This window comes from Methylocystis sp. IM3, from assembly GCF_038070105.1.
Lineage (GTDB): Bacteria > Pseudomonadota > Alphaproteobacteria > Rhizobiales > Beijerinckiaceae > Methylocystis.
The window spans coordinates 585,411-642,453 of sequence record NZ_JBBPBZ010000002.1 but is presented as its reverse complement, the minus strand read 5'-3'; the positions used below and the strand labels follow the sequence as shown (position 1 = coordinate 642,453).

Genomic DNA, 57,043 nt, shown 5'->3' with positions numbered 1-57,043 from the left:
AGGACTACCGGCGGATGCAACCACGGCTTTCTACCGCTATCTCTTTCGGAGAGGCCTGTATCGACGTTTCTCTGATACAAGCCGCCAGCCGATGATATTCGCGGCTACGGTCTCATCTGTATCGAAATTCCGCCACTCGTCGTCAAACCGACAGCAGGCATAGGGGATCACGTAAGTACCCCTGTTATCCTTGCACAGGGCCTCGACTGGGATTTCCTCGTCGGGATATCGGTCGCAGATAAACTCTGCCAAACGCTCTCGAAACGTAGCCATATCAATCCAATCAAAAAAAATTGCCGCAATGCCCCAAACGGACAATCGCGGCAAGGATTGTTTTTTCTGTTAGAGGACTTGAAGCTGCTCCGCTGAAGATTTGCCTCGGCGCTGATCAACAAACACTTCGAAGGAGACCTTCTGTCCTTCAGCCAGCGTCCTTAAACCAGCTCGCTCCACCGCGCTGATATGGACAAAGACATCGACGCCACCCGTGTCTGGCGAAATAAAGCCAAATCCCTTCGTGGGATCGAACCATTTCAAGGTACCATTTGCCATAGGTTTTTTCCACGAAATACCGAAGATCACCGGGCTCGAAGTCAGGGACTAATTCTGAGCCAGGAATTCCTCTGACGCTTTGAACTGGTCAATCGTCCAGCCTCGCTCAGAAAGGATCATGTTGACCCACATCGGCGGGCGAGCGCCACGACCGGACCAAGTCTCGCCGGACACATGGTTCTTGAATTTCGGCGCAACTGCCCGCTTTGGGGCATCGGACTTACTCTTGGCTTTTTCGCCCTTCCCAATCTCCGGGAAGAGGTCGGCAAAGGCCAGACCGGCGTCCCTGAGCTTTTCGGCGATCTCGGCCTTCAAAGTCGCCCTGCCAGCTTCCTTCCGGCGCTCGATTTCAGCACTGGCGCGATCGATCAGAGCTTGGATTTCAGGCACGGTTAGATTGGCGAACTCGTCGCTCACTTAGGCTCTCCATTTTAGGCATTGAGCCCTTAAATACCCGAGCTTGGCTTTTTTGCAACGATTAAGGTTGGCTGACTGGCGGTTTCGGCGGCTTTGGCCTTTTTGGCATCTTCGAACCAGGCTTTCGGGTTCTCATTCGGTCATTGTAGCGATTGGTAGCCTGACGATAGCGTTCCCGCTGAGCTGCATATTTGGCTTGCTTGGCTGTGCGATCCAGATTGGTGATCTTTTGCTGGTCGGCCGGGGAGATGATTTCAAAGATTCTCATACAGCTATTTATGCAGAAGCTTTACCATGGCAATACAGCCCCACATTTAGGGGTTCCATAGCGCCTCTCGTCTATATCTATAAAATCTTCATTTTATTTAGATTCTGCTTTTGAGCCGTTTTCGGCAGGCTTCTCGGCATTGAGCGACCTGACACAGCACGATCAAAGCGATCGGGTTTCAGCGACAGCACAAACCCGCCCTACGTTGCGCTGTTCGCCTGCCCGCTACTCGTATAGCGGCTCTCCCTACTCTCCGTGCTGTAGGGCGCTCATTTTCAATCTCTGACGCCAGCTGGCAGCTGCAATGCAGGGACTTTGCGCAGCGCGGTTTGCTGCGCAACCCACCTCTGGAAATCAGCCACGATTACGAGATGTAGCATAAGCGCTATTTTCGATAGCTTGCTTTCGAGAACGGATAGCGTCAACCGAATTTTTGAAGGGGAGACCTTCATATTCCGGTTGACGCATTGTGCGGCAGAAGCACAACTGAGTTGGAAATAGCGCTTATGCTAAAATCAGTAATCTTGGCTGATTAGCCGACCTCGGGTGCAACGCTAAACAAGGTCCTGCACGTCCGGCGTCGTGGCTTTGGATTCGACCAGCAACCATAACGTCTTGGTCAGCTCTTTGACCTGTTTGCGTTTCGATCGCGGGATGCAGTCAGCTGGCAGGCGTTCGATGTTCATTGCGAGCGTTATCATCGCCGCGATTGACATAGGCCTATCTGAACTCTTGGCGGAACTGTACCAGCTGTCCTTGCGACCACATAAGCGACCGAAGGCGTATTGGCTTTCGACCAGCCCGAGCGAGCGAGCATTTTCATAGATTGTCTGGAGATAGTAGCTGTTCTTCTTCATAAAGCTATTTATCCAGCGTGTCAGCGCAATCGAAATGCCTACCAAAATATTTCTGCATTTACCAATTTTTGTCGCAGCGGAATTTAGGTCGCTGGATAAATAGAGTGTATAATGTTGTATAGCGGTGCTCCAGCACCAAACACACTGTCGAGAAAGAACCCTGCCCGGGTAGATAGAAAGGGCTGCTCACTCTCAGAATAGGGGGGATGCGTATTGGGCGGCAGCAATCACGAATGCCCCCGGCAGCATAGCCGGGTTGGGTCTACCTATGTAGTTCCGTAAATAAAACCCGTAGCATCTCGTGGTCCGACGAACAGGGCGGGACAAAGCAACAGCGGTTAATCAAGCTATATCATTAGCACTTGGGGTATGACGACGGTAACCCCACATCGATGACGGCATACGGTGGTGAAGTCCATAGGCTGTATGCAGAGGTGAGCAGGAATTTAGCGTAAAAGGGAGGCAATCGTAACAGCCCCTTTCCCATGCACCACATGGGTTGCGAACAGATGGACGGGTGGATGACTAATCAGAAGATAAGCCTTCTACACACGGCGGCAGTTATGTCGTCGTGTGGCTTCAAATCTATCAGAATGATACCTGAGGAGAATGATTGATTGATCAATCAACAGACAATCATTCAAGCTATCAACCTTGTGTTTCAGACTGAAAATACAGCGACTGAGTTGGGCCAGTGAGCTTGCGAACTGAGACCAACGAAATGTCGCAGCACTTCACGTAGTGAAGGGCTTGAAGAACAGACACATACATCCAAGAAAAAAAACGGTTATTGGGAAGAAATGCCGATCCATGGCTGTTGGGCATTGATCGTTGCAGGATCGGCTCCTACTCAAAGTCGAGGGCTTATCTGGCTACGAGATAGGATAGAATTCGAATTATCACTGAAACCAATTGCAAAAACGAATCAATCAGACACAATCATTAACGGTGCCGCTTCTTGACCTATGATAACGAATTCCATGCGGCTATATGCATCATATAGAGTAGTCCTTATTTCCTCGACCAACCTGTAGCTGATTCGATTGTAACATCCGCATTACAGTAGCCATCCGGCATAGGCCGCAGGTGTCGGCGTCGGGGCGTTTTAACGCTTGAGGAGTGTCGGATCGGCCTTATACATTTTGATCAGCTCGATCAGGTTATCGATTCCGAAGTCGGTGAACGCCATCACGCCGTCGTACGTGATCCCGTGGACCCATATGAGACCATCTTCGGGCTCCATCTCGGCAGCGACGTCGAACAGCCAATCCTCGTTCTCACCAAGTTCTTTGGCGACCTGGCTGATCGTCGTGATGTGAGAGACCTTGTTGACGTGCATTATCAGGCGACACGAGCGAAGGCTGCCGGACCTTTTGCCACCCAATTCCAGGGCAGCAGTTCATCGAGGCGGTGTGCGGGATGGAGGGCGATGCGCGAGAGGACGTCGGCGAGCCAAGCCTGCGGATCGACGCCATTCATCCGTGCGGTGACAACGAGACTATACATGGCCGCGGCCCGCTGCCCTCCGCGGTCCGACCCGCAGAACAGCCATGATTTTCTTCCGAGCGCGATGCCCCTTAGCCCTCGTTCCGCGGCATTGTTGGACATGCACACGCGTCCATCTTCAAGGAACAGCGTGAACGCCGCCCAACGTTTGAGCATGTAATTGATCGCCTTGACCAGATCATGCCCGCGCGAGAGCCTCGCTGCCTGCGTGCGCAAATAGTCCTGCAGATCATCGACCAGCGGTCGGCTCAGCGTGTGGCGAACCGCCAGGCGTTCTTCGGCGCTCTTACCGTTAATGGACCGCTCGATCTCGAAAAGGACGTCGATGCGGCGCACCACCTCGATCGCGATCGGCGACAAAGGGATTTCCTTTTTACCCGCCGCTTTGCGGCGCGCGTTCTCATCCAGATCCGCCATGGCGAAGAACGGGCGCCGTGCGTGAACCCAGCACGCCGCCTCCTTGACCGGACCCGGCTTGCGATCCGCCAGATAGAGCCTGTTGTAGCCGTCATAGGCGTCGGCTTGCAGGATGCCGGAATATCCCGCCAGATGCGCCTGTGGATGTTCGCCCCGGCGATCGCGCGAATAGTAGAACATCGCCGCCGGCGGCCCGGCGCCGCCGAACGGTTTGTCGTCTCGAGCATAAATCCAGCACCGCCCGGTATCAGTCTTGCCTTTGGCCAAAACCGGCACGGTCGTGTCGTCGCCATGCAGGCGTTCGGCCGCCATGACATGAGCTTCCACACGGCGGAGCAGAGGATCGAGGGCCGTGCAGACCGAGCCCACCGCGTCGGCCATCGTCGACAGCGCGATCGGCACGCCTTCCAGGGCATAGCGCTCGGCCTGGCGGTTCAAAGGCTGGTGTTGGCCAAACTTCTCGAACACGATCATCGCCAGCAGGCTCGCCCCCGCCCATCCTCGCGCAATCACGTGGAATGGGGCCGGCGCCTGACTGATCTTCTCGCAATCCCGGCAGGTGAACTTCTCCCGCACCGTCTCGATCACCTTCCACTGACGGGGCGTCGTTTCCAATGTGCGCGTCACATCCTCGCCGAGCTTGCGCAGACGCGCGCTCCCGCAGCATTCGCATGCCGTCGGCGCCTCAATCACGACGCGCTCGCGAGGAAGGTGGTCGGGGAATGTAGTGCGCTCCGGACGCTTGCGCGTAAATCCTGCGACAGTCGTCCTGACGACAGCCTTTTCGGCCGCAAGCTCGTCTTCCGTCGCCGCAGCTTCCAACTCCTCGAAGGTGAGCGCCAGTTGATCGATCAATCTCACGGACCGCTCAGACCGCTGCCCGAAGATCTGGCGCTCCAGTTTCGCGATCCTAAGCTTCTGTTGCGCGATCAGCGCCATGTCTTCCGACGCTTTCGCGCGGGCGACCGCCAATTCCGCCGCAACTTCCAGGGCCTTTGTCTGAGCGACGGCCAGCGCCGCTTTCAGGGCGGCGTTCTCGCGGGCAAGCTCGGCGTCAGCGGCATCCATGAGAGGGAGTGAATCATAAATCGCGTGATTTGAAGCGCCCTAAAATGCACGCGACCACGCTTTTTTTACTCGGTCGGGAGCGCTCTATCCGGCGCGTTCCGGCCGCCAGGTCAGTTGCGGGTTTCTCCAATCGATCCCTTCCAGCATATAGGCCATCTGCCCCGCCGAGATCGAAACCGCCCCTGCCGTCGCCGACGGCCAGATGAACTTCCCGCGATCCAGACGCTTGGCGTAAAGCGACAGGCCGACGCCGTCATGCCAGAGAATTTTGGCGAGATCGCCACGGCGGCCACGGAAGATGTAGAGATCGCCCGCGTGCGGGTCGCGCTTCAATTGCTCCTGCACCTGCAGCGCCAGCCCCTGCATGCCGCGGCGCATGTCGGTATGGCCGGTCGCAATCCAGACCCTCACGCCGCTCGGAACCGGAATCATCGCCGCGACAATGCCTCCAGCACCCGTGACAGCGCCGCCGGCTCCACGTCCGCCCACACGAGGATCCGATCGCCCCCGGCGAGAACAATCTCCATCTGGCCGTTCGACCCTCGATCGGAATAGTCCGCCGTCGCATCCCGCGAGATTGTTACGGGCAGGATCGGCGCGAGCTCCTTCGGCGCCGCCGCCTCAACGCCAAACTGCCGACGCCAAGAGAAGAGCTGGTTGGCGTTGAGGTCGTGGCGTCGCGCGACCTCGGCGATCGAGGCGCCGCCCTCGAGGCATTCGCCGACAATGCCGCGCTTCTCCTCCAGGGTCCAAGATCGGCGGCGGCGGCGCTCTGGTGATACGGAATCCTCGTCATGATGGTCTGTCGACATCGCTGATAGTGTCCGCTTGTATTTGAAATGGACACGATCACCGCGCCATCGTCAGACAGCTATCCAGGAACCGGCATTCAACGCCAGGCGGCCCTCGCCGGAGCGATACGCATTACAAAGCGTGTGCGGTTTTGACTCACCCAGTTGTTAACGGATTTATTTTGCTTCTTATAAAGAGCGAGCGCCTCCTTGCGTTGTTAACACACATAGGAGGATTCGATGGCAATCGCCAAAGGAACCCAACAGCCTGTTGTTTATGACGAAGCCGCGTTCAATAGTCGTGTTGAAGTAACCCGTACTTGTCATATCCGCTCGCATGAGGGCGCTGCTGAAGCCGCAGCCAACGCCTACATATTCACTCGCGAAACCTCAGACGCAGAAGGGCTGGCTCTCTTCCAGACCGCGATTGCGGATTACAACGCCGCTATCACGAAGCACAACAAAGGGATCGATGATCGCTTCGAACGGGCCGATAAATTCCAAGCAGGTAAACTCTCGCCCGATGACCCCATGTACAGCAAGCCTGATGATCCAGCCCTGCTCAAAGCCTATGAAGATGAACGGGTTGTTCTGCTGGCGGATCATAGCGTTGACAAGGCAGATCGGCGCAAGCTGAAGCGAGTTACGGCGGAGAAGAAGGAAGACGCCAACCGCTACACCGCCCACGTGAAGTACGTGCTTGGGTTCGATCGCCCCAGCCAAGCCACTCTGGTCAACAGTTATTGCTTGGCCTTGGAGTGGATTGACGCCAACTGCGGCGCACTCCCAAATGTCGATGTGCCTGTGATCAAGATGGCCGTGCTCGCAGCCGGTGCTTTTCAGCCATCGTTGATGCTCAGCGCTCAGCTTCGAAAGACCCAAATGCCGCTACGGAGCGGGAAGCCACAGAGAAATTCCTTCGTGAAAAAGCGATGGAAAAGATCAAGGCAATGGAGCCCAAAGGCAATGTCTCTGTTGCGGCTCACTCGGCGAGCGGCGGCTTCGTGTTGTTGCTCGGGCGCACCAATGGCGGCACTGTGGACGTTCTTGGCGAAGCTAAACTCCCTGCAGCTCTCATTGATCGTGCTGTCAACGAACTGGGTCGAACCGCACAGCCTGACGCAGAACCTGCGACTGAATTCGTAGCGAGGGCCTTGGCTCTGGCTCAGCTCATGAAGGACGGCTTGGTTGTCAGCACGGACCAAAGCGAAAGCGGAAAGGCCGCAACTGTTCGGAGCGTTGCAGTGCGCCCCGATCCGGCTGGCAATCCCCTGCTGGTTTTCTCGCTAAAATACCCAGATGCGGCCTCTGTGCTCCATGCTCGCCCACGGCAGCAGGATATCCTCGTCGTGAATGGTCGCTACGGCGTAATGCCGACCAAGGACTTCTGGTTCTTGGAGCATAAACTTCTCGATCCGCTCCAGCGTAGCATGATCTCGATTTCTGCAGAGGCCGATCCAGTCAGCGCTAAAGGTCAGGCTCTACGCAGCATCATGGCGTGGAACCTCACCAATTCCGTACCGGGGTCTGCTGCGAAAGATCGGCTGTTTTGGCATGATATCGCCAACGCTGGCGTAAAACCTCTCGACGTCGCCGGGTTTGACCCGCAATTCGAGGGCGTTCTCACACGCTCTGACATGGGGCGCATTCTCGGTCTTTTGCCCAACCTGAAGAGCAAGAAAGCTGTCAAGGAGCACGGCGAACGTGGCGTGCAGATCGGGGTCAAAGATCAGAAGCTCCACGTCAAATACGGCGATGCGCCCGTCCTTGACATCGACTTCGAAAATAACAGCGTTGAAGTCGTCAAGCTTAGGCTAAAAGTCACTGACCTGTATGACCTCCTCCGGAAGCTCATCGATCTTGAGGTTGAACAGTTCCGGATTGCTGGCGAGGCTGAGGCCATGTTCAGGGTCAGCTGGGAAGATGCTTTCGGCTTCTATGACTTCCATATGCCGGCCTGCACACGGGAAGGGCGGCTTATCTCCCGCCGCGTGTTCCCCATGAGGGTCCGACTGCCGGCGTTCAAGGTTCTTGATCGAGAACCGGGAATCATCGCTGCGGAATAACCACCCGCAAGGCAGGGAGAGCTACATGCTCTCCCTCTCCCGCTCTTCCGCATCAATACCTTCCCTGAACTGCCCAGGCAGAAGGACGACGCTCTATGAATGTCCAGCTTCCACACGGAGCTTCTGGCTTCTATCCGGCCCCTGCAAATCACATTGAAGGCGATCCCACGCCTTGGGATCAAGCCGTCTATATCCCATCCGTCACCCCCGGCTTCGCCATTCAGGTGTATGCCGAGGATTGGCCGCGAGACTTGCCCGCTGGCGTCGAGCCGCGCGATCTGAACTTTCTCGACCCAGACAACCGCCTCTTTCGGATCAGTCATGTGATGAGTTCAGCTGGTCAGGCAATGCTGCAAAAGAAACCCTGCATCGTTCAAACCCGCGACCGGAAATCCACCGTTCTTATCTGCGACAGTGGCGGCTATCAGATCGCTACGAAGCAGCTGACAATCGACGGCGACCATGATCGCCTTGAGATTCTGCGTTGGCTTGAACGGAATGCCGATTGGGCAATGACGCTTGACGTACCGACTGGTCGTCTCGGCGATCCCGAATACCCCTATAAGACGTTTGCGGACTGCCTGAACGAGACGGTCTACAACCTCGAATTTTTCCAGAAGCATCGAGTGCCCGGCGCGACGAAGTTCCTGAATGTGCTGCAGGGAAATGACCGCAAACAAGCAGACTACTGGTACAACGCGGTAAAGGGCTTTGAATTCGAGGGGTGGGCCTTTGCGGGAAAGCTGCGGCACAATTTCTTTTATCTCTGTCGCCGCATCATCAAGATGGCCAGCGAAAACCTGATTCAGGACAGGAACTGGATACACATCCTCGGGACCTGTCAGCCAGAGACAGCGGTTGGACTCACTGCCTTACAGCGCTCGATCAATCGGCACATCAACCCACATCTCCGTATCAGCTACGATACCTCTACGCCGTTCCGGATGCTGCGTGGCAGGAGCGTGTTCACGCTCCCTCGGTTCGATCGCGATGGCATGACTATCCGCACGGAGAAATGTCCTGACGGGAAGCCATACATTAACTCACCAGTTAAATTTCCGTGGCCATCTCCGCTTGGCGACAAGATGACGCTTGGTGACCTGAATGTGAAGCCGGGCCACAATCTAAACAGCTATAGAGATAATCAAGCCAATCATTATCTCGCCCATCATAATCTCGCCTCGCTTTGCTACGGCATCGCGCTCGCCAACCGCGTGTTCGACAGCGAAAGCATCGAGGGCAAGCACACCGTTGCGGAAACGATGGGAGAAGCAATCGCTGCAATCGACCACGTGCTAAAGTCCCGCTCCCTTCAAGAGCTGGAACGAAAGCGCTCTGTCTTTAATCGAGTCCGCAAGATCGAACTCACCAGTGACAACGAGCAAGACAGATTCTTTCAGGAATGAATGGGATACATACAATGAAACAGGACTACCTTGTTCTCTATGAACATAAACTCCCTGATGAAGAAATCTCAAGGGTCACAGCCAGCTACCCCGCTGGATCGATGTCGCTCGATGAGACGAGAAATGTGTCCCACCTGCTGTCTCTCATTGCATGGGCGTTTGATCACGAGGGCGACGAACCGAAACCTTGCATAGCCTATAGGGTGTCAGACAAATCCCTCGTCGATTTCCTGATCTTCTCTACCACAACGAAATTTATCCTGACCGTCGATCAGGAAATGTTGCGGACAAGCCGTGACTGGAACGAGAAGAGAGGACGTTTGGTTGAGCTTATCTACGCAGCCGAGCAACTGACATACCATTTGCCAGACCACAGAGAATGGATGGCTGACTGGTTAAGGCATCGATCGGCAGCAAGCAATGACGACGGCAGCATAGTCGCACTTGAATGCGCCCTTAAAAGAGATGCTGAAATTCTTCGGGATGCAGTCAAGGAATTTCTTGCGTCCTGCTGGCAATGGCGTGATGTCGCTTGAAAACAATACCAAGGGAGATTCTTCTATGCCGTATATCGTTTTTTACGCTGACAGACTTTCGAGTGAAACGCTTGACCATGTTACGCTCGGCTACCCGACAAATTCCATGCTCTTGATGTCGGATTATTTCGGGCAACAGCTATCGAGCTTCGTTGGCTGGCTACTCAACGGCAGAGATTATCGATTTGCTGCCTACAAGGTCCAAACCAGCACACATGTGGACCAGCTAAAGCTCGCAGCGGAACCAGCTTTTGTCATAGAAGACGACCAAGAAGTTCTCCAAAATCTTACAAACTGGTCGTCGTACCTCGCTCGCCTCGGTGAACTGATTACCTCTGCAGATATGCTCAGTGACTATCTTCCGCTCCATCGAAACTGGATGAACGCCGATACGAACTCCGGCTCGCAAATCCAGCCCTCGGACCGGACGGATCACATTCTTGCAAAACTCCGGACTGATGAAGCGAACCTGAGAACGGAGATAGAAGACTACATCCGCTCAATCCACCATTGGCCGCCGCTTTCCTGATTGATATCCGCTACCGCTCGGCGCTGCTGCATGGATCGCCAACGACAGCGCCGAGCATATCTCCAGCGTTTTATTCTGTGATTCAGATTGAGTTTACCTCGATCCTGTCAACCTCTGATTCAGGATGTCGCTTAAGCCGCAATTCAGACACGGGAGTTAATGTCCGGAACATCAGAAACGGCACCGGCCAAGAACAGCAAAAAAGGAACAGGCGATGACCCCGACAATGACCAGCTCCGCTCCCCGCGCCGCTGAGATTCTGCCGGCCTACGCCAATATGATCCATCTGGTTGAGCGCCTGCATCGCCGTTTGATGGATGTCGTCACTGACGCCCTCGATAGAGCAAATATTAAGGATGTTAGCGCCGTTCAGGCGATCATGCTCTACAACATCGCCGATCAGGAGCTGACCGTCTCCGAGCTGCGTGAGCGTGACTATTATACGGGTTCGAACAGCTCCTACAACGTCAAGAAGCTCGCAACAGAAATATCGCCTTTAGAAGGCCGTAGAAACCTGGATTGTCTCTTTTCGCACTATGATACTGACCTCTTGTAAAAATCATCGCACTAATTTCATCGATGCTGCCATGCGCCTTGATTATGAGACGAGTATCAGACCGCAGCTCATCAGCTAAAGACGTTGAATTGTACGGAATCACCTTAAATCCTTCGGTTGACACATTAAGACAGTGCTTTTCGTAAATTTTATCAAAATTTGTCGTGATTACCAACCTGGAATCAAGAGCAAATATAATTTCGTGTAGCTTACTAGCTTCGAAGACCGGTTCATTGAAATTTTGATTTAATAGCTCCTGGTAGTCTCCGGGATCAACCTCATCTTTGATGGCTTGGAGCGCCAGAAGATATTTGCGCTCCGTAATAAACCGCCCAATCTGCATCTTCTTTTGAGTGTCCCTTACGCAGGCGCATGCCTCCGTAAGAAACTCGAGCCACGCTTTAGGGCGTTTACCGCTAGGACTTGTTGCGCTGGCAGATACACCCGCTCCAAGAAAAAACACGCAGCGACGCTTAGCCACTTCACGTGTAAGTGTTTCCGGCCAAGCGATCACAGGGCACCTACGTTGTGCAATAAGCGATCACAAAAAGTACCCATTAAATCCCCATAGGACTTCACCTGCGCATACTGGCTTCCGACAACGCCATCTGCGCTAGTTAAAGCGTGTATTGGTGACTTTGCAGATTGTGCCATTGGAACAAGACTGTAGAGATAAGGAATGTCGCCTAAGGGTAGATCGTCTTGTGAAAGGCTTTGTGGCGTAAGGAAGCCCATGGTATCCGCGACAGTTGATGGGATCTCGGACATGATCCGATCGTATGATTTTACTGCTCTTGGGCCTTCTGCAAATTTCCTTGTTACGTATTGCTGGACTGAATAACCTACGAACCGAAAATGGCTTGACGTGTCGTCTATCAAATGGAAGCTATCGAAGATCTCCGGTTTGTCTTCTTTAGCCGCGTCGACGGCTCTCCTGTAATGCCTATTCCATGTAGTTATCCAGGCTGATATATTCTGGATTCCGAGTAAACTGAAAATATCACACCCGAAGGGCGTCACTATAAAATCGCTCGCCAATATGACAGTTCTGTTTAATGCTCCTAGTGACGGTCCTACGTCGAAAATCACAAGGTCATACCGGTCAACCACCGCTGAAAGGAGCTGACTACACCAATTCGTGACACGGAAGCCGCCAACATCGGAACGGAGGAGATTCGACCATGCTTCGCTAAGGCGATCTTCGTCGACATTTTAGGATGACCGGGAACCAAGTCCGTCTGGAACCGGTTCCTGGTTCCGAGATAGGGGGAGATCGCTCTATCAATCTGCGGTTCGCCATTATCGACCGGAGACAGGTAGTCATAAAGGGTTTTCGACTTACTCTTGCCTGCCGCATAGATTTGCTCGGCTTCGTCTTCGGTCAGAAGGATCTGAGTGGCATTACATTGTGGATCGGCATCTACAAATAGCACTCGCTTATTTCGATGCATCGTCAGGTAAGAGACGACGTTGCACGCCAGCGTTGTTTTCCCAACACCGCCCTTGTTGTTGAAAAAGACGATTGACTTCAATGGAAATCTCCGTGCAAGTCGCAGCGAATCGTTTTACGAAAATCTATCGTGATTCGCACCTGACTTCATTCTTCCTTAAAATTGGGCTCTGCGATATGAATGGAACGCCTAAGTTTACCGTCGCAAAAAGTCTTTAACTCCTTGCCTTCCTCGAAAGGCGCATCGGGTGGGGGTAAGGACGGTATTACGCAGAGGCGCTCCAACCTCCCTCCCCGTCCGTTCCCGGCACGACCTTCAAACCCATGACCTACTTTTTGCGAGACTTTCATCAACACTTTCAACGCTCTACAGCCACCAATTCGGATGCAAGCTATGTTGGTATGTGGAGAGCTGAAGAGCCGCTCGAATGTGAATATATTCCTATTACACAGATGCTACACACGCAGATTTTAGCTTTGTAACTTATTGTTTTATCTTGCAGAAAGTCATGGTCTATTACTATTCGCGCTAATCAAAATTAGTGTCGAATACACAAGATACAGCAAAATAATCAAAGATTTAGGCGTCAGCATACTAGATGCTGACGCCTATTTTTTTACACACGCTCTACACAGAACAAGGCATGAACTAAATTGCATTGAGGGAATTTAAGTGTGGATTCGGCGTGGATTTGGATGGGAGTTTACACAGACGCTACACGGGCTGCGGGAAGAGAGTTAATGGAACAACCGTTCACGTGCGGCCAACATTAGCGTTGCATTACGTCACCTACTGCTGAAAGCGGATATTGAGAGACCGCGCTGCTTCACCAAATCCAACGTATAATTTTCCAAGGGCTGGGCTACGCGGGGCGCAGCCGAAACGCTGCGAAAAAGGCAGCAGTCATAGGCATGAACCGAGGGACGAAATGGCAACGCATAAAGGGGAGTGCTTCTATGGCGCCGTGCGAATTGAAGTCAGCGGCGATCCTGAGACCTGTGGATTTTGCCATTGCAGGCTGGTGTCGATCGTGGTCGGCGGCACCCATCAACGCCTACACCTTGTGGAAACCTGATGCTGTTTCCGTGACCTCAGAGGCGGAATTTGTCGCCACATTCGAAAAAACGCCAAGCAGCCAGCGCAAATACTGATGTGGCGGTCATCTGATGACGCCTCACACGTCGCTCGACCTGATCGACGTTTACGCCGCGACCATCCCGACCTTTCAATTCGAGCCACAGGTGCATGTCAATTATTGGAGGCCGTGTCGCCGCTGCGCGATGGCTTGCCGAAGTTCCACGACTACCCGACCGAATTTCTGCGGCTCAGGCAAATTGATAGAGGAATGACGGGCGGCACCCTTGCGATACAGCAGTCAAATGAGCGACGGCTTAGACGCTATAGCTTCTGAGCTTCCAACATAATTGCTTGTATGGGCAAGGTAGAGCCGACGGCGCGCGTGAGCGCCGCCCCATATGCGTGAGCGATCTCGTCGAGATCGCCGCCTCGCTCTGTGACCTCGTTCAAAACGGGGCTCCCAAAGACAATGCCGCGGGCGAACGCGAGCGCGTCGAAGGGACGCGCATAGGGGAGCACGGAGATACGGATATCGTCAAAACCAGCGTCAACGAGGCTTTTCTTTATCGGTCCGATCACCGCGCAGGACGTTGGTTGCATTATCCACTGCGGCGGGTCATTCGGAAAGAAAGATTGCAGGACGGCCAGAGCCTCGCTGACATAGGGGTTGTTTTCTTCAGAGTCCCAGACTGAGAATGTATAGCGCCCGCCGTTCCGCAGCACCCGGTAGGCCTCACGTATGGCTCTGGGCTTATCGGGAAAGAACATAAACCCAAACATGCAGACGATGGCGTCGAAGCTCTCGTCTTCATAGGGAAGAGCGCAGGCATCCACAATCTTGAACGACACGCGTTCGTCATCCAGCGCTTTCGATCGGGCGACATTGAGCATGTCTTCGCTAATGTCGGTGGCTGTAAGTCTCGCGGCGCTCGCAAGCTGATCAAGCAAGGCTCGGGTTGCCACGCCAGAGCCTGCGGCGATTTCAAGGACTTCCATCGGATTGGCCGCCGCGACTCTGTGGGAGTCCGGTCCAATGCATATGGTCGCGGTAGGGCGAGTTGATGCGCGTTCCGAGGCTCTCAGGCTTTTGCCAGACACCGCTTTTCTTCTCGACTTTCCAGATGTCGCTGTCCTGCGTGACGCCCGGTTGCTGGTAATTGAAGTAGATCAAGCTGTCCGATACAATGATGGGGCAGTGTTCTTCCCCCGTCTCGGTATTGATGTGCGGCAGTTGGGGAACGTCGTTCCAGTTGCGCGGCGCCTGCCAGACGCCATTGACCTTTTCCACGACCCAGAGGTCGCCTGTCGCGAGGTTTCCTGCCTTGTAGCGCGTGAAATAGATCACATTGCCGTCGTCTGAGAGCGCCGGCTCAAGTTCCCAGTCGGCCGTATTAATGTTCGGCCCGACATGCGGGTCGATGCTGGGACCAAGCTGGACAGGCTCCTGCCAAACCCCGTCGACATTGCGGGCCATCCAGACGTCAAAATCGTGACGTGTGCCGGACTTCACGCTTCCGGGTCGAGTGGAGGTGAACAGCGCTGTCTTCCCATCGGCGCTGTAGGTGATTTCCATATTTGTACCGGGCGAGGCAAGCCCACCGCCCATCATCTTGGTCAAAGGGGTTGCACCGCCCTCCAAACTCTTGGGCGCGGCCCCTCCACCCATCGCGTTAGCTGGGACATTCATGAGCCCAAGAGCGAAAAGCATCCCGCCCAGATGTTTCCAGGAGCGATGACGTTTCATGAGGCTGCCTGCCCTTCGCTTGATTGCTGAGGTAACGCTTTTCCGACTTGTCAGCGTCCCTCGCAAGCGACTTTGTCACGTTTACAGGTCAAAAGCAGTCAACAGCCAACGACTTGGCTTTTCGATCTCATCGACGGAGAAGCGTCAAGCCATTACACGCGGGGATTAGCACCCGTCGCTGCCCTTATAGCGCACCACCTCTTCGCGCCGCTGCATGGGGCTACGCGATATGAAGCGTGTGCTGCAGCATACAGCCAAGGCACGCTTCCCTGCCCGGAACCGCTGCCTTCTGATGCTGAGCTGGCTGGCTGGGATGCGGGTCGCAGAAATAGCTGCTTTAAAGCTAAGCGATGTTCTCGCGCCGGATGGCGCCATCCGAGCGGAGATTCAGCTCTCCCCAGAACAGACCAAAGGCAGTCTGCTCGCACCGTCCTCGTTAGCTCCGAGCTACGCAATGAGCTAGAGGCCTACATCAACTCGCTACCCGCCAACCCTGCACCAGACAGGCCCCTGATCGCCTCAAAGACCGGCAAGCGATTCTCAGCCAACGGGCTCTGTCAGGCGATGCTGCATATCTACGATGCGGCCGGGCTCGATAGGGCCACGTCGCACTCAGGCAGACGCACATTCATAACCACGCTCGCTCACAAGGGCGTCAATGTCCGCGTTCTCGCCGCCCTCGCTGGCCATAAGCACATCGGCACTACCCAGCGATATAGCGACCTGAACGAGAATGTGCTCCGGGCGGCCGTGGAGATGCTCTGAGCTTCAGGGAGCGGTCATCACCTGAAAGCGTAAGCGAGTATGTTGCTTGCATATACGCAAACCAACGCCGCCGAAGCGTACCACATGATGACGAGGATCGAATAAAGTTGATACGGATGCAAACCCTGTCCTCCCGTGATCGAAGAGTGCTCGACGGTACGGAGCGTAATCACGGATTTACGAGCGGCACAGTGTTCGGATGTCGCAGCGGTATAATGCCACACAGCATTCCGCTTCATCCTGCCCGAAGCTGCGACTGGCTCTGCGTAGACAGGTTTTTTCGTTCTTCCAAAATCTCATACGCAACTGGTTGAATGGCACACGCTCAAAATCAACGGACGATCGCCACCAGCCGAACCACTCTCTATCAGCGCGACGATACCAAAGACGCACTTTGGCAGTGCCGGATCAAGATCAAAGGTGACACCGGCTACGTGCGCAGGTCCACAGGCGAGCTGGAATTCGAGCGAGCCAAAGAGGCCGCACTGCTCATCCTCGGCGAAATGAAGCAGAGAGTCACTCAATCCCTACCTCTCAAGCGGAAAACCTTCTCTGATTGTAGCGGCGTGCCTGCGCGACGCAGAGACCCGGTGGAAGGAAGGCCGGAACAGCGAGGGGCGTTACGTCCTCATCAAAGGTACCGTTCATCGCTATCTCATGCCCTATTTCGGCAAACGAGACATCACGCTGATCCGGAAAAAAGACCTGATGGCCTACCGGGGATGGCGTCAGGACTATTGGGTCACAGGCCCCGGCTTCGAAGAGACCGGCGGGAAGAAAAAGCCGCCAACCCAAGCTAGGTTGAAGCAGGAGGGGACGGTCTCACGAGGCGTCTTCCTTCATGGCGTCGATCTCGGCGGTCCGCAGAACATGCTGCCGTTCCTCAAACACGAGAAAAGCAGCATCAATAAGCGCCCAGCGTTCACGCAGGACGAACACGAGAAACTGCGCCTGATCCTCATGGGGTGGCCATTTAAGAACCAACAACTCACGGGTCAGCCAAGACCGCACGCTTCTACGTTTCTACGTGATGATCATGGTCAATTCCGGCATGCGAGTTGGCGAGGCTCGCCCTCTAAAATGGCGAGATCTCGGCAGCTACAGCAATGATCACGGCACGTGGGACACGTGTACCGTCAGCGTCAGGCAGCGCGATCTTCATCGTTGACTGGAGCTTTACAGAAAATCGCCTTATCGGATATTCGGACATAGCCCCGATTTGAGCGGAGGTGCTTCGGGAGCACAACGACCTCCCGTTGCGTGATGCGAAAATTCGAGCATCAGAAATTTGGCCCAAGCTTTCTGATTCGGCTTGACGACTTCATCTATCTTCGGCTTCGATAGGCGCGATGGTTCCCTTCGGGGATCAAAAGGGAACTCGGTGCGCGCCAATAGGCGCTATGCCGAGGCTGCCCCCGCAACTGTAAGCGGCGAGCCTGAGGGCCACAAAGCCACTGGGGAATTTCCCTGGGAAGGCGGTTCCAGGCGGTGACCCGCGAGCCAGGAGACCTGCCATCGTTCGTGGTCACGCGCGAGAGCGTCGGGCGGGGTGCACCGAGGCGGTTGAAGGCTGTAGCTGAGCGCCAATGGGCGCAAAGTCAGCGGTCTTGAGACCATTCGCAGTGACGGCCCACGTTGCTGCGAGTCTGTAGCCCATGCCATCCGCTTTCCCGACCGCCCATAGAGGCGGTGTGAGCGTCATTGCGCGTCGTCGCTCGTCCCTGCTTTCATTCCTCCTATCAACGGCTCTCGTTTCCCCGGCTCTCAGCCAGGAGACCCTCCCGGTCATCCAAGTGGGCAAACCTAAGCCTATCCTTGGGCAGAACAGCTTCGGCTCTGGTGGTTCGGAGGCTGGAGAACAGGCCGCGACGGACAGCAATGGCGCCGAGATTGGCCCGGGCGCAAACGGAGAAATCTGCGCCAACGGGATCTGCAACAACCCCACCTCCTACGCCGCTCCCATCGAGTCCCTCGGGACCAAGGTCAACACGCCGGTGATGAATACGCCGGTCACGACGAAAATGGTCACCCAGCAGATGCTGCGGGACCAGCAGGTAATCACGCTGGACGAGGCCCTGAAGAACGTTAGTGGCGTCACAACGTCGGGCGGCGGCGACGCGGCGCTGGGGAATTCCTCCCGGCAAATCATCATTCGCGGCTTCCAAACTCAGAACTATTTCCGCGACGGGTTCCGCGTCGACAGCTTCGGCCTGAACTTTGCCGGCGCAAACACGTCCGAAATGGCCAATGTGGAAAGCGTCGAGGTCCTGAAGGGCCCTGCCGCCATCCTCTATGGCGCCGTGGAGCCGGGCGGCATCGTCAACATCAACACCAAGCAACCTCTGGCGAATGCTAACGCTTCGGTGCAGCAGCAGATCGGCAGCTATGCCGCCTACCGGACGGTCATCGACGCCACCGGTCCGGTCATTGCCGACAAGAATCTGCTTTACCGGTTCATCCTGTCCTACGAGAATAATGGCTCGTTCCGAAACCTCGACTACAACAACAATATCATGGTCAACCCCGTCGTCAGATATAACGTCGACGGTAGCACCTGGATCAGAGCCTCTACCCAATTCCAGCAGAATAGGTTTAATCAGGACTGGTATTACGTCCCTTATTACGGGATGTTCAATCCGCTGTGGCTGGGGCGTAGTTTCAATTGGGGACCACAGTCGCCCTATACGCAGCAGCAGAACTTCAGCGAAATCACCTGGCATCACGACTTCAACAAGAGCTGGTCGATCCAGCAGACCCTGTTCATGCAATTGCTGAGCAACAATTGGGCAAATAATGGCGGCACCACCTCCATTAGCGATTGCGTGACGCCGGGAAGCACAAGTTGCTATCTGCCTTGGGTGAATTTTATCCCCTTCTATCGGTCCTATTCACCGAACAATGTCCTTTTGAACTACACGTCCTATGCGTCCGACAACAGGCAGGCCGAATATGCGACGGCGATCAATCTTGTCGGGCATTCCAATACCGGAGAGGCCGCAAGCCACACGCTTCTTTCCGGAGCTGATTTCTATCGTCACAATTTCCGGGGTCAGAACATGATCCCGCAGTATCCGGGAACCGTCGCCATGTTCGGCGCTCCATATCTCCCGACTCCCATTGGCGGACTCGTTCCCTACAACGCCACGCAGCAAAGCGCCGACAATTACGGCGTCTATCTGCAGGACCAGATCAAACTTCCCTATGGGATCAATGTGCTTGGCGGCGTACGCTGGCAATATATCGACAGCCGGACCGGCGCATCCGACAATACGAGCTTCTGTGGCCCCTACTCCTCGAATTGGTCCTCGGGAATCGCAGTTCCTTGTAATTTCGCCACGATCACCACCAACGGCCGTTCCGTTAGCCAGAGGATCACGCCTCGCGTTGGACTTCTTTGGCGCCCGGTCGAGTGGCTCAGTCTCTACGGAAATTATGCCGAGTCCTACAGCCCGAATTACAACGGCCTGTTGGTCTATGGCTCGAACCAGCCGACGCCTCCGAGCGCCGGCGAGCAGGAGGAAGTCGGCGTCAAGCTCTCCTTTTTCGACAACCGGATACAGGCCACGGCCGCCTATTATCATCTGACGAAGACAAATATCCCCGTCGGTATCCCCAACGACTTCGATCATGTGATGCTTATCGGTCAGGGGCGTTCACAGGGGCCGGAACTCGATGTCCAGGGCGAGATTCTGTCCGGCTGGGGTATGAATCTCGCCTACGCGAACACTGACGCCATTACAACCAAATCAAATCCCACGTATCTTGGGGTGCCGGTCGTCGGCCAGCCAATTCCGTTCGTTCCGCGCAACGTCGTTTCGCTGTCTTCGGCCTATGAGTTCAAGGACGGCCAGTTGAAGGGCCTCCGCTTTGGCGCGCGCTACGACTACACGGGCTACCTTCCCTTCTATCATGGCTCCAATGACGGCTCCTACATTTATGGTCAGTCGACGCCAAGCTATGGACTCGTCGCCCTCTTCTGCGCCTACGAATTCAGCCTCGACCAGTTCAAAGTCGTCGCTCAGCTCAACGTGAACAATCTCTTCGACAAGACCTATTTCACGACGGGTGGCCTAGGTCCGCAAGCCTTCGACTATGAGCATCCCGGCGGCTACTCCCCGCCATTCACCAATCCGATCCAGACGGGGTGGAACATGCCCGCTTACAACTTCAACGTCATTGGCGCGCCGCGAAGCTTTCGCGGATCGATCAAAGTGTCGTTCTAAGTGTCTCATTCCGAGAGGAGCGTAAGAATGACGTCCCTTGAGAGTAGTGCCGCGAAAGAGGAAAAAGACGTGCAAGCCGTTGCTGACTACACACCGACACGAACAATCGAGCCAGACGGAACGCCGCTCGACGTGTTCGCCATGCCGACCGACCCCGCGAGCCTCGAGGAGCTGCTTCGCGATCTCTTCGAGAACCACTGGCAGGAGATCACCTTTGGCACCCTCATTCAGGGAGCCGCCTGGGAGATGAAGACCGATCGACCGCCAACGCGCATCGGCATGCTCGATGGCTATCTGACAGTCGCCTTCGGCGTTCCGCATTTCCATGTCTGCATCGGTGAGCACAAGGGACCCCGGAGCCGTCCGACATCGCCGGAATTGGCGCGCCATCGGCGCACGGCCCGGGCGGAAATCTATCGGCGGTTTGGCCGCTCCTGTGTTCCAATGTCCTGGGGCGTGCAGCTTTTCAACGGCGCAAATGAGCAGCAGATCACTGTGCTTCTACCCAATCCCTTCCTTCATCCGGAAACCGACAGGCTTCTGAAGGAGCCTGACTGGTCGCGCCTCGCCCTGTGGGACAAGCTCCGGGCGCGATGGTTTGGCCTCACTGAACCCGACCCTGTCGATCGGTCCGCGTGGCGCGGCGCACAGGCGTAAACGGTTTGACCGGCAAGGGACGCCCGCGCTGGTCAATTTACTGCTGCTATCAAAACCAAGGGGACTGATATGACCGCACTATACCTACGCTCCTTCATCTCCCGCCCCGCGATGGGAATTGGCGCACTTGCCGTCGCGAGCGTGCTATTCACCCTCGGCTTCGCCTGCGCGGTTCCGCTCGCTGCCTTTGCAGCCATCGCAGCTCTGTCCTTCGGACGGCGTGACGCGCTTCTCTCGGTTGGCGCGGTCTGGCTCGCAAATCAGTTTTGGGGCTTCACATTCATGCATTACCCGCTCGACGGCGAAACTCTCGCTTGGGGCGGCGCGCTCGGCGTCATTGCCGCATTCTCCTGCGAAGCGGCTGGTCAGCTGTATCGGCGGCTCCCGGGCGCGATTGGGGTCGCAGCCGCCTTTCTGGGGGCCTTCGTCGTCTACGAGGGAGCGTTGATCATGATCGATCTCATCATCGCCCAGAACGGTGATGATTTCGCATTTGCAGTCGTGACGAGGATTTTCCTGATCAACGCCTGCGCCTTTGGCGGTCTCCTGGCGATACGGGCGCTCGTTGCAAACGTAGCGCCGCGGCAAGTGGTGCCGCTCGCACCGCGCCACATTTGATCCACATCGCGGAGCGCCGGTCGATCGCCGGCGCTCGCAACCCAACCGCATGAAAATTGAAATGACAGAAGCGCCGTTTGAAATTGAGCTTGAGCTATCTTATCTCGTCGCTCGTTTCGGCTCCGCTCATCGCACACTGGGATGGTCGATCAACCGACCGGGATTTGGCTTGGTGCGCGAAGTCGTGTGGATTGAGGTCGGGCTGCCGGGTCTCGCCGAGGCCACCAAGGATCATACGGTCGCGCTGATTAGCAGCTTCTATCGCTCCGGCTCGCTCGTCTTCGGTGGCGGACATGTGGTCTTGCCCCTGCTTCAACAAGCAGTGGTGGCAAGAGGCTGGATCGGTAATGACTCGTTTCTCGCGGGCTATGGGGCTGCGCAGGCCGTCCCGGGGCCACTATTCACATTCGCAGCCTACTTGGGCGCTGCCATTAAAGCTGCGTCAAATGGTATACGTCGTCGCTCGGGTGTAAATTCGGCTCTCAGAGGGATCAACGCGACCGTGGTCAGCATTCTGTTGGCGGCCCTCTATACGCCGGTCTGGACGAGTGCAATTTTTGGACCCGCGGATTTCGGGCTTGGTGTTCTCGCTTTCCTCTTGCTCGTGCTTTGGAAGACGCCGCCATGGTTGGTTGGCGTTCTCGGCGCAGTCGGTGCTACGGCAATATCCAACTTCCCGGTTAGGCTATGATTGAGCTCGCGACCCGCTCTTACCCGGCACGACCATCAAGCCCCGAACCCACTTTTCCTCAAACTTTCATTCACACTTTCAACGCTCTACAGCCACCAAATCTGCTGCAGGCTATGTGGTATTGGCTCAGTTGAGATGACGTTTGAATGTGATTCTTATTACACGCACAGATGCTACACACGCAGATTTTAGCTCCGCAAAATTATTGATTCTAAAGCCATTACGTCATGGTTTATTACTATTCGCGCCAATCCAACTTTGCGTCGAATACACACGTTATAGACTATATAATCAGAGATTTAGGCGTCAGCATACTAGATGTTGGCGCCTATTTTTTACACACGCTCCGCACAGAACAAAGAATGACCTAAATTGGATTGATGGAATTTAAGCGTGTATTCGGCGTGAGCGTGGGTGGGATATTACACAGACGCTACACAGGCTGCGAGAACACGCTGGGCTGAAGAAAGGTTCAGGGAATAAGGCTTGGGAAAGTGCTACCCAGTTAGTCATACATCTGCGACAATCCCGCTACCAAAGGCGAGTGAAAGACTGAGCGCTTCCGTCCCATCATAAAGCGTGAGTGTTGCATGCCGTCGGAATTTGAAATCGGCTGCTTGAAGTCGATCGACCCGTCCATTCCGGTCCTTCGCTACCCCGACAAGACGGTGGTCTACGCACAAGGCGACCGTTTGGAGGGCCTTTTTTGTCTGCTGCACGGGATCGTCAAACTCTCTCATGTCACGGAAGGAGGAATGCAGTTGACCATCGACGTGATAGGAAAGGGAGAGGTATTTGGCACTGCTCTCTCAGATCATTTTTCCGATCACACGGCTGCATCACTTGGAGAAACTCAGGTTGCCCTAGTGTCGCATCAAAAGCTGAAGAGTCTAGCTTGTCATAGTCCAGACTTCGCGACGTTTCTCTTCGACCGACTGGAATCCCGGCAGAGGCGGACGGAGCGAAAGATGATAACTCTACTCACCAAAGGGCTCGAAACGCGGCTTGTTGAGATACTTCACGAACTCGCTTTGATGTTCGGGGCGCCGTGCCGGCACGGCTACGCTCTCGAAATACCTCTAACTCAACAAGACATTGCCGACCTCGTTTTCGCTAGTCGCCCAGCCGTGACCAAGGCTATGAACGCCTTGCGTCGCCGCGGCGTGCTTGATTACCGCCGGGATCTAATCTGTGTCGCCGCCGCCGCCTTCGTTACGTACGTATAGTCGTCTACTTGCCTTGTGACCTCGGTTACAGACACAGGCATCGGCAATACGTAGCTTCTCGGCATTCACGCCTTACCACCTTGAGGGCGATCGATACGGAGGATGCCATGAAGCCTATCACGCCAATCGCACATGGGTACCTAGACTATTTGACTGTACTGACCTTCTTGATCGCGCCGAAACTCATTGGCTTGGACGGATTTCCTGCATTCTTGTCGTACACACTAGCCGGCGTCCATTTCGCACTCACGCTTGCTACCGATTTCCAGCTAGGTTGGCTGACGTGGCTGCAGTTCCGAATTCACGGGTGGATTGAAAAGGTCGTTGGCCCAGCCTTAGTTCTTATAGGTTTCACATTCATTTTTTCCGGAAACAGCCTAGCATGTATTTTCTATCTCTTAATGGGGCTTGCGATAGTGGTTGTCGGGTGGCTGACAGATTATTCCAAATATCTAAAGCAAGCATCAGGGGAGTCGGGGCTGCGAGCCATGGAATAATTGCCGAAAATGCAAGGAAAAAATGGACAACACGACGAAAGCCCGCGCCATCTTCGCTGCACTGAGAAGTCATCAGTAGGCCCGAACCTAGTCGGGTGCGGGCCAGAAACTACTTGGCCTTCATCCGACGACAAGACGTCTATCTGGAGTTAATCCGCGCAGAACAGGCCCGAAACATACCCCTGCTCCACTCTGGCCATGCGGCCGAAGACCAAAACATAGTGCGTGCATTGACCCATGATCGCGATCCTCCGTCGATCCTTCCGCATTTTCCTCTACTTCGACGTCAGCGGCGCGAGACATAGGCCGTTAAACTCATCCGTATCGGCACAGGCTCGCCCACCGTCGTGCGCTTGCGTCCTGCAATTGGACGCTGCAATCAACACGGTGCGAGCCGGCGACTTGGCAACTGGGGGGCATGAACGGCTTGAGATTGGTCCGATTGGGCGCGGCCAGCGCCGCACTCTGCCTCTGCGGAGCGTCAGGCGGCGGCGATTCTTCCCTAGAAGACGAGCCGCTTGAAGTTATAGACGAGGTTCGCCATGCCGGTTTTCACCTTGGCGCGGGCGATGCCGATCGTTCGGATGAGTGCCTCATCCTGTTCTTCTGCTCCGCGAAGACGTGCTCGACGCGCGAGCGAACGACCCATTGGAGGGCGTTGGCGCGACGGACGGCGTCGGGCATCGCTCGGCTCTTCGGCTTCTTGCGATGGATGCGGCTGACGAGGCCATTCTTGGCCATGAACGCTTCATTGCCGGTGGAGCGATAGGCCGTGTCCGCCCAGACAGACGCCGCCGTATTGGTCTTGCCTAGCAGACCCTCGCGTAACCGCGCCCCCTCGTAGGCGGCGGCGTCCGTGGCCGTCCATTTGCGGATGAAGCCGAAGCCTTTGTCGATCGCAATATGGTTCTGATAGCCAAAGGTCGGGATAGCTATGTCGACTGGCGGCTTCGTCCCATCGAGCCGCTCCTTCGCCTTGCTGAACTTCACAGTCCAGCGTGCGTCGCGGTCCTTCTGCCGCAGTTTCGCTGGGTTTTCGGCCCAACCCTCCGGAATGCGGCCCTCCTTGATTGCCTTCTTCTCGTCCTCGCTGTTGCGCTGCTTGGGCGCGGCGACAAGCGTCGCGTCGCAATCTGCCCTGACATGGCGATGTAGCCTGAGACCCGCAAAGCTGTGTCAAAGCGGGCGAATAGCCCCTCAATCGCGCCCGCTTTGGTTAACTTCTCACGAAACAGCCAGATGGTGCGTGCGTCAGGAACCCGGTCGGCGAGCGACAGGCCGAGGAAGCGCATGAAGGACATGCGGTCGTTGATGAGAAACTCGGCACGCTCGTCGGTGAGGTTGTCCATCGCCTGGATCACAAGGATCTTGAACATCAGCACCGGATCGAAGGGCGGCCTTCCGCCTTGCACCCCGTCGGAATAGCCGAGCGCCGAGACCAGATCACCGCGAAACATCTCGAAGTCCACAGCCGCAGCGAAAGCTTCCAGGTGATCCCCGAGCCCACTCAGCCTTTTCAACCGATCCTCTACGTCGAAAAAGCCCGGCTGCTCACGCATTGATCCCCCTCCGATCCTCTGAAGGCCAGAGAATCAGAAACCGCCGATTTGGCTTGGTTCTTAGAAGCGTCCATCTACAGCAACGATCACGGAACGTGGGTCACGTGAACGGCCAAAGATAAGACCGGGGAGCGCCTTGTGGTCTGCCAGCCCGGCGTTGAACGGTATTTCGAAATTCTCAAAAAGCGCGACTACAAGACCGATCCTGATGACCTTGTGTTCTGTCATGAGGACGGAGAGCCCATCGAGAACTGGACCGGCTTCTACACCATGCTCCGAGCCGCTGGCATTGAACACGACACCAACGGGAACCGCCACACCCTCTATAGCCTTAGCCACACCTACGCGCCCTTCAGGCTTCAGAACGGCACCAATGTCTATTGGCTGAAGAAGAGCATGGGCACGTCCGTCGCCATGATTGAACGGCACTATGGGCAGACCAATGTTCTGGTCGGCATTGAACAGAAAACGCCTAGAGAGTGTCGGGCCAGAAGACGCCGAAGACCCGACGTCTGCAACCTCCCAACGCTCCGCGAGACGACTTGAAGCTTGTTAAGGAGCCGAACGATCTGGCGCCTGTCGGCGCGGTCGACATGACGCCGGCTCGTAGCGACGATTCCGAAATACTGTAGCTTTAACGATGTCGTAAATCACCAACAGGTTTTCTTAAGCATCGTGTTCTTAAGCATCGTGATAGGCTCGCTCAGAACCGGGAGAATAGACAAAGGCAGCTTGGCATGACGGTCATTCAGAGAAGCATTTTTGGGTTTCTGCTCTGGTTTCTTTTGATGGTCGGCTTGGCTATCGGACTTGATTACCTGTTGCATCTCTGGGGGTATGTCAGCATTGGCCGATATCTGGGGACCGTCGGTCTTGTCGCAATCTTGCTGTCCCTCTTGCCGTAATCCGCGAGAAAGCATCGCATTGTCCATACGGGCAATCCCGCTACCTTCTTGCGCCTCCACCAGTCAATTTCCTGGATTAGCGGCGTCTTGGTAATTGTTCACGCTGGCATCCACATGAATGCCCTTCTGCCTTGTCTAGCGCTGACCGCGATGCTCGCAACTGTCGCTTCCGGGCTTGTGAGCGTGCTTCTGCTGCGCCAAGCTCGCAAGCACCTAGATATAGACAAGTCCGCGCGTCTTGCACAGGGTGCCACGCTCGCAGATGTGGAACAGCTCTATTTCGATACACTAGCGGTAGGATATCTCAAAAATTAGCGGTTTGCTCATGCGCTGACAACTGAGGCATTTGCGATTTGAGCTTTTTTTGGGAAATGGCGTTGAATAAACCGACTATCTTTTTGTCAGGTATACTTATCGCCGCGCTCGTCAGCGCCTGCCGTTATCCCGCTTTATGGATCGCACCCGGCCAGCTGTCCAACGCCCATGCCCTCTTCAGCGAAATGCAAAGAATGTCACTCCATTCAATCTGATGGGCTCGTGACAACTATTGGGGCACTTCAAAATAGGAAAACCTCAACGCCCTTCCATCATCGTTTGATCGAGAAGGACTGCATGGCTTGTCATGAGGATCACGAGCGCAGTCGCCTTTACCACAACGCGATGCGACTTTTCTCACGATCTTTTAAAGCCCTCTGCTCGCGTGGATTGCAAAGAATGCCATCAGAATTCCTCTTGGGCCGAATGATCCCCTAATGCAAACTAATCTCGCATCAAACAGCCTATGCGGCCTTCGCACTCCAGAATCAAGCTGCCTACGGATCAACAAAAGCTCCTGATCTATCGATCCGAAAACTCTCCAACCGCAGTGAATGAGAAAACGGGGCCGCATGAGCGACCCCACTGGATTAAGGTCAGCCTGATAGGCTTAGACTGACTTTTCCCCAATCAGCCGCTGAGCGACCGAACAAAATGCGGAGCGCCAACAATCACGAAAATGATAGCGGCGATGACGCCGAGCGCGATGATGAGAGGCTTCGTTTTTGACGGCGCATTGGAGATTGCCATTTTTTCTTCCTTTGAGTTTACCCAATCTCTCGCGTGAGATTGCGCAACGCCTTGAGTCTATTTTGCACCACTAACAAAGTAAATTACCGTTGAGGGTAGACTATCGAACCTTTTCGAGGTGTTCATCGCAAAAACAGCGGCTTAGGACTGTGATGCGACACACAGTCACATCGGCGAAGCGTCGACGCACTCACTGTGGTGGCTTCGGCGGCTGGGGTCTCTTCGGGAGCTTCGAACCCGGCGTTCGGGTCTTCATCCGTTCGTTGTAGCGATTGGTAGCCTGTCGGTAGTGTTCTCGCTTTACCGCATATTTGGCCTGCTTGGCTGTCCGATCAAAATTCGCGATCTTCTGTTGGTCGGCAGGGGAGATAATTTCGGAGATTCTCATGCAGCTATTTATTTGCTGCTCAGTGGAGCGCTCTTTCGCCGACGCCAAGCAACTCTTCGGCCACCGCTATGCGAAGTTCGGGGCCTCTTGCGGGTGCGATGGCAATGCCTCCTCGCCGCCGCCACCCAAAATATGAAGAAGATCGCCCTCCTGCTGGCCAACGGGGCCGAGCCGAAACCCGCCTGAAACCAAACGCCCAATTCTCCCCCCAAAAAATCGCCCGCCGACGCCCCGCGCCGACAAAAACAAAACCCCCGCCAAAATGACGGGGGTTTGTCAGCGATCTCAGCCCGGACAGTGGTCCGGGCTTTCATTTAAGGTCGCGGAGGAAAAAAGTTAGGCCTCAGCGAGGTCCGCCTTCATGCTCTTCCTTGAAGACGTGATCAAGAGCATGGATAATCTTCTCATTTCGATGCGCCTTACAGTAGACGATGAGCTGATGCTCCTCGCCCGCGACGCGGGTCAGGTGGTAGTAATGCTTCTTCGCGAGGCCATTATACCAACCGGAATACCAGTTCGCCAAAGCGTTCGCATCTTCTTGATACGTGTCCGCGAGCTGAGCACAAGTCAGAGCCTGCACATCGATAAAGCCATTCTTGTCCACATAGGTATCGAGCCCGGTCGCAGCCAGAGCGCTCCCCGCAAGGGCACAAAAGGCTAGAGAAGAAACAAAAAGACGCATCAGAGGCACTCCCTTTCGATAGGTTCTGCTTTGGATTCAGGTTTCGCGAGAGACACTACTCTTTGGCGAGGCCGCAGATGTTGACCGAATCGCTTTTAAAACAACCATTTCGGTCGCATTTCGCACGAGACATTGCGCATTTGTCGATGCATTTTGCGGATGCATCAGTGCCCCCAGGAAACTGCTGGGAACATGCATTAAAGCATACGTCATACGCTGCAGAACAGGTTTGCACCGACGTTCCTTGTGAAAGGGCTGCTGTCGTCATCATCGATAGGCCGAGGGACATAGCCATGAGTGAAAGGCGCTTCTTCATTTATCCTCCCCATTTCGGCTTGATCTGCCGAGCTAACGGCTAGGATTACCACAGATTCGGGCAATCAGCTCAACCTAAACGTCCCGGTCTTGCGCAATATCACGGGATCAGCATTTCGTGATGTTGGCGCATAAGCCACTGAAATCACGGCGCTCACTCCCGCAATCTCTTCGGTTGCTATCCTGAACGCCAGAAAACATGCTTGTTCCGAGACGTGGAGATAGGCGATGTGCTTGCCCCGGACGGAACGATCCGAGCCGAAATCCAGCTCGCGCCCGAACTGACCAAGGGCAGCTCTGCCCGCACGATCCTGATTGGCTCCCAACGTGCGCAGGTCCACAGGTAAGCTGAATTTCGAGCAAGCTAAAATGAACGAGTGAGTTCAAGCGTTTACACAGATGTTCGCCAACCCCTCGTCACCGCATTGTCGAGTGGATGCTGATTCGACGGGCGGCTGCCAAGGTCAAGCCCGGACGCCGCCGGCGTACGCCTTTTTCTCGCGATGGCCTCTTGATCGTTACCTTGCCTTAAGCAACAACTTGGCATTGAGCCAGGGCGCTGACGGACGTCCTCGAACGGAGATCGAACAGCCATGATTTTCCAGGAGTTTCGCAAACTGTACGAGGTTACCGACGTTGATTTTGAGCGCGTGCGCGCCTTGTCTCCCTATCTGTCTCCCCTGATCGACAGCTTCCTCGGCGAACTCTACGATTATATGCGCGCAGCCCTTGGGCATGAATTTGAGGTGCATTTTCCTGACGAGCCTTCGCTCCATCGTGCTCAGGCTCATTCGAGAAGGGCCTGGTTGGAGTTCCTGGACGCCGAGTGGGATGAGGACTATGTGAAAAGCCGCGTGAGGATTGGCGAGGTTCATGCCCAACTCCAGATCAAGCCGCGGCATTATCTTTCAGTGATGAATAAGGCTCTACAGTTGTGGAGCGATAGAATTTACGCGACAGGGCTCGATAAGGAAGAACTCTCGAAAAGCGTCGAATCGTTCTGGCGCGTTGGCCAAATGGAAGGGGCTTTGGTCGTCGATATTTATGCGCAGATGACCGCTGAGATCATTTCGCAGCAAAGCCGCGCGCTCACGGATATGAGCACGCCAATTACGGCGATATGGGACGGCATATTGATGTTGCCGGTCGTCGGCATCGTGGATAGCCGACGCGCTCAGGACATCATGCAACGCATGCTCGAGCAGATTGCGGAAAAAAGGGCGCAGGTCTTCATCCTGGATATTTCGGGCGTCGCCGTCGTGGACACGGCTGTGGCCAATCATTTCATCCGAATGACGAAGGCGGCCCGATTGATGGGAAGCTACACAATCGTATCGGGGCTGTCGCCGTCAGTGGCTCAAACCATCGTGGAACTCGGCATCGAAGTCGGCGACATGAAGACGACGGGTAATCTGCAAGACGCTCTTCGCATTGCCTTCGACCGCGCGGGCGTGGAGCAGAAAATTGCCGGAAAGTGATACGCGCATCGTTCTGCAGCTTGTCGAAGGGGTAATGATCGTTCCTTTCCCCGACCCGGTCCATGACGCATTTTTTTCCGAACTTCGCAAATCCGTCCTGGCGTATGTCCACCTCCATCAGATTTCCGGACTGGTACTTGATCTTTCAGCTGTTGAACTTCTCGATGACCATGATTTCGAGATGATCAGGCGTGTGGGTGTCGGCGTGAAGCTGATGGGAGTGTCCGTCGTTCTGGCGGGGATCAGGCCCGGTGCGGCAGCAGGATTGACGATGATGGATCTCGAAACATGCTGGGCAGATACAGCCCTGTCCGTGGAGAGCGCGATGGAGCGTTTCCGGTGAACCAGGGCCGCAGGATCCGTATCCTTGCCTCGAAGGACATTGCACTCGCGATCCTGGCGACACGGGAGATGGCGCAACAGATCGGCATGTCGGCGAATGCTACGGCCGCGCTCGCGACGGCGGTCAGCGAGCTTGTGACCAATGTCGTCAAATACGCAGAGTCCGGCCTCCTCAGCTTGCGGCCGGTTCTGCAGATAAAGCGCCCCGGCATAGAGGCGATCGTCGAAGACAGGGGTCCCGGCATACGGGATCTGGAAGAAGCGATGAAAGAAAATGTCTCGACCGGCGGGACTCTCGGCTTGGGTCTGCCTGGAACGAAACGACTTGTTGACGATTTCAGCATCGAAAGCCAACCGGGCCAGGGAACCCGTATTCGAATCGTGAAATGGAGCTGACCTTGGAACTGGATTGGGCTGTGCATGTCCGTTCATATCCCGGCGCTCCGCGAGGCGGCGACTCCGGCATCGTGATTCCGGCCCGCGATGGCGCCCTGGCGGCGTTGATTGACGGCGCCGGGCATGGCCTGAGCGCATATCATATTGCCGAGAGGGCGCGCGCTTTTGTCTACGACAACCCCGACGGCGAGCCGGACGCTCTATTAGAACGTCTCGACCAAACTCTGAGGGGGACTTCCGGCGCGGCGATATCCATTGCAAGGTTGCGCAATGGTGAACTGTCCTTTTGTGGCATAGGAAATGTTCAGGCAAGCTTGGCGCTGCGGCCTCTGGAGATGCGGGTCGGCGTTGTAGGATTACGCATGCGTCGTCCGAAAATAATCCGGACGGAGTTGAAGCGAGATGTTTGGTTCCTGATGCATACCGACGGCCTGTCTTCTCCCACCCATATTCCTGTTGGAAGCGCAGTTCATGTCGCGCGCTCCCTCGTTGAAAAGTTCGGCTCCCACAATGATGACGCCAGCGTTCTAGCGTTGCGTTGGCGAGAACCCGTGCGATGATCGAGATCGGACGACTTTCGATATCCTCTTCCGAGGCCGTGCCCTTCGCCAGAGAAAAGCTGCGAGCTGCGTTAGTCGCGGCGGGTATCAGGCAAGTTGCCGCCGGTCATGCAATCTCTTTGCTTTCACGTGACCTTCGCGCCAGAGCGCCACTGGAGCTTGTCGTTCTACTAGAGGAGAACAACAAGGAGATTTCTCTGCAAATTGACGCGTCTGCTGGCTTGATCCGTCGGCTGATTTTGCCGGCGCCTTTGAATGAGCGCGATATTGGAACGGTAAGCGAGATTCTGGCGTTTCTTACCCGTGACGAGCTGTTGCACGACCTCGAGCGGCAGGTGGAGCAGCGGACCGCCGAGTTGAAAAAGGAACGGGAGCGATCAGAGAGGCTGTTGCGGAACATGCTCCCTGATTCAATTGCCGCCCGTATGAAAGATAATGAGGTAATCGCCGATCACCACGTCGCATCCGTGTTGTTTATCGATATTGTCGGCTTCACGGCTTTCGCCCGGGATAAATCCGCAAGCGACGTTGTCGCCATCCTCGACCGGATATTCAAGGCGTTTGACGGCGTCATCAAGAGACACGGACTCGAAAAAATCAAAACGATTGGCGATGGCTATCTGGCCGTTGCGGGCCTGCCGCATCCCCAATTCGATCACGCCGATCGCGCCGTACTGGCTGGACTGGACATCGTGGGCCTGATCCCGGCTTTGCGCGAAGAAATTGGATGCGTGGTGGACGTCCGCGTGGGCATCCACAGCGGAGACGTCCTGGCTGGCGTGATCGGCGTCAACAAGCCGTTCTACGATATTTGGGGCGATACCGTTAACGTCGCCGCGCGGCTGGAGCAGACTGGAACGTCGGGAAAGGTGCACATTTCGCAAGAGATGCGAGACAAGCTCGGCGCCCGGTTCAGGTACATAGGTTGCGGACTCGTCGAACTCAAAAATCGGGGGAAGCTCAATACCTGGTTTGTTGATAGGCTCTGATTGAATGAGTTGGGGCGTCGGGGCCGAAGCGGCCATTTTAGCGTCTGATCGCAAGATAGATCCTGCGGCTCCTGATAAAAGGCAGGCGACGCGCATTTGATGTGACCAATCAGACTGAGCCCCGTTGGCAGGCTCGCTCGCAAACACAAGTGGTGAATTTGAACAGGGAGCGGTTGATGAGTCGATCGAATTCAGTCGCAGGCGCGGCCGCCCTCGGTTGCCTTCTTTCTCTCGGATGCGGGCATGCGGCCGAAGTCTGGACCAAAGCGCCGCCGGATTATCGCAAGCTCGGCGTTCGACTGCTTGTGTGCAAGGATATCCCCGAAGAGCTGATCTGTCTCGGCTGGGCTGCGCAGGCCGGCAAAGCGAACTTATAAGCATCAGAAGCGGCTCGGGGGCGTTTTCTGGCGCCGTTCGAATCGACGCGCCTCCCAAATCGTTCCAGGCGTCTTTCTCGAACAATGACGACGATCTCGCGACGCTCGCAGGCGCCTCCACGTCACGGGCGGCAATTTCGCCTCAGATCGCGCAATCCATACTGGATGCGCCGCGCATAAAGATCCACGACGCGAGAGAGGCCGGTTTCTCGGAGACATATTCGACGCGCGGACTCAAACGCCATTTGCAGGCCGGCGACCTGCTCTGTCAAAAACCCTGACAAGCGCCATCAGCTCGACGCAACGACGCCGTTTTGCAGCGGAAGCACGACGCGGACGATCAACCCATGGGGCTTGTGGTCGAGCAGCGCGACCGCGCCGCCGTGATGCTCGACAAGCGAGCGAACGATCGAGAGGCCGAGCCCGAAGCCGCTGTGATTGCTGATCGTCCTGCCTGGCTCGCCGCGCACGAATGGCTCGAAAATCGTCGCTTTTTGATCATCCGGGATGCCGGGGCCATTGTCGATCACGTCAATCTGCAGACGATCGCCGCCTGTCTGACGCGCTTCGATCTCGACGGCGCCCGCGTGGTGGATAGCGTTTTCGACGAGATTATTGAAAACGCGCTGCATCTCCGTAAGCGATCCGAGAATCATATATCTGTCGCCACCGCGATAGCGCACCCTGTAGCCGAGGTCGACGAACTGATCCGCAACCGTTTGCAAAACGCTGTCGATGTCGATCAGAGAATAATCCGCGCGGTCGCTTTCGGCGCGCAAATGTTCGAGATTCTTTCGAAGCATGGCGTCCATCAACGAAATATCATGCAGCATCTTGTCGCGCAGATGGGGTTCGGACACGAGTTCCGTTCGCAGGTTCAGCCGCGTGATGATCGTTTTCAGATCATGACTGACAGCCGCGAGCACCTGGCTGCGGGCCGCGATCATGGTGCGGATTCGGTCCTGCATTCTGTTTATGGAGCGGGTGAGCTCGCGCACCTCCGTAGGGCCTCGCTCGGCCAGCAGTTCGTCGCCCTCGCCGCGGTCGGGAAATTGTTCCGCGTGCTTCGCAAGCTTGACGAGCGGCGCGACGATGCCGTCCGACGCCCATACGACGAGAATTGTCGTGCAGAGGAAAAACAGGATCGCGGACAGCGCCCAGGGCGTGAGGAAGAAGGGCGTTCCGGGTTCGGGTTGCCAGAACCATCGCCACACAGACCGGGGAGGCTTGCGGTGCTGGTAGATTGAAATGAGAGCGTAGCCGCCCTTACGCAATCCAACCGCGAGGACGCCAGAATTGCGGCCATCCGGCGCAGAGGCGGCGAAAACTTCCGCCTTCTCCCACAAGTCGGAGTGGATTGCGCGAATTTCGTTCGCGAATTCCCAGTTGTCGAGCGCAACGGCCTGCGGGCGCTCGCCCTCGATATGGATGTTGGCGAAAGGAACGGCATGCGCGAATTCGGAGAGGAGATGCTGCCGCTCCTCCATTGGCGCGGCGTCGACAGCAAGGATGATGCTGGCGACGAAATCGGTCTGGTCGACGATATGCCGGCGTCCCTCGACATCAAGGAGGTGAAAGGCGACGAGCACGATCGTCTGAAACGTCACGATCGCGCCGAGAATGAGAAGGGTAATTTGTCCGGCGAGACGATCGGGCCCGAGGCGGGCGACCATGCCTGCCGATTTCATGAGCGCGTCACCGACGCGGCGAACATGTAACCCTCCGATCTCACGGTAAGGATGATCGCCGGATTCTTGGGGTCTTTCTCGAGCTTCTGTCGAAGGCGGCTGATCAGTACGTCGACGCTTCTTTCAAAGGGGCCAGATGTGGGGCCATGGGTGAGATTGATCAGTTGGTCTCTCGTCAGGACACGGTTGGGGTTCTCGCACAGCGCATGGAGAAGGTCGAACTCCGCCCCTGTCATCGCGACCTTTATGCCCCTCGGGGAAACAACCTCACGGGAAAGAAGCTCCATGCGCCATCCCCCGAAATGATATGTCTGGCGCGGCAGGCTCGCGCCGACGCGGCTTTGCGCCTCCGCGCGCCTCAGAACGGCGCGGATGCGCGCCAAAAGCTCGCGCGAGTTGAAAGGCTTCACGACATAGTCGTCCGCCCCCATCTCGAGCCCGAGAATCTTGTCGAGGTCCTCCGCCTTGGCGGTGACGATGATGATCGGAAGCGACTGCTGGGCCCTGACGCGCCGGCAGATGGAAAACCCGTCCTCGCCGGGAAGGTTGAGATCGAGCAGCAGCAGGTCGAAAGCCCGGCTGGCAAGCGCCTGATCCATCGCCTCGCTGTTGGAGACGGCGACGACGTCCATGTCGTGCTTTTCGAGATACTGCGTAATCAGCTGGTTGATTTCCGAGTCGTCCTCGACGAGCAGGATGGAGGTGCGGGTCGTCATCTCAAATCGCGCCAAATTAAGAGCTGTCTCCCCGCTATAGCGCGGTTCCGGGGCTTGTGTCCGCAAATTGTGACGGTCGGCCACCTTCGAGACATGGAGCAGAAATTACCGGGCGCAGGCCCCTATTGCGACTCCCGGCTCCACCAGCCGCCGCCAAGCGCCATGAACAGCCCGGCCGTGTCAGAGAGTCGCGTGGCGTCGGCCTGGACGCGCGACAACGACGCCAGAAGAAAGGTGCGCTGCGCGTAAAGAACCGCAATCTGCGAGACCTGCCCGTATTTGAGCTGCATGCGCACGATGTCGAGGTTGCGCTTGGCCGCGTCCTCGGCCTTGCGCGCCGTGATGACCGCCCTGGCGTCCGCTTGCAGCGAGCGCAGCGCATCGGCGACGTTCTGGAAGGCGTTGATCACCGTCGCGCGATATTTCGCATCCGCTTGCTGGAGCTGGGCCTCGGCGGCCTTCTGCTTGTTCAGAAGCGTCATGCCATCAAAGATCGGCTGCGTGATATTGGCCGCCGCCACATAGAGGCCCGTGCCAGGCGTGAAGAGCTCCGTCACCTTGAACGCGCTGGCCCCAAGGTTGCCCGACAGGTTGAGATTCGGCAGTCGGCTGGCGATGGTCACGCCGACGTTGGCGCTGGCCGAATGAAGATTAGCCTCAGCGGCCCTGATGTCGGGACGTTGCGCGACGAGCCGCGAGGGCAGGCTGACTGGAACGCTGGAGGGCAAGGTGAAATGCGACAGTTCGAAAATCTCTCCCGGCCCCTCGAAGGAAAAGCGCCCGGCGAGCGCAGTGAGAAGATCACGCTGTATCGCAAGCTCCTTCTCGAGCGGCGGAAGCGTCTGCTCGGCCTGGGCGAGCGCGGCTTCCTGGGCGATGACGTCCGCCTTTGCGATTGAACCGAAAGAATATTGCCGGTTGAGAATGTCGAGCGACTCTCGAAGAATGGTGATGATCGTTTTTGTCGCCTCGATCTGCCCGCGGATCGAAGCTTCCTGAATGGCTGCGACGACGACATTGCTCGTGAGCGCGAGCTGGGCGGCCTCGAGTTGCCAGCGCTGCGCCTCCGTCTGCGCGACGAGCGACTCGACGGCGCGCAGGTTCTGCCCCCATACATCCGGCGTGTAGCTGACGGTGAATTGCTTGAGCAGCAGCGCATAATTCGCCGTCGGCGGATTTTGCGTGTTCACCGACTGCACGTTGTAGAGAATATTGGCCGGACTCGGGTAAAGCTGGTTGAAGATGACCTGATTGATGCTCGAAAGAGAACGGTTGTTGGACTGAAGGTTGGTGCTGTCGTTGGAGTTGAACAGCAGCTGGGGGAAAAAGCCGCCTTTCTGCGCCTCGGCGGTGTAATAGGCGACGCGAACGGCGGCCTCGGCGGATTGCAGATTGGGACTGTTTTGCAGCGCCTCGCGCACCAGCGCGTCGAGCGCGGGGGATTTGAAGAGCCGCCACCACTCGGCCGGGATGTCCTTGCCTTCCTCGAAGCGTTGCCCGTCGCCGGGGGAAACCGCGGGCTCGGGCGTGAAATGGTTCGCCGCCGGCGTCGGCGGGGGCGAAAAATCCGGGCCGACCGGAAAACAGGCCGAAAGAGATCCCGCGCCCATTGCCATCAGGCCGGCGCGCAAGCTCCGGCGAAACCCTTGCCACATGCGTTTGAACAGCCCCGGCCTCATCGCTGGGCCGCCCCTTCTCGCTGGAGGAATTTCTCTCCCCGCGTCCGCATGAAGCATTCGGTCACGAAATAGAAGCTCGGCAGGATGAAGAGCGTCAGCAGGGTGGCGACGATGAGGCCGCCGACGATGACCGTCGCGAGGCTGCGCTGAACGTCGCTGCCGACGCCCGTCGCCATCGCCGCCGGCAACATGCCGACGGTCGCCACCGTGGAGGTCATCAGCACAGGCCTGAAGCGTTCCGCCGCCCCTTCCATGACGCCGGTCCTGATCGCCGCAACGAACTCACGTCGCATGGCGTCTCGGCCGATACCAGTCGCAACCCAGCGCGACCGCGCGGAAGCGACGCGTACGGCGGTCGTCCGGTTGAGATTGGCGACCATGATGATGCCGTTCTGGACCGCCACGCCGAAAAGCGCGAGGAACCCCACGCCCGTCGCCACATTGAGGCTGTCGGTCCTGATATGCAGCGAGACAAGCCCGCCGAAGGTCGCAAGCGGCACGACCGCCAGGATCAGAAGCGCATGGCGCATCTTTCCGAAGCCGATGTAGAGGATGACGAGCATCAGCGCCAGAACGGCGCCGACGATGACCCGCAACCGCGCCTGCGCCCGCTGCTGGTTCTCGAACTTGCCGCCCCAGACGAGTTTGTAGAGCGCGGGATCGAACTGCACGTTCTTCGCAATGCGCGCCTGCGCATCCGCAAGATAGGAAGAGAGGTCTCGGTTGTCGTAATCGACGCGGACGGTCAGCGCGCGCTTGGTCTTTTCATGGGAGATCGCGCTCTCGCCGTTCTGCAGGGAGATCTTCGCGATCTGCGAAAGCGGAATCTGGGCGCCGGAGGTGGCGTTGACCAGCAGATTGCCGAGCGCCTCGGGGCTGTTGCGCGCCTCGGGCGGGAAGCGCACCGTCACATCGTAGCTGCGATCGTTGACGTAGATTTGGCCGATCGGGCTCCCGCCGACGCCCGTCTGGATGAGGTTGGCGACATCCGCGACATTGATGCCGTAGCGGGCCGCCGTGGTGCGATCGATGTGAAAGGCGATCTGCGGGATGGGCGGCTCCTGGACGATCGAGGTCTGGGTCGTGCCGGGCGTCTCTCGGAGCGTTGCGACGATTTCGCTGGCGATCCGCCGCATCTCCCTGAGGTCCTCTCCGAAGACCTTGACGACCAGGGCGCTGTGCGCGCCGCTGACGAGTTCGTTGACATTGTCGATGATGGGCTGGCTGACGCCAGCGTCGACGCCCGGCAATTGCCTCAGCCGCTCGCTCAATCGACGCACGAACTCCGCCTTGGTCTCGCCCGACGGCCATTCATGATAAGGCTTCAGCCCCACCGGAGCCTCGATATGGCTCGTGGTCCAGGGGTCGGTGCGATCGTCATTGCGGCCAATCTGGGTGACGACGAACGAGACTTCGGGGAATTCGAGGACGGCGTTTCTGAGATCGCGCGCCATCTCCTGCGCCTTGCCGATGGAAATGCCGCTCGGCAACTGCACCTGAAGCCAGAGCGAGCCTTCGTCGAGATTGGGCAGGAACTCCCGCCCGATCGTCGCGCCCGCGACAATGACGCCCAGGAAGGCCGCGCCGGCTGCGGCATAAACGATCTTCGGCTTGTCGACGCAGGCGGCGAGCAGCTCCCCATATCTCGCCTGGAGCCGCTCGAGCACGACATTATGGAAAACCTTCGAGGGCTTGTTAAAGGCGATATAGGCGAGGCCGGGCACGACCAGCAGCGAGCACAGGAGCGCGCCGAACAGGGCGTAGGAAATCGTATAGGCGACGGGAGAAAAGAGTTTCGCCTCCACGCGTTCGAGGCCCAGAAGCGGCAGATAGGCCGTGATGATGATGATCGTGGCGAAGAAAATGGGATTGACCACCTGCCGTACGACGAACTGGACCGCATCCGTCTCCAGCGGCCGCGTGGGATTGAGCTCGCGCACGCGCAAAATCGCTTCCGTGACGACGATGGCGCCGTCGACGATGACGCCGAAGTCGATCGACCCGAGCGACAGCAGATTGGCTGGCAGCCTCGTCAGATTCATCAAGATGAACGTGACGCTCAGCGCGATGGGGATCGTCACCGAAACCACGAGGGCGCTGCGCGCACTGCCAAGAAAGAGCATGAGCACGATGAAGACGAGCGCCACGCCCTCCCCCACCGTATGGCCGACCTTCTCGACGGTCGCGTCGACGAGCTCGTTGCGGTCGAGGTAGGGGACAATTCGCACGCCCTGCGGCGCGAGCTCGGCCTGGAGCTGCTCGAGCCGCTCGTGCACGGCCTTGAGAACCTGCTGGGCGTTTTCGCCCTTGAGCATCTGGATCGTGCCCTGGATCGCGTCCGAACTACGGTCCTTGCCGAGAACGCCCTCCCGCTCCTGGCTGCTCATCCGCGGCGTCCCCAGATCGCGGGTGAGGACCGGCGTGCCCTTGTTTTCGGTCACGACGATGTTGCCCAGGTCCTCGAGATCGCGCACGAGCCCGATGCTGCGGATCACATAAGACTGTTCCCCGCGCGTGATGCGACTGCCGCCAGAGCTCGCGCTGTTGCTGGTGATGGCGTTGGAGATGTCGGAAAGGCCCAGGCCGTAACGCTGGAGCGCCAGCGGGTCGACTTCGAGCTGGAACTGCCGGGTCAATCCGCCGAAATTCGCCACGCTCGCGACGCCAGGTACCTGATTGAGCGCGGGAACGATGATCCAGCGCTGAATCTCGGAAAGCTCCGCGAGGCTCTTTTCGTCGGATTCGACGGCATAGCGCAGGATTTCGCCGACGGGGCTGGTCAAGGGGCCGAGAACCGGCTGGAAGCTCGACGGCAGGGGCACCTGGCTGACGCGCTCGAGAACGCGCTGACGCGCCCAGTAATCTTCGACCCCGTCCTTGAACACCATCGTGATCAGCGAAAGCGCGAAAGTGCTGGTGGAGCGGATCGTGACGAGTCCGGGCGTGCTCGCGAGCGCGCGCTCGAGCGGCACGGTGATCTGCTGCTCGACTTCCTCCGCGGCGAGTCCCCTGGCTTGCGTCGTGACGATCACCGTCACGTCGCCCACGTCCGGATAGGCTTCGAGCTTCAGCTGGGTCCAGGAATAGAGGCCGTAGATGAAGACGAGGATCGTCGCCAGGATGACGATGAGGCGTCTCTGGAGGCAGAATTCAACGGCGCGCTCAATCATTGAGCAAGACTCCGCCGCGCACCACAATGCGTTGTCCCGGCTCCAGGCCACGGATGATCGTCGAGCCTTCGTAGTCGGATTCGATGATCACGGGTCGTCTCTGGAAGGTCCAGGGCGCAACCTCGATAAAGACGCTCGTCGTGTCGTTGACGATGAAGAGGGCCGAGCGGGGGACCAGAATGCTCTGGGCGGCCGGCGCGAAAAAACGCACCGTTGCGAACATGTTCAGCTTGAAAAGCCCATAGGGGTTGTCGAAGGAGATGCGCACCTTGTTGCGGCGCGTATCGGCTTCGAGCAACTGGCTGATGACCTGCACGCGGCCGGTGAACACCTCGCCGGGATAGGCGAGCAGCGACACCTCGACGCGCTCGTCCTTCTGGACGAAGGAAAGATCCTTTTCCTGGACGCTCGCGGTCACCCAGACCTTCTCCAGGTTGGAAATAGTCATCATCGACTCGGTGGCGTTGTCGATGAAATCGCCCGGCGCGGTGTCGAGGGAAGTGATCGTCCCGTCGATCGGCGAGGTCAGAACGATTTGACGCTGTCCAGATACAGTGCCGCTGTCGCCAATCACTTCGAGGCGCGCTTCGGCGCGCTTCAGCTCGGATGACGCCTGATGGAAGTCGTTTTGCGCCTGCTCCAGCTCCTTCAGCGCCAACCCGCCCGCCTTGTTGAGCCCGACCGCCCTCTCCAGGGCGCTCTTGGTGAGCTTGACCGTCGCGCGCGCCTTCTCGGCGTCGGCGACGGCTTGCGCCAGATCGCCCGAGTCGATGGTCGCGAGTCTTTGGCCCTTTTTCACCGTATCGCCGAGTGCGACATCCAGGGCGGCGACGCGCCCGGCCACCGGAGCCAGGATTTTGACCGTCCGGGTCGGGTCGGCCTCGACGGTTCCTGTCACCAGTTTGCTGCGGCTGATGCTTTTCTGCTGGACCGGCGCGACGGCGATGCGGGCGCGATATGGGGAGCCTTCGGGAATGAAGATCTTTCCCTGGCTCCTGACGATCTGGGCGCCCTCGCCGCCAGCCTTGCCGCCCGCATGCGGAGAGGCCGCATTATCGCTCCCGGATCTTGCAACCCAGAGCGCGCCGGCCAGAACCAAGGCGGCTGCCGCGGCCGCCATAAACCTCTTGTACGGCGGCAGCTGCCGAAGCTTATATACGAGCGTCATGAAGAAGCGAGTTTTCCCGAATTCGACGGCCCCTTGCACATAGGCGTGTTTTGACGGTGGCCGTCAACTGGGCAGGCGGGCGTTGCTTGACGTAAACTGGACCGTGCTCGGGGATTGTTTCGGAAGTATGACGGCGCCACTGACCGTCCTGTTCCCCGAACCGATTGAAAAACCGCAATCAGGAGAACGCTCTTGCTGTGGTCCGAGCGGAAAATGCGCCAGTCGCGCCCCCGGGCCGCCGCCACGTGATCCGCTGTGGAGGCGCGCTGCTTTGGAGGCTCTTTACGCGGCGCCGAGCAGAGCGATCAATCCCTTCAGCAGTTGAACCGGATCGGGCGGACAGCCTGGAATATGCAAATCCACGGGCACGACCTTCGATACGGCGCCCACGCAGGCGTAGCTTTCGGCGAAGACGCCTCCGTTGCACGCGCAATCCCCGACCGCCACCACCCATTTGGGGGCGGGCGCGGCGTTGTAAGTCCGCTCCAGCGCCTCACGCATGTTTTTCGTCACCGGTCCCGTCACCATGAGGACGTCCGCATGGCGTGGCGAGGCGACGAAGCGCAGGCCAAAACGCTCCAGATCATAATAGGCGTTGCTCAGCGCGTGGATTTCCAGTTCGCAGCCGTTGCAGGAGCCGGCGTCCACCTCTCGAATCGACAGGCTCCGCCCGAGTTTTTCACGCGCGTTTTTTTCGAGAGCCCGTCCGAGCTCCGCCAGCATGGCGTCGTCAGGCAAGGGCGGCGGCTCCGTCAGGGCGCCGCGGAAGAGGCCCTGGAAAAGAAACTTACGCATCCGCCCCCTCCTAGAGGTCGTGCCCCGAGTAGGAGCAGTTGAAGGATTTGTTGCACAGGGGGAAATCCGCGACGATATTGCCCCTGATCGCGGCTTCGAGCAGCGGCCACTGGAGCCAGGACGGATCTCGAAGATGCGCGCGCTCCACGCGTCCTTCCGTGTCGAGCCGCAGCCAGACAAAAATATCGCCACGGAAACCTTCGACGAGAGCCGCCCCCTCGCAACTTGCCGCCGGCGCGGCGATTTCCCCCCTTATCGGCCCATGCGGCAGACGATCGAGAATCTGCTCGACGATCTGGATCGATGCATGAACCTCGTCGAACCGCACCCAGACGCGGGCGTCGACGTCGCCGTCGGTCGAGGCCCCGAGATCGAAGGACAGCTCCTCATAAGGCGCGTAGCCGATCGCGCGGCGCGCGTCGAAGGCCCGCCCCGAGGCGCGGCCGATGAAGCCGCCGCAGGCATATTGGCGCGCGAGCGCCTCGCTCAGAACGCCCGTCGCGACGGTGCGGTCCTGCAGGGAGGTGGTGTCGCCATAAAGGCTGATGAGGCGCGGCGTCATCGCCGCGATCCATTCCATGAGGGCGCGCAGCGCGGCGACGCCGTCCTCCGCGAGATCCGCGACGACCCCGCCGGGCGCGATCCGGTCCATCATCAGCCGGTGGCCGAAACAGGCGGCGGCGCTTCTCAGCAGCCGCTCGCGGACGAGGCCGCACTGGGCGAGCATGAGCGAGAAGGCGGCGTCATTGCAGATCGCGCCAATGTCGCCGAAATGATTGGCGAGCCGCTCGAGCTCGGCCATCAACGCGCGCAGCCAGACGGCGCGCGGCGGCGCCTCGACGCCCAATGCCGCCTCCACGGCCCGCGCGAAGGCGAGACTGTATGCGACGGTGCTGTCGCCCGAGACGCGGGCGGCGATCTTCGCGGCGCGCTCGATCGGCGCGCCGGCCATCAGACTGTCTATTCCCTTGTGGACGAACCCCAGCCGCTGCTCGAGCCTTACGACCACCTCGCCGTTGGCCGAGAAGCGGAAATGGCCCGGCTCGATAATGCCGGCGTGAACGGGCCCGACCGGGATTTGATGCAGCGGCGCGCCCTCCGCCGGCAAAAACGCGTAAGGTTCGCTCGCAGTCGCGAGCGGCTCAGCGTCGCCGCAGGGATGGCGCAGGCCCCAGCGGCCGTGATCGAGCCAGGGCCGCTTGTCCGGCAGGCCCTCCGCGTCCAGCCCGTAGAGGTCGCAGATCGTGCGCTCCAGCCTCAGCGCCGGGGGATGCAGCCCGGCGACAGAGGGAAAACGCCGATCGGGACAGGCGAGGGCGAGAATGCGCAGCGCATAAGTCTCGCGGTCGGCGAGCGCCAGATAGACCTGCGCCCCGTCGCTCCAGAGGCTGAAGAAATCCGCCTTCCCCTCGACGAGCTCACGCACGGCTCCTTGCCATTGGCCCGGGTCGACATCCTCGCGCGCAAAGGGACGGCAGGCGGACGGCGGCGGCGCTTCGCCGGTCTCGCGTTTCAGATTGAAGAGCATCGTCATCTCCTGCGCCTAGCCCAGCTGACGCGCAACATTTTCGAACCAGCTGACGAGATAGGCGGGCAGATAAAGCCCGGCCACGAGCACGAGCGCGAGATGAGCGAAAAGCGGAATGGAGGAGGCCTCGACTTCGCCGACGCTTTTCGAGGGCTCTCCGAAGGCCATGCCGATGAGCCGCATGAGCAAGGCGCCGAAAGCGACGAGCAGACCGAGCACGAGCGGCGCCGCGAGCCAGGGCGCGCGAGAGAATGCCGAACTCACGACGAGAAATTCGCTCATGAAGACGCCGAGCGGCGGCATCCCGCAAATCGCCATCACGCCGACAACGAGCCCCCAGCCGAGCAGCGGATGGCTCTGGGTCAGCCCGCGGATGTCGGCGATCTTCTGCGTTCCCTTGGCCTGGGCGATCTGGCCGACGGCGAAGAAGATCGCCGACTTGGTGAGGCTGTGCATCGCCATATGAAGCAGGCCGGCGAAATTTGCGAGCGGCCCGCCGACGCCGAAGGCGAAGGCGATGACGCCCATGTGTTCGATCGAGGAATAGGCGAAGAGCCGTTTCACGTCGTCGCGGCGATAGAGCATGAAGGCAGAAAAGAGCACCGAGGCGAGGCCGAGCGTGATCAGCATCGGCCCCGGCGTGATGGCCATGGCGTTCGCCGTCAGCAGCATCTTGAAGCGCAGAACGGCGTAGAGCGCGACATTCAGCAGCAGGCCGGAGAGAACCGCGGAGATCGGCGTCGGGCCTTCCGCATGGGCGTCGGGAAGCCAGGCGTGCATGGGCGCGAGGCCGACCTTGGTGCCGTAGCCGAGCATGAGGAAGACGAAGGCGACATTGAGCAGCCGGGGGCTGAAATGGGCGGCCTGCTGCATCAGCGACGACCAGACCATCGCGTCATAGCCCTGTCCCAAGACCGGCTCGGCCGCCATATAGACGAGGATCGTGCCAAAGAGCGCCAGCGCAATGCCGACGCTGCCGAGAATGAAATATTTCCAAGCCGCCTCGAGCGAGTCGCGGGTGCGGTAGACGCCGACCATCATCACCGTCGTCAGCGTCGCGACCTCCACGGAAACCCACATCAGCCCGATGTTGCTCGCGAGCAGCGCGAGGTTCATCGAGAACATGAGCGTCTGATACATTGCGTGATAGAAACGCAGATTGCCGGCCGACAGCCGGCCGGTCTCCATTTCGTGACGAATGTAGCTCGCGCTGAAGACGCTCGTCGTCAGGCCGACGAAGGTCGAGAGCACGACGAAGACGATGTTGAGATCGTCGACGAAGAGAAAGCTGCCCGTCTCACTTCCCTTCAGGAGGAGCAGCAGGGCGAAGACGAGCGTCGCGCCGGAAGCCGCCATGTTGATCTGCGCGGCGCGCTTGTAGTCGGGCTCGAAGGCGAGGATGGCGGCGGCGGTCGCCGGAATAACCACCAGAGCATTGGACAACATCAGGAATTCCGGCATCAGCGGCGCTCCCCCCGGACGCGATCAAGTTCGAAAAGATCAACCGTATCGAAGCGTTCGCGAATGCGGAACAGAAACACTCCGATGACGATGAAGGCGACAAGGACGGACAGGGCGACGCTGATCTCGACGACGAGCGGCATGCCGTCGGCGCCCGCGGCGGCGAGGATCAGGCCGTTTTCCAGCGACATGAAGCCGATGATCTGGCTTACGGCGTTGCGCCGGGTCACCATCATGAGCAGGCCCAGAAGCACGATGGCGAGCGCGAAGGCCAGATCCTCGCGCGCGAAGGGATCGGCCGCCGCCGTCGCCGGCAGCATGACGACGAGCGACAGCGCCATGAGGAACATGCCGATCAACATCGTCCAGCCGATCCCGCCGACGATCTCCACCGTCCGGTGAATGCGCAGACGCTTGATGATGGCGCGCAGGCTGAAGGGGATGACGATCGCCTTGAAGACGAGGGCGATGCCCGCTGTGACGTAAAGATGCGGCGCCTGCTGCACATAGGCCTGCCAGGCGACGGAGAGCGCCAGAACGAAGGCATGCAGGGCGAAGATATTGATCAGTCCCGAGAGCCGGTCCTGATAAAGGAGCATGAAGCTCACCAGCACCAGCGAGCCCGCAAGCAGCTGTGCGATATCGAGCGAGAGATGGGCCATCAAAGGCTCCGCGTGACGAAGACGAGAAACGTGCCGAGAAGGCCGAGCATCAGCGCGGCCCCCAGGAAGTCCGGCACGCGGAAGACCCGCATCTTCGCGGTCGAAACCTCGAAGAAGGCGAGAAGGAACCCTCCGACGGCGAGCTTGGCGACATAGGCCAGCACGCCGACGCCCATGGCGGCGAGGCCGGCGTCATGCGGCGCGAGGCCGAAGGGAAAGAAGACGCAGCCAATGAGCGAAACATAAAGCAGCAGCTTGAGCGCCGCGGCCAGTTCGATGATTGCGAGATGGCGTCCCGAATATTCGAGGATCATCGCCTCATGCACCATCGTCAGCTCGAGATGCGTCGCCGGATTGTCGACGGGGATGCGGCCGTTCTCGGCGATGGCGACGATGACGAGGCCGATGAGGGCGAAAAGCACCGAGACGCGCAGCGAAAAGTCGGACGCCATATAGGCCGCGACCTCGGAGAGCTGCGTCGAACCCGCGATCAGCGAGACGACGAAGGCGATCATGATCGTCGCGGGTTCGGCGAGAGAGCCGAACATCATCTCGCGGCTCGCGCCGATGCCGCCGAAACTCGTGCCGACGTCCATTCCGGCGAGGGCCAGGAAGAAGCGGCCAGCGCCCAGCAGCGCGGCGAGCGCGATGAGATCCGCCGTCCAGCTGAACATCAGGCCGGTCGCGAAGGTCGGAACGAGGGAGGCCGCGACCCAGGTCGTCGCGAAGATGATGTAGGGCGCGGCGCGGTAGAGCCAGGACGCATCCTCGGCGAGCACCGTCTCCTTGCGGAAAAGACGGATGAGATCGTACCAGGGCTGGAGGATCGGCGCGCCCCGCCGGCGCAACAGACGCGCCTTGACCTTGCGGGTGAAGCCGATCAGCACCGGCGAGAGCGCCAGCACCAGCGCCATTTGCGCGCCCTGCGCGATGAAATCGAAGAGAAAGCCGATCATAGCGCCACGATGACGAGCATGAGGACGAGGGCGGCGAAGACGAGCGCGAGATATTCCTGGATGGACAGGAAGCTCACGAAATTGAGCCGCTTTGCGCAGAAGTTCACGGCCTCGCCCAGCGGTTCGTACAGATAGGCGATGAAACGATCGCCAATGTCGATCGTAAAATGCGCGGCGCGCGTGTCGCCGGGCGCTGGCATGTCGAGCCGCTCCTTCACCGAGAAAGCGATATTCCCGAGGGTGCGCCGGACCGGCTGCGCGAAGCTGCTGCCGGTGTATTGCGTGAAGGGCGAGGGGTCTATGTAGCCGCAGTCCCAAGGCGGCGCGCGGCGCAGGGGACGCGGCCAGATCGACCTGATCGTCAGCATGGCGCCCAGCGACGACAGGAGGATGAAGGCGAGGACGAGGAAGCCGTTATAGGAGCTGCGGCTTTCGGCGATCGGGGCGATGGAGAGCCAGCCGATCTGGCTCTGCGCCGGCATGCGCCCGCCGACATAGGCCGCGGCCGCCGGCGAGATGGTGTCGATCATGAGGCTCGGCAGAACGCCCGCGAGCAGACATAGAAACACCATCGCCGACATCGCGCCGAGCGACCATCGATCGGTTTCGCGCGCCCCCTTCGCGGCCTCCGAACGCGGGCGCCCGAGAAACACGACGCCGAAGGCGCGCACATAGGCCCCGGCTCCAAGAGCCGCGCTCAGCGCGAGCGTCACGCCGACGGCGGGGATCGTGAGTTTCAACACCCATTGCGGCAGCGTGGGGCTGAGCAGGATCGCCTGAAAGATCAGCCATTCGGAGACGAAGCCATTGAGCGGCGGAAGCGCCGCGATGGCGAGGCAGGCGCCCAGAAACACGAAGGCGGTTTTGGGCATGGATCGGATCAGGCCGCCCAGACGCTCGATGTTCCTCTCGCCGGTCGCGCCGAGCACGGCGCCCGCGCCGAAGAACAGCGCGCCCTTGAACAAGGAGTGGTTGAAGACATGAAACAGCGCGGCGGTGAAGGCGAGCGCCGCGGCGAGCGTCTGGCCATTCGCCTTGAAGGCGAGCGCGAGGCCAAGCGCGATGAAAATGATCCCGACGTTCTCGATCGTGCTGTACGCCAGGAGCTTCTTCAAATCGCTCTGCACGGTTGCGAACAGAACGCCGACGAGCGCGCTGGCGGCTCCGAAGACCAGCGGATGGACGCTCCACCAGAAGGCAGGCGGCCCCAGAAGATCGAAGACGATGCGGATGAAGCCGTAAATCGCGACCTTGGTCATCACGCCGCTCATCAGCGCCGAGACATGACTCGGCGCGGCGGGATGGGCGAGCGGCAGCCAGATATGCAAGGGCGCGAGGCCCGCCTTTGAGCCGGCGCCGAGCGTGACGAGGGCGAGCGCCAGGCCCTTCTTCCAGGGATCGAGCTCGGCGGCGCGGATGGACGCGAAGTCATAGGCGCCGGCGGCGCCGGCCAAAAGACCGAAGGCCATGAGCAGGCAGAGCGTGCCGAAACTCGCCATGAGCAGATAGATATAGGCGGCCGCCCGGTTTTCCGCCTGATGGTGATGGGCAATCACCAGCGCGAAGGAAGTCAGCGACATGAACTCCCAGGCGACGAGGAAAGTGAAGGCGTCGTCGGCGAGAACCACCATGTTCATCGCGGCGATGAAGGCTGGAAAGAACGGTAGGATGCGCATGGGATCTTTTTCGTGCGCGCCATATCCGATGGCATAGGCGCTCGCCGCGGCGCCGCCGAGATCGACGACGGCGAGGAAGAATGCGCTCAGGGAATCGAGCCGGAAGTGCATGCCGATCCACGGAACGCCCAGCGGCAGCGTCGTCGTCAACGCATCGGCGCCCCTCGGCGCGACCGCCGCGAGAAAGATCGCCCCGCACAGACCGCCGCTCAACCCGTAGACCAGGCTCTGCACGTCCGCCCGCGCGCGCCAATAGAGTGACATCGCGCCGGCGCCAAACAGGGCGACGACGCAGAAAAGCGCAAATTGCAGCAACATTGACCGTCCTTCCCGGCGCCTGGGCGCCTAGGCGGCGCGCTTGCGCGGCGCCAGCGGATGCTTCGAGCTTGCAACGAGCTGATCGAGACCCCTGATCTCGGCGTGGCCGCCCTTGCCCCGATAGTCGTCGCAGAAGTGATGCAGATTCTCCATGACAGTGTGGTCGATCGTCGACGTGCCGGAGAGATCGAAGATGACCGTCCGGCCCGGCGGGATCGTCGCGAGGTCGCCTTTCAATGCAAGAAAGTTGCCAAAAAAAGCGGCGCCGGCCACCTGGACATGGAAGACGCCCGGCTCCCGCTCCTCGATTGTACGGCTGAGCCTGACCACATTGCGCCAATCGATGCTGCGCCAGAAGTGGAACACGAGTTCGGCGACGACGCCGATCGCCACGCCGACCAGAAGATCGGTCGCGAGAACGCCGATAATGGTGATGACGAAGACGCCGAGCTGGTCCCAGCCGATTTCGAGCGTCTTCCTGAATTCGCGCGGCGAGGCGAGCCGGTAGCCGGTGAAGACCAGCAGCGCCGCGAGGGAGGCGAGCGGAATTTCGTGGATCAGCTTGGGAAACAGCGCCACGAAGACGAGCAGGAACAGGCCGTGGAAGAAATTCGCCCAGCCGGTGCGCGCGCCATTGTTCACATTGGCGGAGCTGCGGACGATCTCCGCGATCATCGGCAGGCCGCCGATCAGCCCGCAAATCGTATTGCCGACGCCCACGGCCGCGACGTCGCGGTTGAGATCGGAAACGCGCTTCAGGGGATCGAGCTTGTCGACCGCCGCGGCGCTGAGCAGACTCTCAAGGCTGCCGACGAGGGCGATGGCGAAAACCTGCTGCCAGAAAACCATCCGTCCGACCTGGTGAAAGTCGGGGAAGGAGAATCCGGCGAGAAAGTTCTGCGGCAGGGTGACGAGGAATTTCGGCCCGATGGTGAATTCGTGATGCGGCAGGAACACCGCGTCGGGCAGAAAGAGATATTTGTGCTCGTCTTCGAGATCGAAATATTTCGCGAGCGCCATGCCCACGAGCACGACGAGCAGCGGCGCCGGAACGACCCGGAGCCGCGTATTCGCGACAAGCGTCCAGAGCGTCAGAATGATGAGGCCGATGACGCCGATGATGGCGACTTCCGGATTCATGTCCCTCACGCTCGCAGGGATGGCGCCGATGGTCTGGAACAGGGTCTGGGCGTCGGGCTTCACGCCGAGCATGACATGAATCTGCTTGGCGATGATGATGATGCCGATCGCGGCGAGCATCCCGTGGACCGCCGAGGACGGAAAGAAGGCGCTCATCTTGCCCGCCTTCATTACGCCCATGAGAATCTGGATCAGCCCCGCAAAGACGATCGCAGCGAGCGTATAGCGGTAGCCCGCCGCTGCGTCTCCCTCCCCGAGTTCCTGAACCGAATCCAGGATGACGACGATGAGGCCCGCCGCGGGGCCCATGATCGTAATGAAAGACCCATTGATCCGCGACACGAGGAGCCCGCCGACGATGGCGGAGATGATGCCCGCCTGGGGTGGGAAGCCCGAGGCCATGGCGATGCCGAGGCACAGCGGCAGCGCGATCAGGAAGACGAGAAATCCCGACAGAATGTCGGCGCGCCAATGCTCCGCGAGGGCGGACAAGCCATTCTTTGGCAGGGCGACGTCGTCGGGTCGGACAGAGACGTTCATTGTTGGCGAACCTTCTACGAGAAACGAAGCCAGGCGCGGCAGCAACGCGTCGCAACCATTTTTCCGCCCGGCTCGGCGCCGCAGGCGTCGTCCCCGGCCGGAGAGGCGCGAGACGCTCAGCCCCCGCGACGGGGACCGATGATCGCCATCGAAATTCGCGCACGGCCTTATCTCTACCGGCCGCGAGTCCATGGGCTGAGGCCAACCTTGCAAGAGGCTGTTTCAGAAGTTTTTCGCACCTGCGGAAAACATTTCCGAAGTTTTTCTGAAATGGGCGCTCGCGCCGCCTGCAAAAGGATCGGCCCGGACAAGGCAAGGCCCCGGGCCTGACGCTCTTTGCCTAGCGGGCTGAATTCATGGCGTAATAGACGTCGAGCGCCGCGACGAGGCCGATCGCCATCGCCGCGAGGCCGTTGGCTTTCCGCACGCTCCCCTCGCGGCTGCCGAGCTTTGGCGCGACTGTGGCCATATCCAGAACATCGCCGAACGCCCGGGCCCAGAGCCATGCTGTTGGCCGGCGGGACATGAGAATGCCGAGGCCGGCGATGATTTCTCTCAGTCCATAAGTGCGCAGCAGCGACGATTGCCGCTCCATGCCGAGCGGCCTGGCGAGACTCCCCGGCGCGAAAACCTCGATAAGACCCAGACCGAGCGAGAACCAGCCAAGCCCGTTGACGATCGTCTCGGCCGAGGCCGGCGCCTTCATCGTTTTTTCCTGCGTCATGATTCCAGGCTCCTTCCTTTTGCGGCGCGGCGAACGCCCCTTAACTGGCGGCCCCGCGCCATGCGGCAACCAGCCGTCAACTTCAAATCGAGGCGCGCGGCCATTGCTCTGCTCGCCAGCCCTGCGGCGCGCGCTACCTGCCGCAAAGCCATTTCCGACGGCCTGATTGTCTTGTTTTGAAATGAGAGGCGGCGATGCTCGAGATCCCCTCGCTTGCGACTGTCGCTTCAGTCGCGGCGACGCGTCTGGGCGTCGCCCTGTTGGCGAGCGCGGCGTTTGCCGGTGCGGCCGTCGCCCAGCAGTCGCTCGCCGCGCTTTCCTCGGACGCGCGCAACTGGCCGATGGCCCCGCGCGATTACGCCAACACCCGCTTCAGCGCGCTCGACCAGATCAACGCGGGCAATGTCGCCCGATTGAAACTCGCCTGGTCGTTCTCGATCGGCGCCGCGCGCGGTCAGGAGGCGGCGCCGCTGGTCATCGACAGCGTGATGTATGTCGTCGGGCCCTATGACGGTCCGCACCCCAATCAGGTGTTCGCGCTCGACGCCGTGACGGGCGAATTAAAATGGTCCTATGCCCCAAAGCCCGACCCGGCGGCGAAAGGCGTGGCCTGCTGCGACGTCGTCAACCGCGGCCTCGCCTATGACAGTGGCAAGATCTTTCTCAACACGCTCGACGATCATATGGTCGCGCTCGACGCGCTAAGCGGCAAGGAACTCTGGGTCACGAAGCTCGGCGACATCAATCTCGGCGAAACGATCACAATGGCGCCGCTTGCAGTGAAGGGCAAAGTGCTCGCAGGCAACAGCGGCGGCGAAATGGGCGTGCGCGGCTGGCTCACCGCCGTCGATCAGGCGAGCGGCAAGATCGCCTGGCGCGCCTATTCCACCGGCCCCGACGCCGAGGCGCTGATCGGCGCGGATTTCAAGCCGCATTACGACTGGATGAAGGGCAAGGACCTCGGCGCGACGAGCTGGCCCGCCGATCACTGGCGCATCGGCGGCGGAACGGTTTGGGGCTGGCTCTCCTACGATCCCGAAACGAACCTCGTCTATTACGGCACCGGAAATCCGGGGCCCTGGAACTCCAATCAGCGGCCCGGCGACAATCTCTGGACGAGCACCGTCTTCGCCCGCGACGCCGATAGCGGACAGGCGAAATGGGCCTATCAGATGAGCCCGCACGATCTGTGGGATCATGACGAGATCAACGAGAACATGCTGCTCGATCTCGAGATCGGCGGCGGCGCCCGCAAGGTTCTCATTCATCCCGGTCGCAACGGCTACATGTATGTCATCGACCGCGCGACCGGCGAAGTGTTGTCGGCGGACCCTTACGATACGGTGACCGTCTACAAGGGCGTCGATCTGAAAAGCGGCCGCATCGAACCCAATGAGGCGCTGAAGCCCGTCCTCGACAAGACCGTCCAGAACATCTGTCCGGCGCCGCCCGGCGCCAAGGACTGGCAGCCGATGGCCTGGTCGCCGCGAACGAAGCTTCTCTATGTTCCGCACCAGCATCTGTGCGCCAATTTCAGCACGAGCGAGGTCAGCTACATCGCCGGCACGCCTTTCGTCGGCGCAACGGTGGACATGTATGCGGGACCCGGCGGCCATCGCGGCGAACTTCTGGCCTGGGACCCGGTCAAACGCGCCAAGACCTGGTCGATCGCCGAACAGCTTCCCGTCTGGAGCGGCGCGCTGGCGACGGCGGGCGATGTGGTCTTCTACGCGACGATGGACCGCCTGTTCAAAGCCGTCGACGCCCGAAGCGGTCAGCTTCTGTGGCAGTTTCGCGGCCCCTCGGGCTTCGTCGGACAGCCTGTCACCTATCAGGGGCGTGACGGCGCGCAATATGTTGCGATCCTCTCCGGCGTCGGCGGCTGGCCCGGCGTCATCGCCAACGCCGAGATCGATCCGCGCGTGCGCAATGGCGCGCTGGGCTTCACGGGCGCGATGCAGGACCTGCCCCTCTACACCGTCGGGGGCAGCGCGCTGCTCGTCTTCTCGCTCGGCGACGGGCATGACGCGGCCGGCGCCGCGTCCCCCCAGCCTCCGGCGCAGTGAGGGCCTTTCCATGCGCGTCTCGTACACTCTTCTCTCTGGATGCGCAGGAGTGGCGCTCGTCCTTGCGGCCGTCCACGCTGCAGGCGGCGAGCCGGCCATGCTGCGCGTCTGCGCCGATCCCAACAATCTCCCCTTCTCCGACGCGGATGGGAGGGGGCTTGAAAACAGGCTTGCGGAACTCGTGGCGCGAGAGATGGGCGCGAAGGTCTCCTACACATGGTGGGCGCAGCGCCGCGGCTTCATCCGCAACACGCTCAAGGCGGGGCTTTGCGACGTCGTCATGGGCGTTCCCGCGCATTACGACCCCGTCGAAACGACGCGGCCCTATTACCGTTCGAGCTATGTCTTCGTCTCGAGAGAAGACCGCAACATCGATGTCGCGTCGCTTAAGGATCCCCGCCTCCGCAGCCTGAAGATCGGCGTGCATCTCTTCGGAGACGACGGCATGAATTCGCCGCCCGTCCATGCGCTGGGCGAACAGGGGATCGTGGGCAATGTCATCGGCTACACGCTCTACGGCGATTATCGCGACGCCACGCCGCCCGCGCGGCTGATCGAAGCGGTGGAGAAAGGCGATGTCGAGCTTGCCGCCGCCTGGGGGCCGCTCGCCGGCTATGCGGCTCTCACCTCGCCGGTTCCATTGCGGATCGTGCCGATTGCAGACGGCAAGGACTTCGCGCCGCTGCAATTTTCCTTCGACATTTCCATGGGCGTGCGCAAGGGCGACGCCGGACTGAAAAAGCGGCTCGACGAGATCATCGCGCAGAAGAGTCCCGAGATCGCGGCGCTGCTCACAAGCTATGGAATACCTCTCGCGCCCGCGGGCGCTCGCTAGAGGAACGATCATGGCCATGCGGCGTCCCGGTCTCCTCGCTCTCGTCGCAGCCGTGACGTTTACGGCCTTCCCCTCGCAGGGGCGGCCCGTGCGACACACGCCGCTAAGGCAGCCGCAACCGGCGCAACCCGCGCCGCAAGAGGCGCCGCCACAGCCGCAGCCTCCGCCGGCGATTGCGCAGCCCGCCCCGCCGTCGGCGCCGATTGCGGCCATCCTCCCCTACCCCAGCGCCCGCGAGGTTCTGGAGGCGCCCGTCTCGAGGCTGCTGCCGGGGAACACCGGCCCGAGCCCCGCGATGAAAAATCCCGTCGGCGGCGACCCCGAAGCCATTCAACGCGGGATGGGCTATTTCAACATGTTCAATTGCAGCGGCTGTCACGCGCCTAACGCCGGGGGCGGCATGGGGCCCTCGCTCAGCAACAGTTTCTTCATCTATGGCGGCGAGCCCCAGAATATCTATCTCAGCATTTATCAGGGGCGTCCGAACGGCATGCCCTCATGGGGCGCGATGCTCCCCGAAAACGTCATCTGGGATCTCGTCGCCTATATTCACAGCATCAGCCGCGATCCCGCGCCGACATGGGGCAAGACCGTCTCCCGCGAGGCGCTGAAAATCGAGCAGGTTCCCGCTGAGTTTTCGAAGACGGCGACGCCCTGGAGCGAGACCGAGCGTTTCAGCTTCGGCCAGAAACCGAACGAGACGCGCTGATGCCGACGCCCGCCTCGCCGCCGATGAACTATCTCGAGGCCTTCGGCGACAAGGCCGCAACGATCTCGCTCCTTACATGGGCGCTGCTTGTGCTCTCCATTGCGGTCGTCGCCATCATCGCGCTGCTGACGGCGGCGGGCGTCGTCATGCGGCGCACCTCTCTCGACGCGCAGGCGACGGGGCGGGAACCGATCGCGCGACGCGGCGGCGGTCTGTCCTGGATCACGGTCGGGGTCGCGCTCTCGACGCTCGCCCTCTTCGGCGCCATGGCGTGGAACGCCTACACGATGGCCGCGATCAACAGGCCGCCGCGTGAGGCGGCGCTCACGATCGAAGTGACTGGCCATCAATGGTGGTGGCAGTTTCGCTACAAAAGCGACGATCCGTCGCAAATCTTCGACACAGCGAACGAGGCGCATATCCCGACCGGCGCGCCCGTGCGTCTCGAGGTGCATACGCAGGACGTGATCCATTCCTTCTGGGTCCCGGCGCTGGGCGAGAAAATCGATCTCATCCCCAATCAGACCAACGTGACCTGGTTCGAGGCGCAGATGGCCGGCGTCTATCGCGGCCAATGCGCCGAATATTGCGGCCGCCAGCACGCGCATATGGCGATCGTCGTCATCGCCGAGACGCCCGACGCCTTCGCCGCCTGGCGCGCGGCGCAGTTGCGCGCCGCCCCGAAGCAACAGGGCGATCTTGCGGCGGGCGAGGCGATGTTTCAGGCGCGCTGCGGCGCCTGCCATACGGTGCGCGGGACGCTCGCGGGCGGGAAGCTCGGACCCGATCTGACCCATGTCGCCACTCGCAGCGGCATCGCGTCCAACACGCTGCAAAACACGACGGCGACCCTGACCGGCTGGATCGCCGATCCCCAGCGCATCAAGCCCGGAAACAAGATGCCGACGCTGGAGCTCCAGGCGTCGGAGCTCACCGCGATCCGCCGCTATGTGGAAAGCCTGAAGTAGGAAAAGCGCATGGCTGTCGCCGACTATGACCGCTCCCTTGAACTCGAACAATCGGGCGCGCCGGCGCGCGACAGGCTCACGCATATCTGGGAAGGCGAGCCGGGACTGAAAGGTTGGCTCTCGACCGTCGATCACAAGGAATATGGCAAGCGCTACATCGCGACCGCTTTTCTTTTTTTAATGCTCGGCGGCGTCGAGGCGCTCGTCATGCGCCTGCAGCTCGCGGGGCCGAACAAGACCCTGCTGACGCCGGAGCAATATGACCAGCTCTTCTCGATGCACGGCCTCACCATGATCTTCCTCTACGCCCAGCCGGTGCTCTCGGGCTTCAGCGTCTATCTCTTTCCCTTGCTGCTCGGCGCGCGCGACATGGCCTTTCCGAGGCTGAACGCCTTCTCCTACTGGATTTATCTTTTCTCGGGCCTCTTCATCTACGCGGGCTTCGTCATCGGTTATGGCCCGAACGATGGCTGGTTCAATTACGTTCCCTACGCCCTCACGCGCTACAATCCCGGACCGAACATGGATTTCTACGCCATCGGCATGATCCTGTTCGGCGTCTCCTCGACGGCGGGCGCGGCGAATTTCGTCGTCACCTTTCTTCGCGCGCGCGCCCCCGGCATGTCGATCAACCGGGTCCCGATCCTCACATGGGGAACGGTGACGACATCCTTCGGCATTCTCTTCTCCGTCCCGGCGGTCAGCCTCGCCTTTTTCCTCCTGTGGACGGATCGGCAGTTCGGCACGCATTTCTTCGATCCGTCGGGACAGGGCCAGCCGCTTTTATGGCAGCATCTCTTCTGGATATTCGCGCACCCTTGGGTCTATGTCGTCGTTCTTCCGGCGATGGGCATCGTCTCGGATGCGCTGCCGATCTTCTGCCGGCGCCCGCTCGTCGGCTATACGGTCGTCGTCCTCGCGACCGTCGCGACGATGGTGATGGGCTTCGGCGTCTGGCTGCATCACATGTTCGCGACAGGCATTCCCTTCCTCGCCCTTTCCTTCTTCAGCGCCGCCTCGTTCGTCATCACCGTGCCGAGCGCCGTCGGCGTCTTCGCATGGATCGCCACCATCTGGACGGGGCGGCCCGTGCTCTCCACCGCCTTCCTCTTCTTCGCCGGATTCATCGTGATGTTCACGATCGGCGGCGTCTCCGGCGTCATGACCGCGGCCGCGCCGAGCGACCAGCAGCTCACCGACACCTATTTCGTCGTCGCGCATCTCCATTACGTCCTGATCGGCATCAATGTGCTCGCGGTCATGGGCGGGC

Annotated in this window: 54 protein-coding genes, 5 pseudogenes and 1 riboswitch (1 of these 60 running past the window's edge); of the genes and pseudogenes, 29 read left to right on the top strand and 30 right to left on the bottom strand. The window is 59.1% G+C overall.

Annotated elements, in window-relative coordinates; genetic code table 11:
- Positions 1-342 precede the first annotated feature (342 nt).
- The 7 genes from WOC76_RS04870 to tnpA all read right to left on the bottom strand — a co-directional run bounded on the left by WOC76_RS04870 (position 343) and on the right by tnpA (position 5,897).
- A complete protein-coding gene (locus WOC76_RS04870; protein WP_341431548.1) occupies positions 343-552 on the bottom strand; it encodes a cold-shock protein in 210 nt (69 codons plus the stop codon).
- Positions 553-600: 48 nt separating this feature from the next.
- Positions 601-969, bottom strand: a complete 369-nt coding sequence (locus WOC76_RS04865) for an H-NS histone family protein (protein ID WP_341108591.1) — start codon at positions 967-969, stop codon at positions 601-603.
- An 822-nt stretch (positions 970-1,791) separates the two neighbouring features.
- On the bottom strand, positions 1,792-2,094 hold the full coding sequence (locus tag WOC76_RS04860) for a hypothetical protein (RefSeq protein ID WP_341108592.1): 303 nt from the start codon (positions 2,092-2,094) through the stop codon (positions 1,792-1,794).
- 1,105 nt (positions 2,095-3,199) lie between these two features.
- The gene (locus tag WOC76_RS04855) at positions 3,200-3,433 is read right to left on the bottom strand and encodes a hypothetical protein (protein ID WP_341101846.1); all 234 of its coding nucleotides are present in this window, start codon (positions 3,431-3,433) and stop codon (positions 3,200-3,202) included.
- A gap of 2 nt (positions 3,434-3,435) precedes the next feature.
- Positions 3,436-5,085: an IS66 family transposase gene (tnpC, locus tag WOC76_RS04850; protein WP_341101848.1), complete on the bottom strand. Its 1,650-nt coding sequence runs from the start codon at positions 5,083-5,085 to the stop codon at positions 3,436-3,438.
- Between the two features lie 84 nt (positions 5,086-5,169).
- Positions 5,170-5,517 carry an IS66 family insertion sequence element accessory protein TnpB gene (tnpB, locus tag WOC76_RS04845; RefSeq protein WP_341101850.1) on the bottom strand — a complete coding sequence of 116 codons (348 nt, stop codon included), beginning with the start codon at positions 5,515-5,517 and terminating at the stop codon, positions 5,170-5,172.
- A complete protein-coding gene (gene tnpA, locus WOC76_RS04840; RefSeq protein WP_341101852.1) occupies positions 5,514-5,897 on the bottom strand; it encodes an IS66-like element accessory protein TnpA in 384 nt (127 codons plus the stop codon). Before tnpA ends, tnpB begins: the two co-directional genes overlap by 4 nt.
- Before the next feature lie 219 nt (positions 5,898-6,116).
- Here tnpA and WOC76_RS04835 point away from each other — a divergent pair, with 219 nt between their 5' ends.
- The 6 genes from WOC76_RS04835 (at position 6,117) to WOC76_RS04810 (ending at position 10,969) form a co-directional block, all read left to right on the top strand.
- Positions 6,117-7,022: a hypothetical protein gene (locus WOC76_RS04835; RefSeq protein WP_341108593.1), complete on the top strand. Its 906-nt coding sequence runs from the start codon at positions 6,117-6,119 to the stop codon at positions 7,020-7,022.
- 26 nt (positions 7,023-7,048) lie between these two features.
- A complete protein-coding gene (locus WOC76_RS04830) occupies positions 7,049-7,942 on the top strand; it encodes a hypothetical protein (RefSeq protein ID WP_341387526.1) in 894 nt (297 codons plus the stop codon).
- Positions 7,943-8,037: 95 nt separating this feature from the next.
- On the top strand, positions 8,038-9,348 hold the full coding sequence (locus WOC76_RS04825) for a hypothetical protein (RefSeq protein WP_341108596.1): 1,311 nt from the start codon (positions 8,038-8,040) through the stop codon (positions 9,346-9,348).
- 14 nt (positions 9,349-9,362) lie between these two features.
- Entirely contained in the window at positions 9,363-9,884 is a 522-nt protein-coding gene (locus WOC76_RS04820) for a hypothetical protein (protein ID WP_341108597.1), read from the top strand.
- Positions 9,885-9,909: 25 nt separating this feature from the next.
- Positions 9,910-10,413 carry a hypothetical protein gene (locus WOC76_RS04815; RefSeq protein ID WP_341431305.1) on the top strand — a complete coding sequence of 168 codons (504 nt, stop codon included), beginning with the start codon at positions 9,910-9,912 and terminating at the stop codon, positions 10,411-10,413.
- A 214-nt stretch (positions 10,414-10,627) separates the two neighbouring features.
- A complete protein-coding gene (locus WOC76_RS04810; protein ID WP_445928460.1) occupies positions 10,628-10,969 on the top strand; it encodes a hypothetical protein in 342 nt (113 codons plus the stop codon).
- On the opposite strand, the gene WOC76_RS24240 is transcribed toward WOC76_RS04810, so the two are convergent.
- From WOC76_RS24240 to WOC76_RS04800, 4 genes and pseudogenes are all read right to left on the bottom strand, one after another.
- Positions 10,881-11,312 carry an SIR2 family protein gene (locus WOC76_RS24240; RefSeq protein ID WP_445730680.1) on the bottom strand — a complete coding sequence of 144 codons (432 nt, stop codon included), beginning with the start codon at positions 11,310-11,312 and terminating at the stop codon, positions 10,881-10,883. The two genes, WOC76_RS04810 and WOC76_RS24240, sit on opposite strands and share 89 nt — an antisense overlap.
- 167 nt (positions 11,313-11,479) lie before the next feature.
- Entirely contained in the window at positions 11,480-11,737 is a 258-nt protein-coding gene (locus tag WOC76_RS04805) for a hypothetical protein (RefSeq protein WP_341108599.1), read from the bottom strand.
- A gap of 225 nt (positions 11,738-11,962) precedes the next feature.
- A pseudogene (locus WOC76_RS24235) lies at positions 11,963-12,058 on the bottom strand (hypothetical protein); the annotation flags it as partial.
- On the bottom strand, positions 12,055-12,501 hold the full coding sequence (locus WOC76_RS04800) for a ParA family protein (RefSeq protein ID WP_341108600.1): 447 nt from the start codon (positions 12,499-12,501) through the stop codon (positions 12,055-12,057). The pseudogene WOC76_RS24235 and the gene WOC76_RS04800, both read right to left, overlap by 4 nt.
- 847 nt (positions 12,502-13,348) lie before the next feature.
- On the opposite strand from WOC76_RS04800, the pseudogene WOC76_RS04795 reads away from it, so the two are divergent.
- Positions 13,349-13,769, top strand: a pseudogene (locus tag WOC76_RS04795) (GFA family protein).
- 49 nt (positions 13,770-13,818) lie between these two features.
- Here the strand turns inward: WOC76_RS04795 and WOC76_RS04790 are convergent.
- A complete protein-coding gene (locus WOC76_RS04790; protein WP_341108601.1) occupies positions 13,819-14,493 on the bottom strand; it encodes a class I SAM-dependent methyltransferase in 675 nt (224 codons plus the stop codon).
- The gene (locus tag WOC76_RS04785) at positions 14,480-15,115 is read right to left on the bottom strand and encodes a TolB family protein (protein WP_341431304.1); all 636 of its coding nucleotides are present in this window, start codon (positions 15,113-15,115) and stop codon (positions 14,480-14,482) included. The genes WOC76_RS04790 and WOC76_RS04785 overlap by 14 nt, the downstream gene beginning before the upstream one ends.
- 340 nt (positions 15,116-15,455) lie before the next feature.
- Between WOC76_RS04785 and WOC76_RS24230 the strand changes: the two genes are divergently transcribed.
- Together WOC76_RS24230 and WOC76_RS24225 are read left to right on the top strand one after the other, a co-directional pair.
- Positions 15,456-15,704 carry a tyrosine-type recombinase/integrase gene (locus WOC76_RS24230; RefSeq protein WP_445928459.1) on the top strand — a complete coding sequence of 83 codons (249 nt, stop codon included), beginning with the start codon at positions 15,456-15,458 and terminating at the stop codon, positions 15,702-15,704.
- Positions 15,671-16,006: pseudogene (locus WOC76_RS24225) on the top strand (tyrosine-type recombinase/integrase); the annotation flags it as partial. The gene WOC76_RS24230 and the pseudogene WOC76_RS24225, both read left to right, overlap by 34 nt.
- Positions 16,007-16,302: 296 nt before the next feature.
- Here the strand turns inward: WOC76_RS24225 and WOC76_RS04775 are convergent.
- Positions 16,303-16,530 (bottom strand): hypothetical protein, encoded by a 228-nt coding sequence (locus tag WOC76_RS04775; protein ID WP_341108604.1) that lies wholly within the window; start codon positions 16,528-16,530, stop codon positions 16,303-16,305.
- Positions 16,531-16,663: 133 nt separating this feature from the next.
- On the opposite strand from WOC76_RS04775, the gene WOC76_RS04770 reads away from it, so the two are divergent.
- The 7 genes from WOC76_RS04770 to WOC76_RS04740 all read left to right on the top strand — a co-directional run bounded on the left by WOC76_RS04770 (position 16,664) and on the right by WOC76_RS04740 (position 23,918).
- Positions 16,664-17,116: a hypothetical protein gene (locus WOC76_RS04770; protein WP_341108605.1), complete on the top strand. Its 453-nt coding sequence runs from the start codon at positions 16,664-16,666 to the stop codon at positions 17,114-17,116.
- 223 nt (positions 17,117-17,339) lie between these two features.
- A riboswitch (cobalamin riboswitch) is annotated at positions 17,340-17,537 on the top strand.
- Positions 17,538-17,697: 160 nt separating this feature from the next.
- Positions 17,698-20,229 carry a TonB-dependent siderophore receptor gene (locus tag WOC76_RS04765; RefSeq protein WP_341431303.1) on the top strand — a complete coding sequence of 844 codons (2,532 nt, stop codon included), beginning with the start codon at positions 17,698-17,700 and terminating at the stop codon, positions 20,227-20,229.
- 69 nt (positions 20,230-20,298) lie between these two features.
- The gene (locus tag WOC76_RS04760) at positions 20,299-20,886 is read left to right on the top strand and encodes a DUF7676 family protein (RefSeq protein WP_341108607.1); all 588 of its coding nucleotides are present in this window, start codon (positions 20,299-20,301) and stop codon (positions 20,884-20,886) included.
- Between the two features lie 69 nt (positions 20,887-20,955).
- Entirely contained in the window at positions 20,956-21,504 is a 549-nt protein-coding gene (locus tag WOC76_RS04755; protein ID WP_341108608.1) for a hypothetical protein, read from the top strand.
- Positions 21,505-21,553: 49 nt separating this feature from the next.
- Positions 21,554-22,195 carry a chromate transporter gene (locus tag WOC76_RS04750; protein ID WP_445928458.1) on the top strand — a complete coding sequence of 214 codons (642 nt, stop codon included), beginning with the start codon at positions 21,554-21,556 and terminating at the stop codon, positions 22,193-22,195.
- Between the two features lie 590 nt (positions 22,196-22,785).
- Positions 22,786-23,421, top strand: coding sequence for a Crp/Fnr family transcriptional regulator (locus WOC76_RS04745; protein ID WP_341108609.1), 636 nt, complete (start codon positions 22,786-22,788; stop codon positions 23,419-23,421).
- A 107-nt stretch (positions 23,422-23,528) separates the two neighbouring features.
- Complete coding sequence (locus WOC76_RS04740) at positions 23,529-23,918, top strand: hypothetical protein (RefSeq protein WP_341431302.1); 390 nt, start codon at positions 23,529-23,531, stop codon at positions 23,916-23,918.
- 502 nt (positions 23,919-24,420) lie between these two features.
- On the opposite strand, the pseudogene WOC76_RS04735 reads toward WOC76_RS04740, so the two are convergent.
- A pseudogene (locus tag WOC76_RS04735) lies at positions 24,421-25,477 on the bottom strand (transposase).
- A 138-nt stretch (positions 25,478-25,615) separates the two neighbouring features.
- On the opposite strand from WOC76_RS04735, the gene WOC76_RS04730 reads away from it, so the two are divergent.
- Positions 25,616-26,023: a hypothetical protein gene (locus tag WOC76_RS04730; protein ID WP_341108610.1), complete on the top strand. Its 408-nt coding sequence runs from the start codon at positions 25,616-25,618 to the stop codon at positions 26,021-26,023.
- Positions 26,024-26,127: 104 nt separating this feature from the next.
- On the opposite strand, the gene WOC76_RS04725 is transcribed toward WOC76_RS04730, so the two are convergent.
- Positions 26,128-26,442: a hypothetical protein gene (locus WOC76_RS04725; RefSeq protein WP_341108611.1), complete on the bottom strand. Its 315-nt coding sequence runs from the start codon at positions 26,440-26,442 to the stop codon at positions 26,128-26,130.
- A 1,412-nt stretch (positions 26,443-27,854) separates the two neighbouring features.
- Between WOC76_RS04725 and WOC76_RS04720 the strand changes: the two are divergent.
- A pseudogene (locus WOC76_RS04720) lies at positions 27,855-28,021 on the top strand (transposase); the annotation flags it as partial.
- A 157-nt stretch (positions 28,022-28,178) separates the two neighbouring features.
- Here the strand turns inward: WOC76_RS04720 and WOC76_RS04715 are convergent.
- Positions 28,179-28,517 (bottom strand): HdeA/HdeB family chaperone, encoded by a 339-nt coding sequence (locus WOC76_RS04715; RefSeq protein ID WP_341108612.1) that lies wholly within the window; start codon positions 28,515-28,517, stop codon positions 28,179-28,181.
- A gap of 908 nt (positions 28,518-29,425) precedes the next feature.
- Between WOC76_RS04715 and WOC76_RS04710 the strand changes: the two genes are divergently transcribed.
- The 6 genes from WOC76_RS04710 (at position 29,426) to WOC76_RS04685 (ending at position 32,974) form a co-directional block, all read left to right on the top strand.
- Positions 29,426-30,310, top strand: coding sequence for a protoglobin domain-containing protein (locus WOC76_RS04710; RefSeq protein WP_341387523.1), 885 nt, complete (start codon positions 29,426-29,428; stop codon positions 30,308-30,310).
- Positions 30,297-30,653 (top strand): STAS domain-containing protein, encoded by a 357-nt coding sequence (locus WOC76_RS04705; protein WP_341431301.1) that lies wholly within the window; start codon positions 30,297-30,299, stop codon positions 30,651-30,653. The genes WOC76_RS04710 and WOC76_RS04705 overlap by 14 nt, the downstream gene beginning before the upstream one ends.
- Complete coding sequence (locus tag WOC76_RS04700) at positions 30,650-31,048, top strand: ATP-binding protein (protein ID WP_341108614.1); 399 nt, start codon at positions 30,650-30,652, stop codon at positions 31,046-31,048. Before WOC76_RS04705 ends, WOC76_RS04700 begins: the two co-directional genes overlap by 4 nt.
- Positions 31,039-31,608 (top strand): hypothetical protein, encoded by a 570-nt coding sequence (locus WOC76_RS04695; protein WP_341108615.1) that lies wholly within the window; start codon positions 31,039-31,041, stop codon positions 31,606-31,608. Before WOC76_RS04700 ends, WOC76_RS04695 begins: the two co-directional genes overlap by 10 nt.
- A complete protein-coding gene (locus tag WOC76_RS04690; protein ID WP_341387521.1) occupies positions 31,605-32,597 on the top strand; it encodes an adenylate/guanylate cyclase domain-containing protein in 993 nt (330 codons plus the stop codon). Before WOC76_RS04695 ends, WOC76_RS04690 begins: the two co-directional genes overlap by 4 nt.
- 176 nt (positions 32,598-32,773) lie before the next feature.
- Positions 32,774-32,974, top strand: a complete 201-nt coding sequence (locus WOC76_RS04685; protein ID WP_341431300.1) for a hypothetical protein — start codon at positions 32,774-32,776, stop codon at positions 32,972-32,974.
- Between the two features lie 290 nt (positions 32,975-33,264).
- Here the strand turns inward: WOC76_RS04685 and WOC76_RS04680 are convergent, their stop codons facing one another.
- The 13 genes from WOC76_RS04680 to WOC76_RS04620 all read right to left on the bottom strand — a co-directional run bounded on the left by WOC76_RS04680 (position 33,265) and on the right by WOC76_RS04620 (position 51,195).
- Positions 33,265-34,662, bottom strand: coding sequence for an ATP-binding protein (locus tag WOC76_RS04680; protein WP_341108617.1), 1,398 nt, complete (start codon positions 34,660-34,662; stop codon positions 33,265-33,267).
- Complete coding sequence (locus WOC76_RS04675; RefSeq protein ID WP_341108618.1) at positions 34,659-35,378, bottom strand: response regulator; 720 nt, start codon at positions 35,376-35,378, stop codon at positions 34,659-34,661. The genes WOC76_RS04680 and WOC76_RS04675 overlap by 4 nt, the downstream gene beginning before the upstream one ends.
- A 122-nt stretch (positions 35,379-35,500) precedes the next feature.
- Positions 35,501-37,057 (bottom strand): efflux transporter outer membrane subunit, encoded by a 1,557-nt coding sequence (locus WOC76_RS04670; protein ID WP_341387519.1) that lies wholly within the window; start codon positions 37,055-37,057, stop codon positions 35,501-35,503.
- Positions 37,054-40,227 carry an efflux RND transporter permease subunit gene (locus WOC76_RS04665; protein WP_341387518.1) on the bottom strand — a complete coding sequence of 1,058 codons (3,174 nt, stop codon included), beginning with the start codon at positions 40,225-40,227 and terminating at the stop codon, positions 37,054-37,056. The genes WOC76_RS04670 and WOC76_RS04665 overlap by 4 nt, the downstream gene beginning before the upstream one ends.
- Positions 40,220-41,347 carry an efflux RND transporter periplasmic adaptor subunit gene (locus WOC76_RS04660; protein ID WP_341108622.1) on the bottom strand — a complete coding sequence of 376 codons (1,128 nt, stop codon included), beginning with the start codon at positions 41,345-41,347 and terminating at the stop codon, positions 40,220-40,222. The genes WOC76_RS04665 and WOC76_RS04660 overlap by 8 nt, the downstream gene beginning before the upstream one ends.
- A 330-nt stretch (positions 41,348-41,677) precedes the next feature.
- Positions 41,678-42,190, bottom strand: a complete 513-nt coding sequence (locus tag WOC76_RS04655) for an NADH-quinone oxidoreductase subunit B family protein (RefSeq protein ID WP_341387517.1) — start codon at positions 42,188-42,190, stop codon at positions 41,678-41,680.
- Between the two features lie 10 nt (positions 42,191-42,200).
- Positions 42,201-43,718, bottom strand: a complete 1,518-nt coding sequence (locus WOC76_RS04650) for a hydrogenase large subunit (RefSeq protein WP_445928457.1) — start codon at positions 43,716-43,718, stop codon at positions 42,201-42,203.
- A gap of 15 nt (positions 43,719-43,733) precedes the next feature.
- Positions 43,734-45,179, bottom strand: a complete 1,446-nt coding sequence (locus WOC76_RS04645) for a hydrogenase 4 subunit F (protein ID WP_341108623.1) — start codon at positions 45,177-45,179, stop codon at positions 43,734-43,736.
- A complete protein-coding gene (locus WOC76_RS04640) occupies positions 45,179-45,841 on the bottom strand; it encodes a hydrogenase-4 component E (protein WP_341431298.1) in 663 nt (220 codons plus the stop codon). Before WOC76_RS04640 ends, WOC76_RS04645 begins: the two co-directional genes overlap by 1 nt.
- Entirely contained in the window at positions 45,841-46,797 is a 957-nt protein-coding gene (locus tag WOC76_RS04635) for a respiratory chain complex I subunit 1 family protein (protein WP_341108624.1), read from the bottom strand. Before WOC76_RS04635 ends, WOC76_RS04640 begins: the two co-directional genes overlap by 1 nt.
- Positions 46,794-48,791 carry a hydrogenase 4 subunit B gene (gene hyfB / locus WOC76_RS04630; RefSeq protein WP_341108625.1) on the bottom strand — a complete coding sequence of 666 codons (1,998 nt, stop codon included), beginning with the start codon at positions 48,789-48,791 and terminating at the stop codon, positions 46,794-46,796. The genes WOC76_RS04635 and hyfB overlap by 4 nt, the downstream gene beginning before the upstream one ends.
- Positions 48,792-48,818: 27 nt before the next feature.
- Entirely contained in the window at positions 48,819-50,471 is a 1,653-nt protein-coding gene (locus tag WOC76_RS04625; RefSeq protein ID WP_341431297.1) for a SulP family inorganic anion transporter, read from the bottom strand.
- Positions 50,472-50,811: 340 nt separating this feature from the next.
- Positions 50,812-51,195 (bottom strand): hypothetical protein, encoded by a 384-nt coding sequence (locus WOC76_RS04620; RefSeq protein WP_341108628.1) that lies wholly within the window; start codon positions 51,193-51,195, stop codon positions 50,812-50,814.
- Positions 51,196-51,389: 194 nt separating this feature from the next.
- Between WOC76_RS04620 and WOC76_RS04615 the strand changes: the two genes are divergently transcribed.
- The 5 genes in view from WOC76_RS04615 to ctaD are tightly spaced (at most 10 nt apart) and all read left to right on the top strand, a layout consistent with a single transcriptional unit that may run on beyond the window.
- Positions 51,390-53,261: a PQQ-dependent dehydrogenase, methanol/ethanol family gene (locus WOC76_RS04615; protein ID WP_341431296.1), complete on the top strand. Its 1,872-nt coding sequence runs from the start codon at positions 51,390-51,392 to the stop codon at positions 53,259-53,261.
- 10 nt (positions 53,262-53,271) lie between these two features.
- The gene (locus tag WOC76_RS04610) at positions 53,272-54,096 is read left to right on the top strand and encodes a substrate-binding domain-containing protein (protein WP_445928456.1); all 825 of its coding nucleotides are present in this window, start codon (positions 53,272-53,274) and stop codon (positions 54,094-54,096) included.
- 10 nt (positions 54,097-54,106) lie between these two features.
- The gene (locus tag WOC76_RS04605) at positions 54,107-54,805 is read left to right on the top strand and encodes a c-type cytochrome (protein ID WP_341108630.1); all 699 of its coding nucleotides are present in this window, start codon (positions 54,107-54,109) and stop codon (positions 54,803-54,805) included.
- Positions 54,805-55,773 (top strand): cytochrome c oxidase subunit II, encoded by a 969-nt coding sequence (gene coxB / locus WOC76_RS04600; RefSeq protein WP_341108631.1) that lies wholly within the window; start codon positions 54,805-54,807, stop codon positions 55,771-55,773. Before WOC76_RS04605 ends, coxB begins: the two co-directional genes overlap by 1 nt.
- 9 nt (positions 55,774-55,782) lie before the next feature.
- On the top strand, positions 55,783-57,043 hold the 5' portion of the coding sequence (gene ctaD / locus WOC76_RS04595; RefSeq protein WP_341431295.1) for a cytochrome c oxidase subunit I. The gene runs 686 nt beyond the window's last position; only the first 1,261 of its 1,947 coding nucleotides appear in the window; it begins with the start codon at positions 55,783-55,785; its stop codon lies off the right edge, out of view.

Bases quoted from the DNA above. Each gene is read 5' to 3' on its own strand.
- WOC76_RS04815 (WP_341431305.1), top strand. From the start codon at position 9,910: ATGCCGTATATCGTTTTTTACGCTGACAGACTTTCGAGTGAAACGCTT.
- WOC76_RS04660 (WP_341108622.1), bottom strand. From the start codon at position 41,347: ATGGCGGCCGCGGCAGCCGCCTTGGTTCTGGCCGGCGCGCTCTGGGTT.
- WOC76_RS04755 (WP_341108608.1), top strand. From the start codon at position 20,956: ATGACCGCACTATACCTACGCTCCTTCATCTCCCGCCCCGCGATGGGA.
- WOC76_RS04830 (WP_341387526.1), top strand. From the start codon at position 7,049: ATGAAGGACGGCTTGGTTGTCAGCACGGACCAAAGCGAAAGCGGAAAG.
- WOC76_RS24230 (WP_445928459.1), top strand. From the start codon at position 15,456: ATGGGGCTACGCGATATGAAGCGTGTGCTGCAGCATACAGCCAAGGCA.
- WOC76_RS04740 (WP_341431302.1), top strand. From the start codon at position 23,529: ATGAAGCCTATCACGCCAATCGCACATGGGTACCTAGACTATTTGACT.
- WOC76_RS04770 (WP_341108605.1), top strand. From the start codon at position 16,664: ATGCCCTATTTCGGCAAACGAGACATCACGCTGATCCGGAAAAAAGAC.
- WOC76_RS04835 (WP_341108593.1), top strand. From the start codon at position 6,117: ATGGCAATCGCCAAAGGAACCCAACAGCCTGTTGTTTATGACGAAGCC.
- WOC76_RS04605 (WP_341108630.1), top strand. From the start codon at position 54,107: ATGGCCATGCGGCGTCCCGGTCTCCTCGCTCTCGTCGCAGCCGTGACG.
- tnpB (WP_341101850.1), bottom strand. From the start codon at position 5,517: ATGATTCCGGTTCCGAGCGGCGTGAGGGTCTGGATTGCGACCGGCCAT.
- WOC76_RS04805 (WP_341108599.1), bottom strand. From the start codon at position 11,737: ATGTCCGAGATCCCATCAACTGTCGCGGATACCATGGGCTTCCTTACG.
- WOC76_RS04670 (WP_341387519.1), bottom strand. From the start codon at position 37,057: ATGAGGCCGGGGCTGTTCAAACGCATGTGGCAAGGGTTTCGCCGGAGC.
- WOC76_RS04715 (WP_341108612.1), bottom strand. From the start codon at position 28,517: ATGCGTCTTTTTGTTTCTTCTCTAGCCTTTTGTGCCCTTGCGGGGAGC.
- WOC76_RS04810 (WP_445928460.1), top strand. From the start codon at position 10,628: ATGACCCCGACAATGACCAGCTCCGCTCCCCGCGCCGCTGAGATTCTG.
- WOC76_RS04675 (WP_341108618.1), bottom strand. From the start codon at position 35,378: ATGACGACCCGCACCTCCATCCTGCTCGTCGAGGACGACTCGGAAATC.
- WOC76_RS04745 (WP_341108609.1), top strand. From the start codon at position 22,786: ATGCCGTCGGAATTTGAAATCGGCTGCTTGAAGTCGATCGACCCGTCC.
- WOC76_RS04855 (WP_341101846.1), bottom strand. From the start codon at position 3,433: ATGCACGTCAACAAGGTCTCTCACATCACGACGATCAGCCAGGTCGCC.
- WOC76_RS04650 (WP_445928457.1), bottom strand. From the start codon at position 43,718: ATGCTCTTCAATCTGAAACGCGAGACCGGCGAAGCGCCGCCGCCGTCC.
- coxB (WP_341108631.1), top strand. From the start codon at position 54,805: ATGCCGACGCCCGCCTCGCCGCCGATGAACTATCTCGAGGCCTTCGGC.
- WOC76_RS04685 (WP_341431300.1), top strand. From the start codon at position 32,774: ATGAGTCGATCGAATTCAGTCGCAGGCGCGGCCGCCCTCGGTTGCCTT.
- WOC76_RS04790 (WP_341108601.1), bottom strand. From the start codon at position 14,493: ATGGAAGTCCTTGAAATCGCCGCAGGCTCTGGCGTGGCAACCCGAGCC.
- WOC76_RS04655 (WP_341387517.1), bottom strand. From the start codon at position 42,190: ATGCGTAAGTTTCTTTTCCAGGGCCTCTTCCGCGGCGCCCTGACGGAG.
- WOC76_RS04610 (WP_445928456.1), top strand. From the start codon at position 53,272: ATGCGCGTCTCGTACACTCTTCTCTCTGGATGCGCAGGAGTGGCGCTC.
- WOC76_RS04710 (WP_341387523.1), top strand. From the start codon at position 29,426: ATGATTTTCCAGGAGTTTCGCAAACTGTACGAGGTTACCGACGTTGAT.
- tnpA (WP_341101852.1), bottom strand. From the start codon at position 5,897: ATGTCGACAGACCATCATGACGAGGATTCCGTATCACCAGAGCGCCGC.
- WOC76_RS04680 (WP_341108617.1), bottom strand. From the start codon at position 34,662: ATGAAATCGGCAGGCATGGTCGCCCGCCTCGGGCCCGATCGTCTCGCC.
- WOC76_RS04620 (WP_341108628.1), bottom strand. From the start codon at position 51,195: ATGACGCAGGAAAAAACGATGAAGGCGCCGGCCTCGGCCGAGACGATC.
- WOC76_RS04640 (WP_341431298.1), bottom strand. From the start codon at position 45,841: ATGGCCCATCTCTCGCTCGATATCGCACAGCTGCTTGCGGGCTCGCTG.
- WOC76_RS04645 (WP_341108623.1), bottom strand. From the start codon at position 45,179: ATGCCGGAATTCCTGATGTTGTCCAATGCTCTGGTGGTTATTCCGGCG.
- tnpC (WP_341101848.1), bottom strand. From the start codon at position 5,085: ATGGATGCCGCTGACGCCGAGCTTGCCCGCGAGAACGCCGCCCTGAAA.
- WOC76_RS04820 (WP_341108597.1), top strand. From the start codon at position 9,363: ATGAAACAGGACTACCTTGTTCTCTATGAACATAAACTCCCTGATGAA.
- WOC76_RS04870 (WP_341431548.1), bottom strand. From the start codon at position 552: ATGGCAAATGGTACCTTGAAATGGTTCGATCCCACGAAGGGATTTGGC.
- WOC76_RS04860 (WP_341108592.1), bottom strand. From the start codon at position 2,094: ATGAAGAAGAACAGCTACTATCTCCAGACAATCTATGAAAATGCTCGC.
- WOC76_RS04695 (WP_341108615.1), top strand. From the start codon at position 31,039: ATGGAGCTGACCTTGGAACTGGATTGGGCTGTGCATGTCCGTTCATAT.
- WOC76_RS04690 (WP_341387521.1), top strand. From the start codon at position 31,605: ATGATCGAGATCGGACGACTTTCGATATCCTCTTCCGAGGCCGTGCCC.
- WOC76_RS04635 (WP_341108624.1), bottom strand. From the start codon at position 46,797: ATGATCGGCTTTCTCTTCGATTTCATCGCGCAGGGCGCGCAAATGGCG.
- WOC76_RS04615 (WP_341431296.1), top strand. From the start codon at position 51,390: ATGCTCGAGATCCCCTCGCTTGCGACTGTCGCTTCAGTCGCGGCGACG.
- hyfB (WP_341108625.1), bottom strand. From the start codon at position 48,791: ATGTTGCTGCAATTTGCGCTTTTCTGCGTCGTCGCCCTGTTTGGCGCC.
- WOC76_RS04750 (WP_445928458.1), top strand. From the start codon at position 21,554: ATGAAAATTGAAATGACAGAAGCGCCGTTTGAAATTGAGCTTGAGCTA.
- WOC76_RS24240 (WP_445730680.1), bottom strand. From the start codon at position 11,312: ATGCAGATTGGGCGGTTTATTACGGAGCGCAAATATCTTCTGGCGCTC.
- WOC76_RS04625 (WP_341431297.1), bottom strand. From the start codon at position 50,471: ATGAACGTCTCTGTCCGACCCGACGACGTCGCCCTGCCAAAGAATGGC.
- WOC76_RS04665 (WP_341387518.1), bottom strand. From the start codon at position 40,227: ATGATTGAGCGCGCCGTTGAATTCTGCCTCCAGAGACGCCTCATCGTC.
- WOC76_RS04825 (WP_341108596.1), top strand. From the start codon at position 8,038: ATGAATGTCCAGCTTCCACACGGAGCTTCTGGCTTCTATCCGGCCCCT.